Below are 57,075 nucleotides of genomic sequence, written 5' to 3' on the forward strand. Positions count from 1 at the left end.
TCCAGAGCCCCCGCTGAAAACATGCGAGGGACGGTTGAAACATGGGTCAATTCTCAATGGAAATATCTGGCTGCGCCGGGTCAGCTCTCAGTGGAAATCAACAAAGCTGTTCCATGTTTCGGTCCTTTCCGATCTGTGTTCAGATCGGGAAAGGCTACCGAAGTGGCAGGTCGTGACATACCAACGTTTCATGCCGGACCGTGTGGAGGGCGTTTTCAGCCGCCCCGGTGCTTGACCAAGGCGGCGCAAACCTTCTCTTGCGCTTCACGCATATGGCCGAGAAGATGAGCGCGGGTGACGTATCCCCATGTCACACCAGCAGGCCGATGGTTCATCAGCAGCGTGACCGTCTGCATGTCCACGCCCGCCTCAAGCGACCACGTCCGATAAGTATGACGCATCTGATGTGGAGCATGCAAAAATTCGCCCGTACGCCTCATCTCCTCGATGTGGCCGGACTTGCTTGTGGAGGGAAATACGAACGGACTTTCCAGCGGTGCGGTTTCCTGCCTGACCCTTTCAAGGACCTGAAGCAGATGGCGCGGCAACGGCAGCCGGAACGCCCTGTCAACTCCGCCCTTCGGCGATGGAACCGTCAGGACGCCATCCGCGTCGAGATGCTCCCACCGCATCGACCGTGCATCGTGTGATCGCAGGCCGGTCAGCAGCATGACCGTCCAGCATGCCGCCCTGATCCGATCTTCCATCTCATCGAGGCAGCGCCACGCTTCCGTCAGACCCGCCGCATCAAGCGCCCACTTGCGAGGCGTCTCCTTGTTCATCCTCACCGCTCGGCTAACAGGGTTCGGTGGCAGATCTTGGGTACGGGCAGCGTCATTGTAGACAGCTTTGAGGGCACGCATGGCGCCATTGGCGCCATAGGGTCCGTTCTTCTTCGTGATCTTCTCATGGAGGGCACGAACCGTCTCGCGATCAAGCTTGTCCAATGGAATATCCAGAATTGGCTTCAGGACATCGAGCACCTTCCGCTCGTACCACGCGGTAGTGCTGGCCTGGAGTTCGCGGCCTCGGGTTTCCTTATATCGTGTCCATGCCGTCCGCAGGCTTGGCACTGTCCGCTTGGGCGCCCGCGGATCTTCGCCGCGCCGAAGCGCAAGCTTCAATTCTGCCGCCTTTTCGCGCGCAGCCTTGAGGCTCACCTCGTCGGTGCGGCCGATGATGATGGAGATATATCGGTCGCTTCCGTCATTGATCCGTCCTACCAGCTTGTAGCTGCAGGACTTGCTGCCCACTGCAATGCGCAGCCCCGACACATCGGCATCATAGACTTGCGCGCCTGCCTCGTGCTCCTCGGCTATTCGGTTGACCGTTCCCTGTGTTAGCTTCGTACCCATGTTCCGTGATCCTCATCTTCGAGCCCGGACCCGACGTCAGGCCCGGTACGAGACCAGGTCCGACACGGCCCTACACGATGATGATGTCGCGAAAACAAGGGCATGTAAGCCATGAAACAGCTCCACATACCCCCGTATGTCATTGTTTTTTAGACTTAAAATCTCTCGGCCTTAGGCTATACGGGTTCGATCCCCGTCGTCCGCACCAAATTTGGCGAACAGGGCATGCATTACCTGAAAAGCCGATCTCAGTTTGCACTGAAGCCGTCTTGACTTCCATTTCCCTGAAATCAACACAAAAAATCCCGCCGAAGCGGGATTTTTTAAGCGTGTCATGCGACCAATAAGACCGATCAGCTAAAGCGGCCGGCGGCGTGGGCGAGCATGGTGTAAACCTTGCCGGTGTCCGAAGTCAGGTAGTTCTGGGTCATCACCTTGTCGCGATCGTTGCGGGCGATGTCGGCGAGCAACTTCTCGAAGTCACCGATATAGCGATCGACGGCCGAGCGGAATTCCGGTTCGCGGTCATACTTGCGCTTGATCTCGTCGAAGGTCTGCTGGCCCTTCAGCGTGTAGAGCCGGCGGGTGAAGACATCGCGCTCGCCGCGCTGGTAGCGGCGCCATAGATCGACCGAGGCATCGTGATCGATGGCGCGGGCGATATCGACGGAAAGCGAGTTCAGCGATTCCATCACATGCCGCGGATTGCGGCTTTCGCTGGCGCGGGTTGCCGGGGTTTCAGCCGGACGCTGCGCGGGCGCGGCAGCCGGCTGGCTTTCTTCACGCGAAGCGCCACGGAGCAGGTCACGCATCCAGCCGCTGCCGCCTTCCTCGCCGGCACGATTGGTGCTGGCGGGGACGGGCTGCGTCTGGGCGGTAGCCGGGCGCGCGACGGGGCGTTCAGCCGGGCGACTTTCGAGCGGCAGGCTGCCGCGCAGGGCCGGCTGCTGGTTCTCCTGCAGGACGGCGGCGATATCCGGCTGCGGCGTCAGGCGGGTGGCCGGAGCCGGCTGCTGAACGGCTGCCGCGCGGGCAGGGGTCGGATGGGCGATTTCCAGCTGGCTGGAAGACTTGCCGATGATGTCGGACAGTTCCTGCAATGCCTTGATCTGCTCGGCCACGGCGCGGCGCATAACGGACGCATTTTCCTTGGCTTCTTCCGGAAGATCGAAGGCGCCGCGTTTCAGTTCCTCGCGGGTCATGTCGAGTTCCTTGCGGATCTCGCCTGCCGAGCGGCGAATCTCCTCGGTTGCGCCGCTGAAGCGGGCAATCGCTTCTTCGACGGCCTGGCGAAGGCCTTCGCGCATCTTGTCCGCGGCGAGGTCGGATTTCTTACCGCTTTCAGTCAGCATGCGGTCGATATCGGAGACGGAGGCACCGACGCTGCCGCGCAGGCGGCCCGCGACGTCCTTGGATTGCTCCTCGGCACGGGCAAAGGCGTTCTCGATCGAAAGGCCAGCTTCCTCGCTGGCCTTGGCGACGGCGTTGCGCATCGCTTCCGCTGCACTTGCGGTGCGTTCCTCAGTCTCTGCCAGCGTCTTGTTGACGTCCGCGAAGGAGGAGCGGACGCCGGTGCGCAGGTTGCCTGCGATCTCGCGGGAGCGCTCCTCGGCCTGGCTAAAGACGCTTTCGACAGAGGCGCTGGCCTCTTCGCCAGCCTTGGTGATGGCGGCGCTCATCGCCTGGGCGGCGGAGGTGGCGCGTTCCTCGGTCTGGGTCAGGAGACGGCCGACGTCGTGGAACGAGGTCTGGATGCCGGCGCGCAGGTTTGCGGCCACCATGCCGGATCGCTCCTCGGCGCGCTGGAAGGCGCCGTCAACGAAGCCTTCGAGCGCGTGCATGGTCTTTTCGATCTCTTCCGAGCGGCTGACGAGGCCGACGGAGAGGGTGCGCAGCGCATCCTGGCGCTCTTCGAGCGTGCTGACAAGATTGGACTGGGCGGCGGCCAGAAGATCGGATGCCTGCCCCAGCACCTTGGAGTGATCCTCGAAGCGACCGACGATGCTGCCGATCTGCGACAAGGTTTCGCCGGAGATGCCGACGAGCTTGTCCACCCGGCCTTCGAGCAGGCGGGAAGACGAGGCGAGCATATCGGACGCGCGGCTCGCGGATTCGGTGAAGCGCGCGGTGGTCGATTCCAGCTTCTCGTCCATTTGGCCGAGATTGGCGCTTGCCTGCTCGATAACGCCGGAGATGGCGGTGTTGCTTGCGGCCAGCTGTTCGATCAGGCCGGCAGCGGTCGACTGCAGGCGGTTTTCCACCATGCGCATCGCATTGGCCGTTTCCTCGGCGCGGGTGGAGATGGCGTTCAGCGTTTCGCCGGTGCGGCTTGCCAAGTTGTCGACAAGGGCCGCATTTTCGGCGCGCAGGCGGGCAGCGCTGTCTTCTGCTGCGGCGGAGATACGCTCGGCGGCATCGCGGCCGACCTGCGCATACTGTTCGATGACTGGGCGGGCCTGCTCGTCGATGAGGCGCGACAGTTCGGAGGTTCGGCCGGAGAGCATCGAATTCAGCTCGCGGGTGCGTTCGTCCAGCGTCGAGCGGATCGCGTTGCCACGGGCTTCCAGGGCCTTTTCGACCTCGGCGATGCCTTGCTGCAGGTTCGCGTTCTGCTGGGCCAATGCCGATTGCGCATCGGAAATGCGGGAGACGGCGTTATCCGAGGCGGCGCCCACCGAGCGGGCGAGTTCGGCGCTGCGCATGGCGGCGGTGGCGGCGGACTGTTCGACGGCCGACTGGAAGTCTGCCTGACGGGCGGCGAGCGCCTGGGCGAAGTCTTCGCCCGCCTTGCTCAACATGGCCGAGGAGCGGGCGGCTTCCGCATCGATGCCTTGGGAGGCGTCGCTGACGGCGCTACGCAGGCCGGTGACCAGCACGGCGGCCTTCCCCTCGATGGTACGGCTGACATTGTCGAGGCCGATATTGAGGGCGCGGTCCATGGTGCCGAGGCGTTCCTCGATGCGGCCCGTGCCGCCTTCGATGCTCGCTTCGATCCGGCTTGCGGCGGCCTCGCTGGCGCGGTCGATCTGCTCTGCATGCTCGGAGAGCGTGTCGGCGATGCGGCGGCTTGCGCTTTCGCTGACGGAACCCAGTTCGGCGACACGGTCGGCAAGCGTATTGGAAATGCGCGCCGTCGTGGTTTCGGCCATCCGCTGCAGTTCACCGGTGCGGCTGTCGAGGGCATCGGCGATGCGGCGGCTTGCGTCTTCGCTGGCAGAGCCGAGTTCGGCGACACGGCCGGAAAGCGTGTCGGAAATCCGCGCCGTGGTGGTTTCGGCAATGCGCTGCAGTTCGCCGGTGCGGCTATCGAGCGTATCGGCAATTCGGCGGCCGGCATTGTCGACCATATCGTCGACGCCGCCGATGCTGTTGCGGATGCGGTCTTCCAGCGAGCCGAGGCTGGTTTCGATGCGGCTGCCGGTTTCATCCAGACGGCTGTTGATCGCCGAAAGCGAGGTATCCATGCGGGAGCTGAGCGCATCGGAGGCGCGGCCGATCTGCTCGGCGGTATCGACGAGCTGGCCGGCGAGATGGGCAGTGCTCGACTGCAGGCGCTGTTCCAGGGCCTCGGCGCCACGGTCGATGGTACCGGCGATAGCCGCCTGGCGCTCGTCCAGCGACATTTCCAGCATGCTGGTGCTGGTGGCGAGCGAGGTCGCGATCGACAGCGCTTGATCGCCGAGCAGATCGGAAAGCTGGGTCTTGCCCTGGTCGACGGCGGTGTTGATCGCCTCGATCCGCTGGTCGAGGGTGGTGCGGATCTGCTCGTGGGTGGCGTTGAGCGCGCCGGCGAGCTGCTCGGCGCGGCCGGAGAGGGTGCGCTCGATCTCGCCCGTACGCTCGACCATGCTGGCAGCGAGCGCGGAAGCGTGGTTCGACAGCGTATCGGCAATCTGGCCGGAGGCGTTGGTCATCGCACCGGCGATCTCGCCGACGCGACCGGCGAGGTTTTCGGCAATTGCGCCCACGCGGTTCGAAAGCTGGCTCTCGATGTCACCGACGCGGTCGGCCATGGTTTCGGCGATTGCGGTCGCGCGGTAGGACAGGCTGTCGGCGACGTCTTCGGCGCGGCTGCTCAGCGTATCGGCCATCTCGTTGGCACGCGACGACATGATGCCGGCGATCTCCTCGGAGCGCGCGGCAAGCGTGTTGTCGAGCCGATCGGCATGGCTGGACAGGGTTTCGCCGAGTGCCCGCTGACGGTCGGAAAGCACGTTGTCGAGGCGTTCGGTGGTGCCGCTGATCACATATTCGATGGCGCCGACCGAGCTGCCCAATGTCTCGCCGATGGCCTGATGGCGTTTGGTCAGCAGCGTGTCGAGGCGTTCGGTGGTGTCGCCAACGGTCGTCTCGATGGCCTTGGCCGCGGTCGAGAGTGTGTCGCCAAGAGCGCGGGTGCGGTCGGACAGCACGCTGTCGAGGCGTTCGGCCGTGCCGCCGACGGCGGTCTCGATGGCATCGATGGAGAGGGCGAGCGTGCTGCTGAGGCCGAGCGCGCGGTCGGAAAGCACGCTGTCGAGGCGCTCGGCGGTTCCGCTGACGGCACTTTCGATAGCATCGACCGAGAGCCCGAGCGTACTACTGAGGGCAAGGGTGTGGTCGGAAAGCACGCTGTCGAGGCGTTCGGCGGTTCCGCTGACGGCGGTTTCGATAGCATCGACCGAGAGCCCGAGCGTGCTGCTAAGAGCAAGGGTATGATCGGAAAGAACGCTTTCGAGACGCTCGGCGGTTCCGCTGACGGCAGTCTCGATGGCATCGACGGAGAGGGCAAGCGTGCTGCCAAGGCCCAGCGCTCGCTCGGAAAGCACGGTTTCGAGACGTTCGGCAGTTCCGCCGATCACCGATTCGATGGCGCCGACCGAGCTTCCCAGCGTTTCGCCGATGGCGCGGTGGCGCGCGGCGAGCATGGTGTCGAGGCGATCGGTCGTGCTGTTGACGGTGGCGTCGAACGAGCCGACGGAGGTTGCCAGCACATTCGAAAGCGCGCCGGTGCGCTCGGCCATGATCGCATCGATGCGTTCGGCCGTGCCGTCGAAGGCGCCATCGATCGCCTGGGTGCTTGCCGCCAGAACGCCGGACAGATCGAGCGTGCGCTCGGCCAGCGTGTTGTCGAGTTTGTGATGCGTTGCGGCGATAGCGCTGGTGATCTCGTCGCTGCGGTTGGCGAGCGTGGTTTCGATGCGGTCGTGAATGGCCTGTAGGCCGTCGATGAAACCGCCGGTGCGGGTGTCGAGCGTCTGGGCGATACGGTCCTGAGCTTCGCCGACACGCTGCTGGGTTTCGCCAAGGGCGGTTTCCAGCGCGCTGGCGCGGCTCGCAAAGCCGGTCTCGATGCGGTCCTGGGCGGCGGTCAGCGCGCTCATCAGCGTGCCGGACCGCTCAGAGAGAACCTCGTCGATCTTCTGGTGAGCATTGCCCAGCGCATCGCCAAGGGCCGCGGTGCGGTTGTTGATCGTCTCCTCGATGAAATCCTGCGTCGTGCCGAGCGTGGTCGCGAGCGTCAGCGACTGATCGGCAAGCGCGGATTCGAATTTTTCGATGTTCCTGTCGAGGATGCCGCCGATCGCGTCGGAGCCGCCGGTCACGGTCTCGTTGATGCGAGCAAGGCTTTCGGTCAACTTGCTGTCGAGCAGGCCGGCGCGCTTGTCGAAGGCAGAGGCGAATTCGTGGAAGCGGCCGTCGAATGCGGTCGCCAGCTGGCCGACCGTGGTCTGCAGCTTTTCCTCGAAAAAGCCGGAGCGCAGGTCGAGATCCATGATCGCATCGTCGGCGCTGGTCTTCAGGCTCTGGCGGAAGCTCGCGCCCTTTTCGTCGAGGGTGGCGTTCATCGAATGCAGGATGTCTTCGAGGCCGCCGGTGATCGCCTGCTGGCCGATATTCAGGCTTTCGTTCAGGTCGCGAGTGCGGGCGATCAGGGTTTCGTTGAGCTGACGGGCGCGCTCGTTGAGCGCGGCATTGAGCTTTTCGGTATTGGCGTCGAGCGTCGACGCGCGGGTTTCGAACTGGCCGAGCAGCTGCTGGCCGCGCTTGGCAAGCGTCTGGCTCAGGGTTTCGAGACGGGTGTCGAACTCGTTGCTGAGCTTGACGCCGGCCGTCGTCAGGCCGGAAAGCATGGCGTCGGTGCGGGTCGACAGCATCGCGTCGATCGTCTGCGCGGCGTTGGTGGAGCGTTCCATCAGGGTCGCGGCGCGGGTCTCGATCATCGAGGCGAAGGCTTCGCCCGAGGTCGCAAGGCGCGAGCCGATCTCGTCGCTGGCTTGGCTCAGTTCGTCCTTGAGCTGGGTATGGGCGCCGGAAATCGACGAGCGGATGCGCTCGGCATGGCCGACGATGGCTTCGCGCTCGAGGCCGAGTTCCTGGACGAGGGTGCGCACGCGCAACTCGTTGTCGCTGTAGCTGCGTTCCAGAGCGTTTACTTCGGAATGCACCAGCGCTTCCAGCTCGGTGGCGCGGGCGATGGTGCGCTCGATGCCTTCGTTCATGGCCGAAACTTCGCGCCGCACGGCCTGACCGACCGTCATGATGCGCTCGGAAGCGGCCGTTTCCGGCTCGGCGAGGCGAAGGGCGACTTCGGCCATGGAGCGGGCGGCGCTGCGCAGTTCATGTGCGCGCGACATCATCATAGCGAAGGAGAAGAACAGCATCACCGGCAGGATGGTGAAGATCGCAACGCCGATCGCGCCCGGCATGGCTGCGAGGTCGCTCAGAGAGCGGATCTGCCAGATCTCCGGGCCATAGAGAAGATTGGCGATGCCGATGCCGCCGACGACCCATAGCAGCGAAACGAGCGCTGCGACGCGCATGGCGGTGCGGCTGGAGCGGATGTCGAGCGAGCGCAGCACGGCGGCGGGCGTCTTGCGGGAATCGTCATTGGCCGGCGCGAGCGAGGGGCTGCGCGGCGCAGGCTCGGGCGCAAGGCTCTTCGGCGCCTCCTGGCTGCGGGCCGGCTTCGCCTGCGATGCGGCGGGGGCAGGGGCCGCGCGCTTCGCCGTCTCGGCGGTTTCCGGGGCGGCCTTGTCGCTGACGGCGGACTTCAGCTCGTCGAAGTCGATTTTCAGGGCGTCTTCCAGCGCCTGAAATGCCTTGTCGTCGATTGACTCGTTGGTCTTGTTCGTCGCCATGCGGATACGCCTCGTTACTAAACTGTCCTGCCGGGCGAGCCTTTCGCAGCGGCGCTGCATCGGGCTTCCGGTCCGGACGGTGGCGGCAAGGTACGCGAGATCGCACCACTCTTGCCTCACCCTATTTCCAATCACGCATCGTGGCGCTTTTCAGCCGCCACCGGGTTCTGTTCATGGCTTTGCGGCCAAAAACAGGACTTTCAACGTATCGTACTGACACATTCCCCGGTTTCTTACAATTAAGGCCCCTGGGCATTCGTTAAAATGCTAACAATTTCTTAAGGCGCTGTCTGCATGCAAAGGCCTGAAACCCTTGGATTCGCGCGCTTTAACGGCCGTTAACCATACGACGCGAAATCCGCCTTCATTCGGCCGGTTTTTAATTCGATAGCAGCGTCGCTTTCGGCAGAATGCCTTGCAATGCTGGAAAGCCTGTCCGTCCGGCGCGAATACGGGGATCGTTTCGCTCAAGCCCGTCGGTCGAGATAACAAAGCTAGGATATTGGCACATGGCGGCACTTAAGATTGCATTCGAAGCTCCCGACAATTCATTGAGCCCCCGCGCGACCGCGGCGCGGGCGATCGACCTCGTTCACCTCGAAGCCCAGACCATGGGCGACAAGGCGCTCGAAGCCGAAGTGCTGCAGTTGTTTGCCCGGCAGGCGCGCCAGTTGCTGAAGACGCTGATCGACGATGCCGACGCCGCCCGCGCGGAAACGGCGCATCGCCTGAAGGGCGCGGCCCTTGCCGTCGGCGCCTTTGCCGTTGCCGAAAATGCCGCCGCCATCGAGAAGGCTCCGGCAAACCCGGCCTATATCGGGGCGCTCAGCGCAGCGGTGCTGGATGCCGAGTTGTTTATCCTGAAGTTCAGCCGCTAAAGCGTGTCGCGATCTTTCAGATTCGCGCAGTAAGCTTTAGCTCTTTGCTTCTACGCATGTCTTTTCGCAAAACCGCTGCACACTTTTGCGAGACGTGCTTTAGGCTTTTTCCGAAAACCATCCCTGCGACCCGTTGCGGCGAGACGCCACGGGTCGCTTTTGCGTGTCCGGCCATCCGAGAGTTGACGGGCGAAAGCTTTTCGTGGAAGAACTTCGGCCCATTCGCCGCGTTTCTGCCGGAGCCTCCGGCAGATGTCGAGGACCAAGCCGCACAGGCAAAGCGGAAGTGCAGGGCGTAGCGCTTCCACCAACAACAATTCGATCGCGCCCGGTTCCTCAGTGATGTGCCGGCGCGGTTGCAAGAGACAACGGCAGCCGGAACCATCATGACCAAGCTTACCATCATTGCCTTCGACGGCACCCAACACGACTTCGACGTTCAGAACGGTTCGACCGTCATGGAAAATGCCGTGCGCAATTCCGTGCCGGGCATCGAGGCGGAATGTGGCGGCGCCTGCGCCTGCGCCACCTGTCATGTCTATGTCGACGACGCCTGGACGGCGATCGTCGGCCCGCCGGAAGCGATGGAAGAGGACATGCTGGATTTCGCCTACGAGGTGAAGCCGACGTCGCGGCTCTCCTGTCAGATCAAGATGAGCGATGCCCTCGACGGGCTCGTCGTTCATGTGCCCGAGCGTCAGGCCTAAAAAACGCCAGCCAAAAAAAGCCTCGCTTGCCGAAACGGGCGAGCGAGGCCAGGAGGGCGCATCGCATGCAGATGAGGGAGGGAGCATCTGCTGCACTGGGGATACGCCAGGAGAACACGCGACACATGCGCTGTGGCGGAAGGCAGGTCGAAAATCGCTCCTGCCGGAGCCGTTCAACGCGAAACCATATGTCTTGCCGAACGACCGTCATGGTCGTTTCCTTCGGCTGAAGCAATTCATCGGAAGGGACGTCTTGGGATGTCGTCTTCCTTCGATGATTGGACAATAGCCGATCTTGCCTCAGTCTTCTACCACTAGAATTTACCAATGAGATACTGTTGGCAGGCGCGTGTCACACAAGATATCCCATCAATATTGAAGGGTTTTCCTTGCTTCGTCGCGATGACATTCCTTGTGGAAGAAAGGTCCCCTTCTTTGAGGGGAGAATACTTTCCTAGGGGCTCAGGGCGCCTTTGGTTTTTGAAGCTGATCCAGCTTGTACTTCAACAGCCGCACCATGCGCTTGTCGAAATTGGTGGCCTCGACCTTGTCGAAGCGCGCTTGGTCGCGGTCGTGCTCCTGGATGCCGAGTTCGCTGGCGCGGGTGACGGCGGCCTGCATGCGGTCGCAATCGGCCTGCGGCTTCAGGGCAAGGAAGGTTTTTTCCAGCTGGCGGGCATGGTTGCGGGCGATTTCGGCGTGGCGCTCCTCATGGCGCTTGATGTCGCTCGAAAGCGTGTCCCAGACCAGCGCCAGTTCCGTGCCGGCCTTGTTGCGGTTCTTCCAGCGGGGCAGAATGAGCCTGGTGCTGAGCGTCACTTTGGCGCTTCCGACCGCGCAGAGGTCGCCGCGCCGGACATAGGTCACCGTACCGCCGAACTTGATGCGGGTGGCGCCGGGATGGCGGTTGCCGGTCGATTTCATCATTGGGCCGCCGGCCGAAAGCGCCTCGTCGAGGTCGGCCGCGGTGCGGCCGCCGATCGAATAATAGGTGACCGTCTTGTTCATCACCGTCTCGGCCCTGGCCGCGCCACCGGTAACGAAGGTCAGGGAAAGAAGGGCGATGATGGAAAGGCGGGCGATGGGCATGGAAAAGCGCAGTCTCGGCAGTTGAACTGACGGGGACCTTGGGGCATAGCCAGCGGGAGTGCAACAGCAAATCATCGCTCGCGCCGTGGCAGTACGACCGCCGGCCGAGCCGAAAGCTGCATGTTTGCAGGTGCTTGGCGCCCTTTTACCATGTCGGAAGATCGCGGGCGTTTTGGGCGCCTCCGGTCATCCAGGGAGGACAATAATGACGTCGTCGCAACGCCCGGCGGACCTCGGGAACGGGTTCGATCCCTTCGCGCCCTTCGAGTGGCGGCTTGCCCATGGTCGCAGCCTGACGCTCGGCCCGGCGGGCCTGCTGATGGCGATCGTCAATGCGACGCCGGATTCCTTCTCCGATGGCGGCCTCTATTTCGATCCGCAGGCGGCCATCGATCGGGCGCTGCGCTGTTTCGAGGCGGGGGCGGCCATTCTCGATATCGGCGGGGAATCGACCCGGCCGGATGCCGCGCCGGTGTCGGCCGCCGAGGAGCAGGATCGGGTGCTGCCGGTCATCGAAGCGCTGGCGAAGGCAGGCGATGCGGTGATTTCGATCGACACCTATCGCGCCGAGACCGCGCGGCTTGCGGTTGCGGCCGGCGCCCATATCGTCAACGACGTGCACGGGCTGCAGCGCGAACCGGATATCGCCGAGGTTGCGGCTTCGACGGGGGCGGGGCTCTGTATCATGCACACCGGTCGCGACCGGCAAAAGCTTGCCGATGTCATCGAGGATCAGTTTGCCTTCCTCGAACGCTCGCTGGAGATCGCGCGGACTGCTGGCGTTGCCGACAGCCATATCGTCCTCGACCCCGGTTTCGGCTTTGCCAAGGACACCGACGAGAATCTGGCCCTGATGGCGCGGTTCGGCGAACTTCTCGCATTTCGCCGCCCGTGGCTGATCGGCACGTCGCGCAAGCGTTTCCTCGCGGCTGTGACCGGCCGGGAGGCTGCGGAGCGTGATGTCGCGACGGCGGCGACGACCGCAATCCTCAGGATGGCCGGCGCTGCGGTTTTTCGCGTGCATGATGTCGCAATCAACAGGGATGCGCTTGCCGTGGCGGATGCTATGGTGGCTGCAAAAAGAAAGACAACGGGACAATAGCCATGACTGCGACCTATACGATCACGCTCAAGAACTGCGCCTTCTTTGCGCGTCATGGCGTCCATGACGAGGAGGAATTCCTCGGGCAGCGCTTCTTCGTCGATGCCGAACTCGATGTCGAGCAGGGGCAGGCGCTGGTGGACGATTCCATCGACGATACCGTGCATTACGGCATTGCCTTCACCGAGATCGAGAAGATCATCACCGGCCGCCGCCGCTATCTGATCGAGGCGCTGGCGCTGGAGGTGGCAACGACGCTCTGTTCCCGTTTCCCGCAGATTCGCCGCGCCAAGATTTCGATCCGCAAGCCGAATGCGCCCGTGCCGGGCGTTCTCGATTATGTCGAAGTGACCGTCGAACATTATGCCTGAGCTGCATTCCGCCACGCTTGGCCTCGGCGGCAATATCGGCGATGCGGCCGGATCGGTCGCGCGGGCACTCGTGCTTCTCGATCAGCGAGACGATTGCGATGTCGTCGCCGTCTCGCGGCTTTACCGGACGCCGCCCTGGGGCAAGACGGATCAGGCGTGGTTCTTCAACGCCTGCGCGATGGTGTCGACGCGGCTGTCGCCTGAAGCGCTGCTCGACGCCTGCCTTTCGATCGAGCGCGAGATGAAGCGGGAGCGGCTGGAGCGCTGGGGGCCGCGCACCATCGATATCGACGTGCTGACCTACGACGACCTGAAGCAGACGCATGATCGCCTCGAAATCCCGCATCCGCGCATGACCGCGCGCGGTTTCGTGCTGATGCCGCTCGCCGATTTTGCTCCGGCCCTTGTCGTTGAAGGGCGAACGGTTCGCGACTGGCTCTCCGAGGCTGATACGACCGGCATCGAGGTCGCCGAGGCAAGCCCGGACTGGTGGCAAACCCGCCCGGCGCCATAGAACAAAAAAGGCTCCGAACCGGTCGGAGCCCTTTTTGCACTGGAGAGCGAAAACTTACTTGATCGAGCCGACGGCGATATTGTCGACCTGCCGGTTGAGGCTGAGACCGATCACCGGAACCATCGTGTCCTCGACCTTCACCGAAATGGTGATGTTCATCGTCTGATCGTTCTGCAGGCGGGCGATCATCGCGCCGTTCAGCTTCTTGCGGTTGATGCCGACCACCACCTTGTCCTTTGCGACGTTGCCCGAGATGATGTCGAGGCCCTTGCCGTCGGCGCCGTCGAGGAACTTGCCGCTGTAGCTCTTGCCGTCGCGGGTGATGAGGGCGGACATCGGCTGCTTGAAGACGCCGACGCGGCAGAAGCCGTCGAGCTTGATGCCGGTGACGGAGCCATCCGGCATGTCGCCCGTCAGGTCGCAGGTGAATTTGGTGCCCTTGTACTTGCCGGCGACGATTTCGCCCGGCCCTTTCCACTGGCCGGCGACCTGCTCGAAGAAGGCTTTGTCGCGATCGCCGGAGAGGGCCGGCGAGGCGCTGAGACCGATGGCGGCGATCGTGGCGGCGGCAAGGCCGCAAAGGATCGAAGAGGGGCGCGAAAACATGAACAGTCCTTGAAGGTCAGCGTCCGGAATGTGAGAGAACATTTGCACTTGAATGGTTAATGGATGGTTTCCGTGCCGGCTTTGGGGCACTGGAAACGCTCACGAAATTTTTCATCCCGTCCGCGATAAACGGCGGTTTTCACAGCCCTTTCACGCGCTCGTGCGCCCGCTTGAGAAAGATGTGCGTTGAAACCTCCAAGGCCTTTGATAGGTCTGTCTCAACGGGAGGCAAACCATGGCAGCAATCGTCGGCAATGATTCTTCTGTAAAGGGCCGGGTGATTCTGCGGCATCGCCTCGTCACGCGGCTGACCCATTGGGGCTGGGCGATCGCCCTGTTCTTTCTGCTCCTGAGCGGGCTGCAGATATTCAATGCCCATCCGACGCTCTATATCGGCCAGCAATCCGGTTTCGAGTTCGCCAACGACATCCTGTCGATCAAGACCCTGCGCGCGGCGGATGGAGGTATCGAGGGCGTCACCACGATTTTCGGCACCGATATCGATACGACCGGCATTCTCGGCGTCAGCGGGCCGGAAGAGGCGCGCGCCTATCGCGCTTTTCCTGCCTGGGCGACGCTGCCCTCCTATCAGGACCTTGCGACGGGCCGTGTGATCCATTTCTTTTTCGCCTGGGTTTTCGCTCTGGTTTTTCTGTTCTGGCTCGTGGCCGGCATCGTCAACGGCCATATCCGCCGCGACATCCTGCCGACCGGCGCGGAACTGCGCGCCGTGCCTGCCAGCATAGCCGATCACCTGCGGCTGCGGTTCCATCATGACGGCCGTTACAACGTGCTGCAGAAACTCTCCTACGGCGGTGTGTTGCTGGTGGTCTTCCCGTTGGTCATCCTGACGGGGCTGACGATGTCGCCGGGCATGAATACCGCATGGCCGTTTCTTCTCGATCTGTTCGGCGGCCGCCAGACGGCGCGGACGATCCATTTTTTCTGCATGGCCGCGCTGGTGCTGTTCTTCGTCGTTCACATCGTCATGGTGCTGGCGGCCGGGCCGCTCAACGAGTTGCGCTCGATCATCACCGGCCGTTATCGCACCGAAGGTGCGGAAGGAGACCATTCATGAGCCGCTTTCGCCTTGATCGCCGCCGGTTCCTCACGACGGCCGGCATCGCCGCCTCGACCCTGCCGCTTGCGGGCTGCGATGCGCTCGACGGCTTTCTGTCCGGCGGCAGTTCCGTGCGGGCGGGACTGGCGGTAGCCAACGGGCTGACCTACCGCGTCCAGCGCATGCTGATCGGCGCCGATGCTCTGGCGCCGGAATTCTCCTCTTCCGAAATCAGGCAGGGACAGCGGCCGAACGGATCGACCGATCCGAACGAAGAAGCCTATGTTGCGCTGAAGACGAGCAATTTTGCGGATTATCGGCTGCAGGTTCACGGGCTTGTCGAACAGCCGAAAAGCTATAGCCTCGATGAGCTGCGCAATATGCCGGCGCGCACCCAGATCACTCGGCACGATTGCGTCGAGGGCTGGAGCTGCATTGCCAAATGGTCCGGCGTGCCGCTGTCGCGGCTGCTCGATGAGGTGAAGGTGAAGCCGGAGGCGCGCTTCGTCGTCTTCCATTGCTTCGACAGCATGAATGTCGGGCTGCCCGATACCGTCGGCTACTACGAATCGATCGATCTCATCGATGCCCGCCATCCGCAGACGATCCTTGCCTATGGCTGCAACGATGCGCCCCTGGCGGTGGCGAACGGCGCGCCGATCCGTGTGCGTGTCGAGCGTCAGCTCGGATACAAGATGGCAAAATATATCCGCTCCATCGAGCTTGCTTCGACGCTTTCCCCCTATGGCCGCGGCAAGGGCGGCTTCTGGGAGGATTTCGGCTACGACTGGTATGCCGGCATCTGACTGCCTCTCGATCCTTTCGTTTTCGTTTGTCAGGGAAAACCGGTTCCCACTTTTCCCTGACAAACTCTAGACGCGGTCGTCGCTTTCCGGGCGGGCAGCACCCGGTGTCAGGTCGGACAGGAAATCGCCGATCCCCGGCCGTTTCAGCGCGTGAAACGGCATGGGACGGCACAGGTCCATGGCGGCGATGCCGATCCGGGCCGTCATCAGCCCGTTGATCACGCCTTCGCCGAGACGGGCCGAGAGCTTCGAGGCAAGTCCATGGCCCAGAACCTGCTGCACGAGGCTGTCGCCGACGGCAATCGAGCCGGTGACAGCGAGATGAGCGATCACGTCGCGGAACAGTCTGACGAGGCCGAGCGAACCCGGTCGTCCCCCATAAAGATCGGCCATGGCGCGGATCAATCGCGCCGATTCGTAAAGCACATAGCCGAGATCGACCAGCGCCCGCGGACTGACCGCCGTGACGATCGAGACGCGCTTGGAGGCGTTGAGAATGAGGCTGCGCGCCTCCCGGTCGAGCGGAGACAGCAATTCGCGCTCTGTCAGGTCGAGCAGATGCGGGCCGTCGATGATCTCGTCGCGGGTCTCGGCAAGGCGTGACCGGCCGCGCGCCGTCTGCGGTTTCGGGGCCAGCAGATTAACGAGATGATCCATCATCTTGCGCGCCGGTTTCGGCGAGGGGGCAAGCCGCGCCTCGATTGCCTCGCGTTTCAGCGATTGCACGGCATTCAGCCGGAAAAGCCCCGCCATCTCGCGGGCGACGATGGCCAGCATCGCGACCACGGCGACGACTGCGGCGGCGACCGCCAGCCAGCCGAGCCAATCGGCGCGGGTGAAAAGATCGCGGATCAGAGCATCGACCCAAAGGCCGAGCGCCAGCGACACGAGGATGCCGAGCGCACCGGTCGCGAGCTTGCCGAATGTCAGGCGCCGCCGGCGCGGTTCGGCTTCAAGCACCGGATCATCGGCAAAGGATGTCGCGCGAAACGGATCGTCGGCATCCGAGAGCAGCACGAGATCGTGATTGAAGCTTTCCGGGCGGCGGGGGCTTGCCGGCGCGGCTGGTTTGCCGGCGGGGACGTCCACGGTGAAGGCGGCGGGCTTGCGGTGCGGTGTGTCGTCGTTGCTCATGCCAACCGGTCTCCAAACAGGAACTGCATGGCCCGGTCGAGCCGGATATGCGGCACCGAAAGCTTCAAGCCGCCGCCCGTCTGTTCAAGATGGGGCGGGCGGAACCGAACGAAATTGAGATGCGGCAAGGGAGCTTCGTCCGGTCGGGTTTCGATCGACTGGAACAGCGCTTGCGGATCGGCGGGCAGGTCGCCGGGGAAGATCGCCGTCGTCTTCTCGCCATCGAAGATTTCGCCGTTGATCTTTTCGCCTGCAATCGGCGTGCCGACGATGACCGGCAGCACATGGCCGCCACTGTTGACCGTCGCTTCACGCGTCGCCCTGACCGAGGCGAGCGCCATGACTTCGAGCCCGGCGCCGGAAAGGCCGATGCGCTCGACGGCGCGCTCGACGAGACGGGCGGTGATTTGCTCCAGCCGGTCATGGCTTTCATGGTGCAGGTGATCCGCCTTGGTCGCCGCGATCAGCACCTTGTCGATGCGCCGGGTGATGAACGACGACAGGAAGGAATTGCCGCCGGGACGGAAGCAGGCGAGCACGTCGCCCAGCGCCTCCTCCAGATCGAGCAGCGATTCCGCGCCACGGTTCAAGGCTTGCAACGTGTCGATCAGCACGATCTGACGGTCGAGGCGGGCGAAATGTTCGCGGAAGAACGGCTTGACGACATGGGTGCGGTATGCCTCGTAGCGGCGCTCCATCATCGCGAAGAGCGAGCCCTTCGGTGCGGCACCCTCCGGCAGCTCGGGAAGCGGCGAGAAGGTGAGGGCGGGCGAGCCTTCGAGATCGCCAGGCATCAGGAAACGGCCGGGCGGCAGGGTGGAAAGCGAGCGGTCATCGGCCTTGCAGGCCCGCAGATAGGCGGTGAAGGCCTCTGCCAGCCGGCGCGCATCTTCCTCGCGGGCGTCGGCGGCGACATTGAAGGAGGCGGCGAGCGCACGCCAGTCGGCCGAGAGTTCCGTGCGGATGCCGGTCGTGGCGCGGGCCATCGTCCTGCGGCTGAATTCGCGGAAATCCTGGGTCAGCAACGGCAAATCGAGCAGCCATTCGCCGGGATAATCGACGATATCGATCGAGAGCCGCCCGGTTCCGAACATGCGGTTCCAGCCGCTGGCGCTCTCGTAATCGAGGCTGATGCGCAGCTGCGAAATCGCCCGCGTCGAATCCGGCCACAACCGGTCGCGCACGAGCGCGGCGATATGGTCCTCATACTGGAAGCGGGGAACCGCATCGTCGGGTTGCGGCTCGAGCCTGATCTTCGAAACCCGGCCGGAGCGCACGGCCTCGAACACCGGCAGCCGCCCGCCATTCAGGAGATTATGCACCAGCGACGAGATGAACACCGTCTTGCCCGCCCGCGAAAGGCCGGTAACGCCGAGCCGCAGGGTGGGATTGACGAGCCCCGAGGCGCGGTCGGTCAGCGTATCGAGGGCGATGCGGGTATCGTCGGCAAGGCGGGTCAGGAAAGAGGGCAAGGGTTTCGGAATCCTGCGAAATAAGAGCATTTCCAGCAAAAGTGTGAAGCGGTTTTGCGTCCGGAAATGCGTAAAACAAGGTGAGAGAGCGTTTTCGCGATTCGAAGAAAAGCGGAAATGCTCTGACGTCGGCGGCACACGGTTCTTGCGGCGATATAGGGTGGGCAGGCGACCGAAAAAAGACGCCGGGGCCGCCTGCGATCAGTTCGTCATCGAAAGAAGTGCGACCAGCCGGCCTTCCTGCGGCTCACTGATCGTCGGCACGGCATCGAAATCTATCGCAGCGAGCGTGCCCGGCGGGTAACCGTGGGGCGCTGCGCGCTCCGCCGTCTCGGCGTTCAGGATAGAGAAGAAGAGTTCCTGGATGGCGGGATTGTGGCCGACGATCATCAGCGCGCTGGCATCCCCATTACCGGCAATGGCCGTGCGGTAGGTTTCGACATTGCCGGTATAGAGCGTATCCATGAAGCGCACGTCGAGGTTTTCGTCGGCGGCGCGCAGGACGGGCTCGACGGTCTGGCGGCAGCGCGTGGCCGTGGAGCAGAGCACGCGGTCAGGGACGAAACCACGGTCGGCTGCCATATCGGCGACGATTTCGGCATCGCCATAGCCGACATCGTCCAGGGTGCGCTCGAAATCCGTCTGGCCCGGCTGTGCCCAGGAGGAGCGGGCGTGGCGCAGGAGATAGAGACGGAAAGCGGCGGGCATCCAAAAGCTCCTGCGATGCGCCGGAGGCGGCCCGGCATGATCTGTTCGCCCGTTTGTCCAACGGCTTCGACAAAAGATCAAGACGCCGCGGCCGGCAAAACTATGCTTCGCAAATGTCTGTTTGCGCGATCGCCATTGCCTGAGAAAGCGGGCATCGACTTCGCACAAGTCTTCGTGACCTTGCAAGGGCGCGGCCTCGCGGCATTCGCCGCCGCTCGTATGGGGTTTGTAATTTTGCTGAAATATTAGTCAGTTAGCCTGCGATCTATGCAATAATAAAAAGCCGGGTATGCAGATTTCGGGAGGCTTGAAACGAAGCCTTCATAGGTCTATACACCCCCGCAATGAGATGTTCTTCAGGAGAATCGCGTTGAGTGAGAAGATCGATCTTAGTTCCTTTGTTCTTTCCGAAGACGAGGAATTCATGAATGCCAATCAGCGGGCATATTTTAGAGCAAAGTTGAATGCCTGGAAAAACGACATTCTTCGAGAAGCCAGGGAAACCCTTGGACATCTCGCGGAAGAGAGTGCAAACCACCCCGACCTCGCAGACAGGGCATCTTCCGAAACGGACCGTGCCATCGAGCTTCGCGCACGCGACCGCCAGCGCAAGCTGATCTCCAAAATCGACGCTGCACTGCAGCGGCTAGATGAGGGGACCTACGGCTACTGTGAGGAAACCGGGGAGCCTATCGGCCTCAAGCGTCTCGACGCCCGCCCGATCGCAACGTTGTCGATCGAGGCGCAGGAGCGCCACGAGCGTCGCGAAAAAGTCTACCGGGACGAATAACCCGGCAAGCATATAACTTTAAAGGCGCGGCATGGTCCGCGCCTTTTTTATGTTTGGGTGTTTATGCCCGAGAGGCGAAGGCGGTCTCCCGCTTTTCCCCTCGGGAGAAGGAAAGCCGCCGAGGCGAGGGTCAGGGTTTCCTGTCTGCCGACATTTCGCCGAGCATGCGGTTCATCTCTTCTTCCAGAGTCGGCTCGTTGCGCGGCTGGCCCGAGGCGAAACGAGGCTCCTGGCGGCCCGGTACCGGCGCTGTTCCACGCGTGTCGCCATCAAGACGAACCTCCGGCCCGGCGCCGAGGCGGCCGAGGTCGCCGGAGATTTCGGCATCGAGTATGCGTTCGAAATCGGCCGCGGCCTTGCTGTCCTGCACGGGAACGGGCTGTGCGGCCTGAGGCTGGATGACTGCCGGCTGCGGCGGGCGCTGATCCGTCGCCAGAACCCGGTTTCGGGCCGCGTCGAGAATATCTTCCGGCGTGCGCGTGTGCTGCACAGAGGCGGCGGGCGCTGCCGGCTGCGGCCGCTGCTGGGCCGGGACGGGCTGCACCGCACGCTCGACCGGAGGCGCTGGGCGAGCGGCGACGGCCTCGGTGCGCGGGCGCAGGTTTGCCGGCTGGGCGGCGCGCGTGACGGGAGCCGAATCGAAACTTTCGCCATAAAGCACATTGCCCATGCCGGAAACGCCGGATGGCGTCGCGGGTGTCTCCACCGGCCGGACAGCCGGCTGCGGCCGCTGTTCCTGCGGCTGTGGGGCAGGCCGTCGCTCAGGGCTTGGACGCGCGACAACGGTTTCCGTCACGGCTGCCGTCGGCTGGTCGGCCACCGGTGCGCCGCCGATGCGGCTTTCGATGACGATATCGGTCGGGCCGCCGATCATGATCAGGTGCTCGACATCGTCGCGCCTCACCAGAACCAGCCGGCGACGGGTGTCGACGGCGGCGGCATCGAGCACGGCAAGCCGCGGCTGCCGGTTCTTGCCGCCGCGGATAAAAGGCGAGGAGGGCCGGTTGCGCATGATCCACAGCACCGCGACGAGGCAGAGCAGGCCGAGCGCCACCGCACCGACGGCAATGATGAAACGGCTACCGTTGTCACCAACGATATCTTCGATCATGTCCACTCTCCTTACGCTTTTTCAACACGGTTCGCCTTATTTGAAGGCTTTTTTCAGGACGGCACAAGCATCGCGGGCGCATTCTCCAAGATTGAATGCGTGCCTGCCCGCAAACGTCCGCTTCTTTCGCCAGATTCCCTGTGAATGAGCAACACACGTTTCGCGCAGGCGCTTTGTGCTATTGCCGCCGACTGTTAAAGATGATTCCAGCAAAGCGGTGTACGTTGCGGTCTTGAAGCGGCGCGTCACGATGAAAGGCGCATGGTTCCCGTGGCAGCGAGGGGCCGATACCGCGCAAACGAGGATTTTTATGGCAAAGCACCGGCAGGCCGGCGACCAAAACATGCCGATAGTGGATCGGGGTGCCCAGCCGGGAACCGTGCTGCGTATCATCCTGCTCGCCATCGTGCTGACGGTTTCGGCCGCCGCCTTCGTCGTCTTCAAGAACCAGCTCGAAAACGAGATTGTGCTCGGCATTCTCGGCGTGCTGGCCATGGTCGGCATCTTCTTCCTTGTCTCCTCGATCATCGGCTTCATCGAAGTCATGCCGCAATCGCGGCCGGACGATCTTGCGCGCGCCTTTCTCGATGGTCATGAGGATGGCACCGTCGTCACCGACCGCAAGGGCCGTATCGTCTATGCCAACGCGGCCTACGGCGCGCTGACCGGCGCGACCAAGCCGACCGACGTGCAATCGCTGGAAACGATCCTGTCGCGCAACCGCGAAGCGACCGAAGCGATCTACCGGCTGACCAACGGCCTGCACGAGGGCAAGGCGGGCCACGAAGAATTCCGTCTGATGAAGCCGCTGAAGGTCGGCAGCACCTCCGGCTCCGGCGCCCACTGGTTTCGTCTCAAGGCGCGGGTACTGCCGACGCCGGATGCCGCCCAGCATCCGCTCTATATCTGGCAGATATCCGATATCACCTCCGAGCGTGACGACCAGGAGCGCTTCTTCAAGGAATTGCAGAACGCGATCGACTATCTAGACCACGCACCGGCAGGGTTCTTCTCGGCGGGCAAGAAGGGCGAGATTTTCTACATTAACGCAACGCTCGCCGACTGGCTGGGGCTCGATCTCACAAAATTCCAGCCGGGATCGATGACGATCGCCGATCTGGTGGCCGGCGAGGGGCTGGCGCTGGTGCAGTCCGTGCAGGCCGAGCCGGGGCTGAAAAAGACAAAAACCTTCGATCTCGACCTGCGCCGGGCTAACGGCCAGAGCTTTGCCGTGCGCATGGTGCACCGGGTATCCTCCACCCGCGACGGCGCGCCGGGCGAAAGCCGCACGATCGTCCTGGCCCGCGCGTCGGATGACGAGGGGGACCAGTCGGCCTCGATCGCGGCAATGCGCTTCACCCGTTTCTTCAACAACACGCCGATGGCGATCGCCTCCGTCGACGGCAACGGCCGCATCCTGCGCACCAATGCGCCCTTCCTCAAGCTGTTCTCCGGCGTCGTCTCCCAAGATGACATGGAGCGCGGCGCGCTTTTGGAAGCGATCGTGCACGACAGCGAGCGCAACCGGCTGCGTGAAGCGCTGGACGCAGCCAAGGACCGGCAGAGCGACATCGCCCCGATCGACGCCCTCCACCCCAACGACGAAACCCGCCATTTCCGTTTCTACGTGAATGCCGTCATCGATCAAAGCGACCAGGCGCCCGAGGAGGCCGCCATCGTCTACGCCGTCGAGATCACCGAGCAGAAGGCGCTCGAAACCCAGATGGCGCAGACCCAGAAGATGAACGCCGTCGGCACGCTGGCGGGTGGCATCGCTCACGATTTCAACAACGTGCTGACGGCCATTTTGCTCTCCTCCGACCATTTGCTGCTTTCGGCGCGTCCTTCGGATGCGAGCTTTGCCGATCTCATGGAGATCAAGCGCAATGCCAACCGCGCTGCGGTTCTGGTGCGCCAGCTTCTCGCCTTCTCGCGCAAGCAGACGATGCGGCCGACCGTCCTCAACATGACCGATGTCGTCGGCGACCTGCGCATGCTGGTCGATCGCATGACCGGCACCAACGTCAAGCTGGAAGTGGATTACGGCCGCGACCTCTGGCCGGTGAAAACCGATCTCGGCCAGTTCGAGCAAGTCGTGCTCAATCTCGCCGTCAATGCCCGTGATGCCATGCCCCATGGCGGCACGATCACGCTTCGAACCCGCAATCTTCCGGCCGAGGACGTAGCTGCGCTGAACCGCCGCGACCTGCCGGAAGCCGATTACGTCATGGTCGAGGTGCAGGACGCGGGGACCGGCATTCCGCCGGAAATCCTCGACAAGATCTTCGAGCCGTTCTTCACGACCAAGGAAGTCGGCAAGGGCACCGGCCTTGGCCTCTCCATGGTCTACGGTATCGTCCAGCAATCCGGCGGTTACATCTATCCCGAATCGGAAGTCGGCAAGGGTACGACCTTCCGCATTCTCCTGCCGCGTCACATCGAAGAACCGGTGGTGAACGGCGATCCGGCTCACGCACCGCAGATGCCGGCAGCGGTCGCTCCCGTTTATCAGGAGCCGACGGACCTGACGGGCGATTCCGCCGTCGTGCTTCTTGTGGAAGACGAGGAAGCCGTGCGCCGCGGCGGAAAACGCATGCTGGAAACCCGTGGCTACACCGTGTACGAGGCCGGTTCCGGCGTCGAGGCGCTGGATGTGATGGAGGAATTGAACGGCGCGGTCGATATCGTCGTGTCGGACGTCGTCATGCCCGAGATGGATGGCCCGAGCCTGCTGCGCGAACTGCGCAAGACCTATCCCGACCTCAAGTTCATCTTCGTCTCCGGTTATGCCGAAGACGCCTTTGCCAAGAATCTGCCGGCAGATGCGAAATTCGGCTTCCTGCCAAAACCCTTCTCGCTGAAGCAGCTTGCCGTCGCCGTGCGCGAGATGCTGGATTCCTGACAGCCCGAAGCCTGCTCAAACAAAAAGCCGCGTGGTGACACGCGGCTTTTTTGTTGGAATGATATGGCTCTTTATGCCAGCGCAACCGCGATTTCGGCGGCGAGGCGGGCATTGTTCTCGACCAGCGCGATGTTGGTTTCGAGGCTGCGGCCGTCCGTCAGGCGATAGATGCTGTCCAGCAGATAGGGCGTGACCGCCTTGCCGGTGATGTCGTCGCGGTCGGCATTGTCGATCGCGCGCTTGATGTAGATTTCCATCTCCTCGCGGGCGATCTCGCTTTCGGCCGGTACGGGATTGGCAATCAGCATGCCGCCGTCGATGCCGAGCAGGTCACGGGTCTTCTGGAAATTGGCGATTGCAGCGGGGCTGTTCAGCATCAGCGGGCTCTTCAGCCCCGAATCGCGCGACCAGAAGGCCGGGAAGATGTCGCTGTCATAGGTGACGACCGGAACGCCGCGGGTTTCCAGTACTTCCAGCGTCTTCGGAATATCGAGGATCGCCTTGGCGCCGGCGCAGACGACGATGACGCCGGTGCGGCCGAGTTCTTCAAGGTCGGCGGAGATGTCGAAGGTTTCTTCCGCCTTGCGATGCACGCCGCCGATGCCGCCGGTGGCAAACACGCGGATGCCGGCGCGGGCGGCGGCGATCATGGTCGCTGCGACCGTGGTGGCGCCGGTGCGGCGCTCGGCAATCGCAAAGGCGATGTCGGCGCGGGAAACCTTCATGGCACCGGTGGTCGTCGAAAGCGTTTCGAGCTTGTCGGCGTTGAGGCCGATATGTAGCACGCCGTCGATGACGGCGATGGTTGCGGGCACGGCGCCTTCCTGGCGGATGATCGCCTCGACGCTGCGCGCCATTTCGAGGTTACCCGGATAGGGCATGCCATGCGTGATGATGGTCGATTCGAGCGCCACGATCGGCGCGTTGCGAGCCTTGGCGGCTGCGACCTCGTCGGAATATTCCATCGGCAGAAGAGGAGAGACGGGCTTGGTCATCGTTTGTCCTTTGAGCAATCGGCTTCTTCAAATGCTGCTGCCGGGCCTTGAGTATGGCTCATGTAGGAGCCGCCGGCGCAGAAAAGCGGGTTCATGACAGGATTTGCGCCTCCGGCACAAGCGTTATTGCGGATTGAAGCGCTACAACGGTCATATTTTCCGATACCGCGAGCGGCGAGGCGACAGTCAATCCGGCGGCGGCAACGCCCGTGCGCAAGCTTTCGGCCAGCGATTTTCCCTGCAGGGTGGCAAACAGGAAACCGGAGGCAAGCGCGTCGCCCGCACCCGTGACATCGCCGAGAGCATCGAGTTTCGGCGGTACCACTGCCACCGTTCCGCTCTTGTCGTAGGCGATCACCGAGCGGCCGCCGCGGGTGATCACGCCGCCCATCAAGCCTTTTTCCCGAAGGAGGTCCGGCCATTGCGCCGCGTCTTCCACCCCTTTGCCGGTCAGCGCCCGCGCCTCGGCCTCATTCATGAACAGAAAATCGAGACTCGGGAAACCCGGCACAAGTCGCACGACTTTGGCCGGCGAAATGGCGATCGCGGCCACCGTCTTTCCTTCTTCCCGACCCTTCTCGGTCAGTGCCGTCAGCGTTTCGGAGGGCAAGTTGGCGTCCATCAGGATGAGATCGCTTTCGGCAATCGTCTCTCGCATGGCGCGCTGCCGCAGACGCCGCGGCGAAAACAGATTGTAGAGTTCCATATCCGCCAGCGCGATCACCAGATTGCCGTCGTTTTCGATGATTGCCGTGTAGCTCGGTGTGCGCCGGTCGAGGAAAATGAACGGGCGATCGTCGACGCCGGCCGCAACAGCCGCCGCTGCAACTGTTTCGCCGACCGCATCGCCGCCGCGCGGGCCGACCATGCGCACGTCAAGCCCAAGGCGGGCAAGGTTGCGTGCCGCATTGAAACCACCGCCGCCGGCCTCCTCGAACCATGCGCCGGGATTGCTGGCGCCGGGGATCGTTACGCCGAAAATCCGTCCCCGCCGGTCGATGTGGGCGCCGCCGAAAACGGTGATGATAGGGGGTGTCATGCTTCTTCCTGGTCTGTCGCCGTCAGGCGATTCGAATGCGGTTTCATGGCTTTTGTCCGTTCATTTCAGCGGGTTGCGCCTGTCAGCGGCTTACCCGGAACAAGAAAAGAACAAACATCGTTTTGTTCATTTTTTGCAATGGCTTGATTGCCTCTTGCGAAACGAGAACAAATAGGGTACATCTCTTTCATCGGTGGCTTGATTGCCTCTCCAGCTCCAATAACCTAAAGGTGGTTCCAATGGCACAAAACTCTTTGCGGCTCGTAGAGGACAAATCGGTGGATAAAAGCAAGGCACTGGAAGCGGCACTTTCCCAGATCGAACGGTCGTTCGGCAAGGGATCGATCATGAAGCTCGGTGGAAAAGACAGCGTAGTGGAGATCGAGACCATTCCGACGGGCTCTCTCGGCCTTGATATCGCGCTCGGCGTCGGCGGCCTGCCGAAGGGGCGTATCATCGAGATTTACGGCCCGGAAAGCTCGGGTAAGACGACGCTGGCGCTGCAGACGATCGCCGAAGCCCAGAAGAAGGGCGGCATCTGCGCCTTCGTCGATGCCGAACACGCGCTCGATCCTGTCTATGCCCGCAAGCTCGGCGTCGATCTCGAAAACCTCTTGATTTCCCAGCCCGACACCGGCGAACAGGCGCTCGAAATCACCGACACGCTGGTCCGCTCCGGTGCGATCGACGTTCTCGTGATCGACTCGGTCGCGGCATTGACGCCGCGGGCGGAAATCGAAGGCGAGATGGGCGACAGCCTGCCGGGTCTTCAGGCCCGCCTGATGAGCCAGGCACTGCGCAAGCTCACCGCTTCGATCTCCAAGTCGAACTGCATGGTGATCTTCATCAACCAGATCCGCATGAAGATCGGCGTCATGTTCGGTTCGCCGGAAACGACGACCGGCGGCAACGCGCTGAAATTCTACGCCTCGGTCCGTCTCGACATCCGCCGCATCGGCTCCGTCAAGGAGCGAGAGGAAGTCGTCGGCAACCAGACCCGCGTCAAGGTCGTCAAGAACAAGATGGCGCCGCCCTTCAAACAGGTCGAATTCGACATCATGTATGGCGAAGGCGTTTCCAAGACCGGCGAGCTGGTCGATCTCGGCGTCAAGGCCGGCATCGTCGAAAAGTCCGGCGCCTGGTTCTCCTACAATTCGCAGCGTCTGGGGCAGGGCCGTGAAAACGCCAAGTCGTTCCTGCGCGACAATCCGGATACGGCCCGCGAGATCGAACTGGCGCTGCGCCAGAACGCCGGCCTGATCGCCGACAAGTTCCTCGAAAACGGTGGCCCGGAAGCCGATAGCGACGGCGACGATGCAGCCCTCGGCTGAGGTTTGAGCTTTCGACTGCCTTTCGAATCGACCGGCTGCCTCTTATGGGGCAGCCGGTTTTCTTTTGCCGTCTGGACAGGCATTTGCGCGAACGATAAAAGCCTTTGTTCCAAAAGGGCGGCAGGGGATCGGCAGGTGGCCGATCCGCGATTTCAACTGTTTTCCGGTTTGCGGGTTGGCCAACGACCGCAGGCGGGTTGATGTGAAGGTAAAGGGCGCAAGATGAGCGGCGTGAACGAAATCCGGTCGACATTCCTCGACTACTTCAAGAAGAACGGTCACGAGGTGGTGTCTTCCAGCCCGCTGGTGCCGCGCAACGACCCGACCCTGATGTTCACCAATGCCGGCATGGTGCAGTTCAAGAACGTTTTCACCGGCCTCGAGCAGCGCCCTTATTCGACGGCAGCGACGGCACAGAAATGCGTCCGTGCCGGCGGCAAGCACAACGACCTCGACAATGTCGGCTATACCGCCCGCCATCACACCTTCTTCGAAATGCTCGGCAACTTCTCCTTCGGCGATTATTTCAAGGAGCGGGCGATCGAGCTTGCCTGGAACCTGATCACCAAGGAATTCGGCATCGACGCCAAGCGTCTGCTGGTCACCGTCTACCACACCGACGACGAGGCCTTCGATCTCTGGAAGAAGATCGCCGGTCTCACCGACGACCGTATCATTCGCATCCCGACCAGCGACAATTTCTGGGCGATGGGCGATACCGGCCCGTGCGGGCCCTGCTCGGAAATCTTCTACGACCACGGCGATCATATCTGGGGCGGCCCGCCCGGCTCGCCGGAAGAGGATGGCGACCGTTTCATCGAGATCTGGAACCTCGTCTTCATGCAGTACGAGCAGGTCACGAAGGAAGAGCGTATCTCGCTGCCGCGCCCGTCGATCGACACCGGCATGGGCCTCGAGCGCGTTGCCGCGCTGCTGCAGGGCAAGCATGACAACTACGATATCGATCTGTTCCGCGCGCTGATTTCGGCCTCGGAAGAGGCAACCGGCGTCAAGGCCGAAGGTGAGCGTCGCGCCAGCCACCGCGTCATCGCCGACCATCTGCGCTCGTCGGCCTTCCTGATCGCCGATGGCGTACTGCCGTCGAACGAAGGCCGCGGTTATGTCCTGCGCCGCATCATGCGCCGCGCCATGCGCCATGCCGAATTGCTGGGTGCCCGCGAGCCGCTGATGTGGAAGCTGCTTCCGGCACTCGTCGGCCAGATGGGCCGCGCCTATCCGGAACTGGTTCGCGCCGAAGCGCTGATCTCCGAAACGCTGAAGCTTGAGGAAACCCGTTTCCGCAAGACGCTGGAACGCGGCCTAGGCCTGCTCGCCGATGCGACCGCCAACCTCGACAAGGGCGATACGCTCGACGGCGAAACCGCCTTCAAGCTTTACGACACCTACGGCTTCCCGCTCGACCTGACGCAGGATGCGCTGCGTAACCGCGGCATCGGCGTCGACCTGACCAGCTTTACCGATGCGATGGAGCGCCAGAAGGCCGAAGCGCGCAAGAGCTGGTCCGGCTCTGGCGATGCAGCGACCGAAACCATCTGGTACGAACTCAAGGAAAAGCACGGCGCGACCGAATTCCTCGGTTACGACACCGAGACTGCCGAAGGCGTGGTACAGGCAATCGTGCGTGACGGTGCTGCCGTCGATAGCGCCTCAGCCGGCGAAAAGGTGCAACTCGTTCTGAACCAGACGCCGTTCTACGGCGAATCCGGCGGTCAGATGGGCGATACAGGCATCATCACCACCGACCATGCGCGCCTTCAGGTCACAGATACGCAGAAGCGCGGCGAGGGGGTGTTCGTCCACGGCGCCGTCGTCGAGGAAGGCACGATCCGCACCGGCGAGGCCGTTGCTCTTGCCGTCGATCACGCCCGCCGCTCGCGCCTGCGCGCCAACCATTCGGCAACCCACCTGCTGCATGAGGCGCTGCGCGAAGTGCTCGGCACCCATGTCGCCCAGAAGGGCTCGCTGGTGGCGCCCGAGCGCCTGCGCTTCGACGTTTCCCATCCGAAGCCGATGTCGGCCGAGGAACTGAAGGTCGTCGAGGAGATGGCCAACGAGATCATCGTCCAGAACACGCCGGTCACCACCCGTCTGATGAGCGTCGACGATGCAATCGCCGAGGGCGCGATGGCGCTGTTTGGCGAGAAGTATGGTGATGAAGTCCGCGTCGTTTCGATGGGCTGGGGTGTGCACGGCTCAAAGGCGAACCGGCCTTACTCCGTCGAACTCTGCGGCGGCACCCATGTCGGCGCGACCGGTGAAATCGGCCTCGTCCGCGTCGTCGGTGAAAGCGCCGTCGGCGCCGGCGTGCGCCGCATCGAGGCACTGACCGGCTCGGCAGCGCTTGAATATCTGAACGAGCAGGACGAGCGGGTGAAGTCGCTGGCCTCGACCCTGAAGGTGCAGCCAGGTGACGTGCTCGCCCGTGTCGAATCGCTGATGGACGAGCGCCGCAAGCTGGAACGCGAACTGGCGGATGCTCGCAAGAAGCTCGCCCTTGGCGGTGGCGGTGCGGCTGGCTCGGGTGATGCAGCGCGCGATATCGGCGGCGTCAAGTTCCTCGGTAAAGTCGTCACCGGCGTCGATCCGAAGGACCTGAAGAGCTTTGCTGACGACGGCAAACAGAGCCTCGGCTCTGGCATTGTCACCTTCGTCGGCGTTGCTGCCGATGGCAAGGCGAGCGCCGTCGTTGCCGTGACCGACGATCTGACCGGCAAGCACAGCGCCGTCGACCTCGTGCGCGTCGCCTCGGCTGCTCTCGGCGGCAAGGGCGGCGGTGGCCGGCCGGACATGGCCCAGGCCGGCGGCCCGGATGGCGACAAGGCGGAAGCCGCGATCGAAGCCGTTGCGGCCGCTATCGCGGGCTAATCGGCCACAGACATCGAAACCGGGTTCATCCGGCTGAAATATGCGAAACCCGCTGGTGCTGCCGGCGGGTTTTGTTTTGTCCGGGGCTTGCGGCGAGGCTGGTTTCGCGGTCGAAATCAAAAGTCCGCAGGATTTGTCAAACGCCGATGTGGTTGCCTGCTGTTGTTCGGCTTGAAGAGGATCGACATGACGGAACAGGCAATCTGGGCCCAATACGAACAGCGTCTGCGGCGGGTTTCCGCCCATATCTACGAGCATCTCGACGGAGACCTCGATCTCGACCGTCTGTCGGAGATCGCCTGTCTTTCGCCCCATCACTGGCACCGGATTTACCGGGCCGTACATGGCGAGACGCTTGCGGCGACTGTGCGGCGTTTGCGGCTCCATCGGGCGGCGGGCGATCTCGTCCGCACCGACCTTTCCGTCCTGTCGATCGCAAGGCGATCAGGCTTTCCCAATCTCCAGTCCTTCAACCGGATGTTCAAGGCCGCCTATGGCCTGCCGCCGGCCCGCTACCGGAGGGAGGGGAGCCACACAGCTTTCCAATCGACAACGGCAAAGGGCGACATGACGATGTATGACGTGACGATCAAGAACTTGGAACCCCGCAAGCTGGCCGGGGTGCCGCACCAGGGCTCCTATATGGCGATCGGCCGCGCCTTCGAGGCGCTGTTCGGAACGCTTTTCGCGCGCAATCTCGCGGGGCCGGGCATGGAGATGATCGGGGTTTATCTCGATGATCCCGACCTGATCGAGGAAGAGAAGTTGCGCTCCTTCGCCTGCGTTTCGCTTCCTGCAGATATTCCGCTGGAGGCGCCGCTGGAAGGGCGCGATGTCGCCGGCGGCACCTATGCGGTGCTGTGCCACAAGGGGCCTTATGCGGATATGCACGCCGCCTATCGGTGGCTTTACGGCACCTGGCTTCCGGCCTCGGGCCGCGCCGTGCGCGACACGGTGATGTTCGAGCATTATGTCAACAACCCGCGCGATACGCCGCCGACTGAGTTGATCACCGACATCCATCTGCCGCTGGAATAACGCACATTAAAAAACCCGGCTCAAAGGCCGGGTTTTCATTTCGATCGGTCAGGCTGCGATCAGGCAGCCATGGCCTTCTGCAGGTTTTCGTCGATCTTGTCGAGGAAGCCGGTGGTGGAGAGCCACGGCTGATCGGGGCCGATGAGCAGCGCCAGGTCCTTGGTCATGAAACCGGATTCGACGGTCTCGACGCAGACGCGCTCGAGCGTGTCGGAGAACTTGGCGAGTTCCGCGTTGCCGTCGAGCTTGGCGCGGTGGGCAAGGCCACGGGTCCAGGCGAAGATCGAGGCGATCGAGTTGGTCGAGGTCTGTTCGCCCTTCTGATGCTGGCGGTAGTGGCGGGTGACCGTGCCGTGGGCGGCTTCGGCTTCGACCGTCTTGCCATCCGGCGTCATCAGAACCGAGGTCATCAGGCCAAGCGAGCCGAAACCCTGCGCGACGATGTCGGACTGGACGTCGCCGTCATAGTTCTTGCAGGCCCAGACGTAGCCGCCGGACCACTTCAGCGCCGAGGCGACCATGTCGTCGATCAGGCGGTGTTCGTACCAGATTCCCAGTTCCTTGAACTTGTCGGCGAATTCGGCGTCGAAGACAGCTTGAAAGATGTCCTTGAAGCGGCCGTCATAGACCTTGAGGATGGTGTTCTTGGTCGACAGGTAGACCGGAACCTTGCGCTGGATGCCGTAGTTGAGCGAAGCGCGGGCGAATTCGGTGATCGAATCGTCGAGGTTGTACATGCCCATGGCTACACCGGCGGACGGCGCGTCGAAAACGTCGTATTCGATTTCCTTGCCGTCTTCGCCGACGAACTTCATCGTCAGCTTGCCCTTGCCGGGGAACTTGAAGTCGGTGGCGCGGTACTGGTCGCCGAAGGCGTGGCGGCCGACGATGATCGGCTTGGTCCAGCCGGGAACGAGGCGCGGCACGTTCTTGCAGATGATCGGCTCGCGGAAGATGACGCCGCCGAGGATGTTGCGGATGGTGCCGTTCGGCGATTTCCACATCTTCTTCAGGCTGAATTCTTCGACGCGGGCTTCATCCGGGGTGATGGTCGCGCACTTGACGCCGACGCCGTGCTTCTTGATAGCGTTGGCGGCATCGACGGTCACCTGGTCTTCGGTGGCGTCACGGTTTTCGACGCTGAGGTCGTAATATTCGAGGTCGATATCCAGGTAGGGATGGATCAGCTTTTCCTTGATGAACTGCCAGATGATGCGGGTCATCTCGTCGCCGTCGAGCTCGACGACCGGATTGGCGACCTTGATCTTTGCCATGATACGAAACCTCTTGAGGATGATGAATGAACCGGGTTCGGGCCCCTATAGCATCCGGTGCAAGGAAGGCAAAGGCGGGGTGCGCCTAAACCGGCAGTCGCGGCGCTAAACTTTGGACTAAGCAGCAAGGAGCTGTGCGCAAAGGCTCAATGGCCGGAGGCGAGCCTTGGAAATTCGCCCGCGCCGCGGCGCGCCCGCTGCCTGTTCTCGCGTGCCAGAATGGTTTCGGCATCGAGAGAGGCGATGGTGGTCTGCCGGTCCATCGGCACCAGCCCGTCAAGCTGCAAGGCCATGTAACGGCCGCAGCAGACCCGGAGGAAAGACGTGAAGTTTTCCGGCGTGTGGCCTTCCTCCAGCGATTCCACATAGAGTTTGCCGATCAGGCGGCTGACCGGCATGTGGTCACGATCGGCTATGTCCTCGAGGATCGACCAGAAGAAACTTTCAAGCCGGATGCTGGTCGAAACGCCGTCGATCCGCACCGAACGGGTGACACCTTGCCAGAGCGCCGGATCGGCGCCGATGAACAGCCTGCACATCAATTCCTCCCAGAATGTCCGGGGCCGGACTGTCGGCCCCGGAATGCTTGGCCCGGTCGAGCGGGCAAAGTGTCCGCCCTTCGGCGCGGTTTGGCAAGGGTCGGTCAGGCGGCGGAGCGCAGGGTCTCGCCGTGGCTGATGCGCGTGCCGAGCACGGTCAGGAACTGGCTGATCCAGGCGGGGTGGGCGGGCCAGGCGGGTCCCGTCACCAGATTGCCGTCGGTCACGGCCTGGTCGATGCCGATATCGGCATAGGTGCCGCCGCCGAGTTCGACGTCGTAACGGCAGGCGGGATAGGCCGAGCAGGTGCGACCCTTGAGAACGCCGGCCGCGGCCAGCAGCTGCGCGCCGTGGCAGATCGCGGCGACCGGCTTGCCGGCCTCGAAGAAGTGGCGAACGGCGTTGATGACATCTGCGTTCAGCCGCAGATATTCCGGGGCGCGGCCGCCGGGGATGACCAGCGCATCGTAATCTGCTGCACGGACATCGGCGAAGCTGGCATTCAGCGTAAAATTATGGCCGCGTTTTTCGGAATAGGTCTGGTCGCCTTCGAAATCGTGGATCGCGGTGGCGATGTGGTCGCCCGCAGCCTTGCCGGGGCAGACAGCGTGCACGGTGTGCCCGACGGCCAGAAGTGCCTGGAAAGGCACCATAGTTTCGTAATCTTCGGCGAAATCGCCGCAGATCATCAGGATTTTTTTGCCGCTCATCGTTTCCTCCATCGCGTTGCTTGCCACGAAAGAATGCCATGCCGCGACGATCAGCGGGTGTTAGCGGGATACTACATATTCTGACCGTCTCGCACTTTGCCATCGAAACGACTAAGACAGCTTCGACGGTGCGCGTGCAGCACCCTTCGGAGATTTCAATGAAACGCCGCTATCTTCTGCCCCTTTTCGTCTCGATCGCCTTTGCAGCCCATGCGGCCGATCCTCTCCCGCCCGTGAAGGAAATAATGGACGAAGCCGTCAATGGCTGGTCCGAAAATCCAAGCGAGGGCAAGGACTACTTCGATACCGAGCGGCTGGACCGCATCTACAGCGCCGACTTCGCGGAGACCTATCGGGCGGCCGCGAAGTTTCCGGCCTATGACGAGGGTGATTCTCCCCTCGATTACGATGTCATCGTCAGCGGGCAGGACAGTTGCACGCTGAACGACCTCAAGATCGAACCGCAGGGCGAGAAGGATGGTGTCGCCGATGTCCGCGTCACCTTCGACAACACCCATTGCTTCGGCGAACGCGATGCCGACTGGAAGCCGAGCGAACTGCACTTTCTGGTGAAGGAAGAAAAAGGCCATGCCGTTATCGACGATATCGTCCGCGCCGGTGAGATGGGATCGCTGAAGGAAGAGCTGCGGGCCGTCGCCAAGCAGGGCGCCGAATAGCGATAGCTTTCAAAAACGCCGGATTTGTGCGAGGGAAGCGCGAAAATCATCATTGAAGGCAAGATGGCATGGCAGGCACACATAGCGGACGCGAATTGATCGCTGAGGGACCGGCAATCATTCTCGTTCATCCCCAGCTCGGCGAAAACATCGGCATGGTGGCCCGTGCCATGGCGAATTTCGGCCTGTCGGAGCTGCGTCTCGTCAATCCGCGGGACGGCTGGCCGAGCGAGAAGGCGAAATCGGCGGCAAGCCGTGCCGATCACGTCATCGACAATGCCAAGGTTTACGAGACGACCGAGGAGGCGATTGCCGACCTCAATTTCGTCTATGCGACGACCGCGCGGGATCGTTATGGCTACAAGCCGGTTCGCTCGCCGGTGGTCGCGACCGAGACGCTGCGGACCCGTTTCAAGGCGGGCGAGGCGACCGGCATCCTCTTCGGCCGTGAGCGCACCGGCCTCACCAATGAGGAAATCGCGCTTGCCGATGAGATCGTCACCTTTCCGGTCAACCCGGCCTTTGCCTCGCTGAACCTCGCGCAGGCCGTTCTGCTCATGTCCTATGAATGGATGAAGACCGGGATGGAATCGCTTGAGGAGACCGCCTTCCACGCCCTGCCGCAACAGCCGGCCACCAAGGAAGACCTGCAGGGCCTTTTCGACCATGTCGAAGATGCGCTGGAGGCGCGGGGCTACTTCCGACCCATCGCCAAAAAGCCGAAATTGGTCGACAACCTGCGCGCTGTCCTGACACGGCCGGCATTTACCGCTTCGGAAATCCGGCTGGTGCGCGGGGTCATTTCCTGCCTCGACCGGTTCACCCGCGAAGCGCCACGCGGCGCGGGCGCACCGGTCACCTCCCGCCAGCGCTCGCAAGAGCCCAAGATCGAAGAACCCGGTGACGACAGCTGAACTGAAACCCATCCTCGTCTTCGACAGCGGCATCGGCGGGCTGACGGTGCTGCGCGAAGCGCGCGTGCTGATGCCCGAGCGGCATTTCATCTATGTCGCCGATGATGCCGGCTTCCCTTACGGCAACTGGGAAGAGCCGGCGCTGAAGGAGCGGATCATCGCGCTTTTCGACCGGTTGCTTGAGGAGCATGACCCGGAAATCTGCGTCATCGCCTGCAATACGGCCTTCACGCTCGCCGGTGCTGATCTGCGCGCGGCCTTTCCCGAGATGCGTTTCGTCGGCACGGTCCCGGCGATCAAGCCGGCGGCGGAGCGGACGCGCTCGGGCCTTGTTTCTGTGCTGGCGACGCCAGGCACGGTGAGGCGCGCCTATACGCGCGATCTCATCCAGTCCTTCGCCACCCAATGTCACGTGACGCTCGTCGGCTCGCAAAATCTTGCGCGCATGGCAGAAAGCTATATTCGCGGCGATACGGTCGCCGATGCCGATATTCTCGCGGAAATCGGCCCCTGCTTCATCGATGAGGGGGGCGCCAAGACCGATATCGTTGTGCTGGCCTGCACCCATTATCCGTTCATGGCCAATGTCTTCCGCAGGCTCGCCCCCTGGCCGGTCGACTGGCTCGACCCGGCGGAAGCGATTGCGCGGCAGGCCCGCCGGCTGGTGCCGTCGCCGGAAGGGTTCGAGCCGCTGATCGGCGAGGACCCGGCGATTTTCACCTCCGGCAAGCCGGATTTTTCGACGCGCCGGCTGATGCAGGGTTTCGGCCTGACGGTACGGTAAACAAAGCCCTTCTAAGCTGTGGGTTTCGCGCCTTGCGGCGCGCAAAGGCGAAAGAAGGGTGGTAAGGCTCAGTTTTGCAAGGCGTGGCGGCGCCTTTGAACGGCAGACGAGGGACACATGAAAGTCGGCATCGACATGGGAACGACCTCCAATGGAGACAACGTTCCCCTCGATATCGAAGAGCTTTTGGCAACGCGCTTGCTGGTGCAGGGTAATTCCGGCTCCGGCAAGTCGCATCTGTTGCGTCGTCTGCTCGAACAATCCGCCCCCTGGGTGCAGCAGTGCATCATCGATCCGGAGGGCGATTTCGTCACGCTTGCCGACAAGTTCGGCCATGTGGTGATCGATGGCGAGCGCACGGAAGCCGAACTGATCGGCATCGCCAACCGCATCCGCCAGCATCGCGTCTCCTGCGTGCTGTCGCTGGAAGGTCTCGATATCGAGCTGCAGATGCGCAATGCCGGTATTTTCCTCAATGCCATGTTCGATGCCGACCGCGAATTCTGGTATCCGGTCCTTGTCGTCGTCGACGAAGCGCAGATGTTTGCGCCCTCCGTTGCCGGCGACGTCTCGGAAGAGGCGCGCAAGGTTTCGCTCGGCGCCATGACCAACCTGATGTGCCGCGGCCGCAAGCGCGGACTGGCGGGCGTCATCGCCACGCAGCGTCTGGCAAAGCTCGCCAAGAACGTCGCGGCCGAAGCCTCCAACTTCCTGATGGGCCGCACCTTTCTCGATATCGACATGGCGCGCGCCGCCGACCTGCTCGGCATGGATCGCCGCACCGCCGAGATGTTCCGCGACCTGAAACGCGGTTCCTTCGTGGCGCTCGGTCCGGCTCTATCGCGCCGGCCGCTGCCGGTGACGATCGGCACGGTGGAAACCTCGGCACGCTCGACCAGTCCGAAGCTGACGCCGCTGCCGGAGGCGATCGTCGATGTCGAAGACCTGATCTTCACGCCCGACCCGGAAGAACTGGTGCGTCTAATCACGCGCCGGACCGCCCCGCAGCCGCGCCCTTCGACGGATATCCTCGCCGAACTGTCACGCCCGCGGCCCGAGCCGGTCGCCGCCAGCGAACCGCGCACCCCAGCGCCCGAAATGTCGACCGAAGAGCGCGACGGGATCATGAACGGCCTGCTCGCCGAAATCCTCGAAAACCCGGATGCCGCCTTCCGGGCAGATGCCGAACTCTTCCAGGATTTCCTCGTGCGCTGCCGCATTCGCCGTGTTCCCGGCGCACCGCTGTCGCTGAGTGCCTTCCGCCGCAAGATGGCGATCGCCCGTTCCGGCGTCGATGCGGAAACGGCCGCGACCGACGCCTGGGCCTCCGCCATCGATCTCGCCCGCAACGTCACCGAGGACCTGCAGGGTGTCTTCCTTCTCGTGGCGCAATCTGCGCTGCGCGGTCTGCCGTGCCCATCCGACCCGATGATCGCGCGTGCCTATGGCACCCACTCCGCCCGCCGTGCCCGCCGTCTGCTCGGTTATTTCGAGGAGCAGGGCCTGATCGTCGTGCACAGCGATTTTTCCGGCAAGCGCATCGTCGCCTTTCCGGACCTGCAGGCGGAGACGGCGCCCGGCGATCCGAATGCCGTGGAACCGGATATACCTTCGGCGGCGGAGTAAGCCGGAAAACTCCCTCCCGGTCGTTGACAAATTCGCAAAACCTACATAAAGACCGCCCCAACGCCGGGCCGAAATGCCCGGTGTTTTATTTGACATGTCCCGTGGCTTCTCCATTAGCGTAATGCGAGAAACCTGTCAGAGCCCGAAAACGGGGTTCAGAGGAGGGCGTGTTTCCTTCATCCGGTTTGGAAACAGGCCGGTGCAACACTTTGAAAGGAAATGCGATGAGCAAGCGCGAATCGTCCAAGTACAAAATTGACCGCCGTATGGGCGAAAACATCTGGGGCCGTCCGAAGTCCCCGGTGAACCGCCGCGAATACGGCCCCGGCCAGCACGGCCAGCGCCGCAAGTCCAAGCTTTCGGACTTCGGTGTTCAGCTGCGCGCCAAGCAGAAGCTGAAGGGCTACTACGGCGATATCCGCGAGAAGCAGTTCCGCGCCACCTACGACGAAGCCAACCGCCGCAAGGGCGACACCGGAGAGAACTTGATCGGCCTGCTCGAATCGCGTCTCGACGCGATCGTCTACCGCGCCAAGTTCGTTCCGACGGTCTTTGCTGCCCGTCAGTTCGTCAACCATGGCCACGTCAAGGTCAACGGCGTGCGCGTCAACATCGGTTCGTACCGCTGCAAGGCCGGCGACGTCATCGAAGTTCGCGAAAAGTCCAAGCAGCTCGTCACCGTTCTCGAAGCGGTTTCGCTGGCTGAACGCGACGTTCCGGACTACATCGAAGTCGACCACAACAAGATGGTTGCCACCTTCGCGCGCGTTCCGGCTCTCTCGGATGTACCGTACCCGGTCATCATGGAACCGAACCTGGTCGTCGAATTCTATTCGCGATAATCAGGGCCGCAAGTCTTGTGAAATCCGGAAAAGCCGCTCAGAAATGGGCGGCTTTTTCTTTGTCCATTTTTTGAATGCGTCCGCGGAGTTTTCATGTCCGAACAGAAATCGCTCGACATCAAGGCCATCCTCGACGACATCTATCAGGAACTGACGCCGCGGCTGGGCGAGGGCAAGGTGGCGGATTACATTCCGCAGCTCGCCCGCGTCGATCCCAAGCGGTTCGGCATGGCGGTCGTGACGGTCGATGGCGCCGTCCACATGGTCGGCGATGCCGATGTGCCGTTCTCGATCCAGAGCATTTCCAAGGTTTTCACGCTGACACTTGCGCTCGGCAAGCATGGCGAAAACATCTGGAAACGGGTGGGACGGGAGCCTTCCGGCTCCGCTTTCAATTCCATCGTCCAGCTGGAACACGAGCACGGCACGCCGCGCAATCCCTTTATCAATGCGGGTGCGATCGCGATCACCGATCTCGTGCTGGCCGGTCATACCCCGAAAGAAGCGATCGGCGAAATCGTCCGCTTCATGCGCTATCTGGCTGATGAGGAAGATATTCTCATCGACAGCGAGGTCGCCCGGTCCGAAGAGGCGACCGGATACCGCAATTTCGCGCTCGCCAATTTCATGCGCTCTTTCGGCAAGCTCGATCATCCCGTCGAACGAGTGCTCGGCGTCTATTTTCACCAATGCGCGCTGGCGATGAGTTGCCGCCAGTTGGCAAAAGCCGGTCTGTTCCTTGCGGCATCCGGCAGCAATCCGCTGACCGGCCATTCCGTCGTCTCGCGCCAGCGGGCGCGGCGTATCAACGCGCTGATGCTGACCTGCGGCCACTATGACGGTTCCGGCGAATTTGCCTATAAGGTCGGTCTGCCCGGAAAGAGCGGCGTCGGCGGCGGTATTCTGGTGGCAGCGCCCGGCAAGGCCGCGGTCGCCGTCTGGTCTCCCGGCCTCAATCACAACGGCAATTCGCTGCTCGGGTCGCTGGCGCTGGAAATGCTGGCGGCGCGGACGGGGTGGTCGGTGTTCGGCGCCTGATCGGGCCTGTTTCCGGCTGGCTTTGAGCCTTTTTCCTTGATCTTGCCGCCATCACAGGGCAAGGGCAGGGACAGTTATTTTGCCCGCGCAAGGGCTCCTCTCGGAAGACGATCATGGACCTTTCCGATCAAGCGCTCACCGCTGATGCCGACCTTTTGACCGAGACGACGGACGACGGCGTTTCGCACCCGCTGTTTTCGAAAATGCCGTCCTCGGTTTCCTTCAACAAGCTGCGCAAGCGGCTGTTGCGGCAAGTGCGCCAGGCGATCGACGACTTCGGCATGCTGAACGGCCAGAAGCGCTGGCTGGTCGGCGTTTCCGGCGGCAAGGACAGCTATAGCCTGCTGGCGCTGCTGCTCGACTTGAAGTGGCGCGGCCTGCTGCCGGTCGAGCTGATCGCCTGCAATCTCGATCAGGGGCAGCCGAATTTCCCCAAGCACATCCTTCCCGAATACCTGGCGTCGATCGGCGTGCCGCATCGCATCGAGTATCGCGATACCTATTCGATCGTGAAGGAAAAGGTGCCGGCAGGCGCCACCTATTGCGCGCTCTGTTCGCGGCTGCGCCGCGGCAATCTCTACCGCATCGCCCGCGAGGAAGGCTGCGATGCACTGGTGCTCGGCCATCACCGCGAGGATATCCTCGAAACCTTCTTCATGAATTTCTTCCATGGCGGGCGTCTCGCCGCGATGCCGGCGAAGCTGTTGAACGATGAGGGCGACCTGATGGTGCTGAGGCCGCTTGCCTATGCGGCGGAAGACGATCTGGCGAAGTTTGCCGCCGCGATGGAATTCCCGATCATTCCCTGCGATCTCTGCGGCTCGCAGGACGGGCTGGAGCGTAACGCGATGAAGGCGATGCTTGCCGATATCGAGCGGCGCATGCCGGGCCGTAAGGACACGATGCTGCGGGCGCTCGGCCACACGAACCCGTCGCATCTGCTCGACCCGAAGCTGTTCGATTTCAAATCCCTCGTTGCGGAGACCGCTGAATGACCCAAGCCATCGATATCGCCTTGCTCGCAAACCTTCTGCAGGAAGCTGCCGCACGGGAAATCCTGCCACGCTTCCGCAATCTCGGGACGGGCGATGTCAGGATGAAGACCGAGGCCATCGATCTTGTCACCGAGGCGGACGAGGCGGCGGAGCGATTGATCAAGGCGCGGGTGGCGGAGTTTGCGCCCGACGCCGTGTTCATCGGCGAGGAATCGACGGCGGCCGATCCGTCGCTGCTCGACAAACTGGCGGATGCGGAACTTGCAGTCGTCGTCGATCCGATCGATGGCACGTTCAACTATGCGGCCGGCATGCCGCTTTTCGGTGTCATGGCGAGTGTCGTCGCCCGAGGCGAAACCGTCGCCGGCATCATCTATGACCCGATGGGCAATGACTGGGTGATCGCCGAGCGTGGCGCCGGCTCCTGGCTCTGCAAGGCCGATGGTTCGCAGGAGCGGTTGTCGGTAACGCCCGGCACATCGCTGGAAGCGCTGGTCGGCTGCGCCTCGACGGGGTTCTACAGCACGGAAGACCGTCGCACGATCATGGGCAATATGGCCAAGGTGCGCATCGCCACCAGCTATCGCTGCGCGGCCCATGAATACCGCGCCTTTGCCGGCGGGCACTTCCACTTCCTGATGTACAAGAAGCTGATGCCCTGGGATCATCTTGCCGGGGCGCTGATCAGCGAGGAGGCCGGCGCTTATGTCGCCCGCTTCGATGGTTCGCCCTATGTGGCAGGCGATACCGATGGCGGCCTGCTGGTCGCGAGCGATGCCGAGACCTGGAAGCTCTTGCGCCGCGAAGTTTTCACGATCTGACGGTTCCCCAAAGAAAAACGCCCGCGGTGACGCGGGCGTTTTTCGTTACATATGACCGCCGCCCGCTTCGAGCGCGGCGTGGTCGTCGCCCGGATGGGTGAAGAGCTTGCCCTTCTCCGCCCAGAGCACGGCAAGCACTGTAACGAAGCCGAAGGCGGCAAAGCCCCCGAAGATCGGCTGCAGCGTGCCGTCGAACATCTGCCCGACCGCGCCGCCGATCAGCGCGCCGCCGGTCGTCGAGACGAAGCCGGTGATGGCCGTTGCCGTGCCGGCGAGATGCCCCATCGGCTCCAGGCTGATTGCGGTGAAGTTGGTGCCGATGACCGCAAAAAACATCAGGAGAACCGAAAACAGCAGGTAGGACACCACGAAAGCGGGCGTACCGGCCAGCGCCAGCCCGAGGCCGAGGATCGAAAGCAGCGTGAACAGGATCATCGAGACATGCGAGATGCGGCGCATGCCGAAGCTGCGGACGAAATAGCCATTGGCGAAATTGGCAACCGCGATGCCGCCGGCCGTGCCGGCAAAGGCGATCGGCAGCCAGTCACCGAGGCCGTAGACCTCGCCGAAGATCTGCTGGACGGTGACGATATAGGCGCAGATGACAGCGGTGAACAGCGTCTGCCCGATCATGTAGCCGCAGGTGATGCGGTTGGTCAGCACCGTGGCGAAGCCGGACACCACGGAGCGTACGGAGAGCGGCATCCGATCTTCCACCGGCTGCGATTCCTTCATGCGCGCCATGGCCCAGAGGCAGAGCCCTCCGACGACGCAGCCGAGCAGGATGAAGATCCAGTGCCAGTTCGCGTAGAACACGACCGCCTGTCCGATCGACGGGGCGACGATCGGCACGATCATGAAGACGATCATGATATAGGACATGACGCGCGCCATCTCGCGGCCGCCGAAGCAATCACGCACGATGGCCATGGTGGTGATGCGCACGGCCGCCGCGCCGATACCCTGAACGAAGCGCAGCACGAGCAGCATCTCGAAGCTGTCGGTCAGCGCGGCGCCAAACAGCGTCACCGAGAAGAAGCCGAGGCCCGCCACCAGCAGGCTGCGGCGGCCGAAGGCATCCGAAAGGCTGCCGAAGACGATCTGCGAACAGCCGAAGCCGAGGAAGAACACGGCGATAACGAGCTGGGTGTCGTTGGCGTTCGTGACGTTCAGCGACTGGCCGATGCTCGGCAGCGCCGGCAGCATGATGTCGATCGCCATGGCGACCGTCGCGGTCATCAGGGCGATGGTGATGACGAATTCGAAGAAGCCGAGATGGATGCGGGCTGCACCCATCGGTGCTTCTGATGTGGATGTCGTTGTTGATGTCATGGTCGAACCTGTATCGTCTTGGGAGGGACGGAATGAGTTAGTGCGCCGGCGCATGTGGCTGGAAAAGCTTTCCCCGCTCCGCAATCAGCACGAAGATGAGGCCGATGATGGCGACGGTGAAGAAGCCGGCCGCCAGCGGCCGCACGGTGCCGTCGAAAGCCTGGCCGATCAGCGCACCGATCACGCTGCCTACGATGGTCTGGGTGAAGCCGAGAACGGAGGAGGCTGTGCCGGCGACACGGCCGAGCGGCTCCATCGCCATGGCATTGAAATTCGCGCCGATCAGGCCGAACTGGAACATGGCGCAGCAATAGACGATCACGAACAGCCAGAACGGCAGTGTCATCACCGAAGCGAGCACGATCCAGGCGAGGCTTGCCAGCGTGAAGCCGATCAGAGCCGCATGGGAAAGCGGGCGCATGCCGTAGCGCTTCACGAGACGCGAATTGGTGAAGGAAGCCACCGCCATCAGGCCGGCAAAGGCGGCGAAGGCAAGCGGAAACCAGACGCCGAGATCATAGACGCCGACGAGGATCTGCTGGGCGGAATTGATGAAGCCGAACAGACCGCCGAAGATGAAGGACATCGCCAGCGTATAGAAAAGCGCGATGCGATTGGTCAGCACGATGCGGAACCCGTCGACGATCGAGGTCGGCGTGAACGGGCGGCGGTGATCTTCAGGCAGGGTTTCCGGCAGTTTGGTGACCACCAGCGTCGCGACGAAAGCCGCAAAGACGCAGATGGCGACGAAGATCATGTGCCATTCGGCAAAGAGCATGATCAGCTGGCCGATGCTGGGGGCGATCACCGGGACGATCATGAACACCATCATGATCAGCGACATGACCTCCGCCATCATGTGGCCGCCATAGACGTCGCGCACGATGGAAACCGAGATGACGCGCGTTGCCGCAGCGCCGATGCCCTGGACGAAGCGCAGGACGAGCAGACCGGTGAAGGTTGGCACGAACACGATCGACAGCGCACACAGCGCGTAGAGCCCGAGGCCGGCAAGCAGCGGCCCCTTGCGACCGAAGCGATCCGACAGCGGGCCGAAGAACAGCTGCGCCACGCCCATGCCGAGCAGATAGGCCGTGATCACGAACTGGCGCTCGTTTTCGTCGCTCACGCCGAGGCTTGCGCCGATCTGCTGCAGGCCCGGCAGCATGATGTCGATCGAAATCGCATTGATCGCCATCAGCATGGCCATCAGGGCGATGAACTGCGCTTTCGGCAGAGTCGGCAAAGCTGCCGTTTCAGGCATGGTGGTTGTCATTGCAGTGTCCTGACGCGGCCGTGTGGCCGAAGAAATACTAGGGGTGTCCCGCTGCCGTCATTGAGGGCAGGGCGGTGACGCCAAAGCTTGAAATGCGCAAATTCAAAAGCGCTTTCAAAGATGGAGGTAATATAGCGCCGGGCTTAAACGTCCGACGGCGTGACGTGGAATATCCGGCTCAAGGAAAACGCGGACAAGGGCGCGATAACGCCCAATCATCACCAAATGATGACAGGAAAAGCCACCGACCGGCGCTCAAGGCGCCGAAAACAACGAAAATGCTGACATTTCGAAGGAGAGAAGGCGAGAATCGCCTTTCCCGATCCCGGCAGGCCGCTCTTTAAGCGGCGCCCTTCACGGCGATGCCGTTTTCCTCGAAATGGGACTGCAGTTCGCCGGCCTGGAACATTTCACGCACGATGTCGCACCCGCCGAGGAACTCGCCCTTGACGTAGAGCTGCGGAATCGTCGGCCAGTTGGAATAGTCCTTGATACCCTGGCGAAGATCTGCATCGGCAAGCACGTTGAGGCCCTTATAATCCACGCCGATATAGTCGAGGATCTGGACCACCTGGCCCGAGAAACCACACTGCGGGAACTGCGGGGTGCCCTTCATGAAAAGAACGACGTCGTTCGTCTTCACTTCGTTGTCGATGAAATCGTGAATTCCGCTCATGTCCAAAATCCTTGGCTATACCCGATTCAAGGTCGGGCAGGGTCGATTGCTTCTAGATAACACGCGTGGCAGCGCATTTCACCCTTGGGCGCAACAAAAATTGATGGCGACGGCCGATTTTTAACGCCAGCGTAATCGATCGGTCACGGTCGATTTTTGCGGTTTGGAATTCAGGCCTTTGCCTTGCTGCGGGCAGCCGCCGTGCGGCGACGGCTGACCTGCTTTTTCGCCGGTTTTGCCTTCGGCTTAGCCTGCGTGAACTGGCCAGACGCATTGCGTGTCTGCCGCTTGGTGCGCTTCGACGTGGTTTTGACGCCCGTCTTCTTCAGCACTTCCTTCAGCACGCTTTCGACGACGCCGGTCACCAGCTCGTTGATCAGGTTGGCCATTGCCGCTTACTCCGGCGCGGAGGTCTGAAGCGCCAGTGCATGCAGCACGCCGCCCATGTTGCCGCTGAGCGCGTCATAGACCATCTTGTGCTGCTGCACGCGGGTCTTGCCGCGAAAGGCCTCGGCCACCACCTCGGCGGCGTAGTGATCACCGTCGCCTGCCAGATCCCGGATGGTGACTTTCGCACCCGGAATTCCGGCCTTGATCATGTCCTCGATATCGCCAGGGGCCATGGGCATAATGCTTACTCCTTGCACTTCACTCGGCAGCGATCTGCCCAGTGCCATCCATGAAGTCAGGGAACCATGATTCATGGGCCGAGCGCAATTCCAGAATTGCTACCGGACGCGCGGAGCCGAGAACGACCTCAGTGCCGCCGGTTCGGCCAATGACCGGAGCATTGACGCCGGCTTCCCTGGCACGCTCCGCGACCTGCTCGGCATACTCGCCCTTGACGGTGACCACGTAGCGGCCCTGATCCTCGCCATAGAAGACCGGGATCGGATCGCGGCCGGAGACCGCATCGATCTTCGCGCCGATGCCGGACGCCATCGCCATTTCGGCAACGGCAAGCGCAAGGCCGCCCGAGGAGCAATCGTGAACGGCACTGACGAGGCCATCGACGATCAGGCTGCGGACGAAATCGCCGGTCTTGCGCTCATGTGCGAGATCGACATGCGGTGCCGGGCCATCGGTGCGGCCATGGATGTCGCGCATGTAAACGGACTGGGCGATATGGGTGCCGAGACCTTCCGGTGCGCCGATAAGCAGGATGTCGTCGCCTTCGGCGGCAAAACGGATGCGGGCCATGGTCGCCCAATCCTTCATCAGGCCGACGCCGCCGATCGTGGGGGTCGGCAGGATGCCCTGGCCGTTGGTTTCGTTATAGAGCGAGACGTTGCCGGAGACGATCGGGAAATCGAGCGCGCGGCAGGCTTCGCCGATGCCTTTGATGGCGTGGACGAATTGGCTCATGATTTCCGGGCGTTCCGGATTGCCGAAGTTCAGGTTGTCGGTGGCGGCGAGCGGCAGGGCGCCGGTCGCGGTGATGTTGCGCCAGCATTCGGCAACGGCCTGCTTTCCGCCTTCGTAAGGATCGGCCTCGACGTAACGCGGGGTGACGTCGGAGGAGAAGGCGAGCGCCTTGGTCGGGTGGCCATCGACGCGCACGACGCCGGCATCGCCACCCGGAAGCTGCAGCGAATTGCCCTGGATCAGCGTGTCGTACTGCTCGTAGACCCAGCGGCGTGAGGAATTGTTGGCAGAGCCGACCAGCGACAAAAGCGCATCGGCGATATCGGCCTGCGGGATATCATCGGCAGCGAGCGGCGAGGGGGTGACGGCCGGGGTCCACGGGCGGTCGTATTCCGGCGCCTCGTCGCCCAGTTCCTTGATCGGCAGGTTTGCGACTTCCTCGCCCTGGTGGATCACGCGGAAGCGCAGGTCGTCGGTGGTCTTGCCGACGATGGCGAAGTCCAGACCCCACTTGATGAAGATCGCCTTGGCGACCTCTTCCTTGGAGGGTTCCAGAACCATGAGCATGCGCTCCTGGCTTTCCGACAGCATCATTTCATAGGCCGTCATGCGCTCCTCGCGCACCGGCACCTGATCGAGCTGCAGCTCGATGCCGAGGTCGCCCTTGGCGCCCATCTCGACGGCAGAGCAGGTGAGGCCGGCGGCGCCCATGTCCTGAATGGCGATGACCGCGCCGGTCTTCATCAGCTCAAGGCAGGCTTCCAGCAGGCACTTTTCGGTGAAGGGGTCGCCGACCTGAACGGTGGGACGTTTCTCCTCGATCGACTCGTCAAATTCGGCCGAGGCCATGGTCGCGCCGCCGACGCCGTCGCGGCCGGTCTTGGCGCCGAGATAGACGACCGGCAGGCCGACGCCCTTGGCTTCCGACAGGAAGATGGCGTTCGACTTGGCAAGGCCGGCTGCGAAGGCGTTGACGAGGATGTTACCGTTGTAGCGGGCATCGAACTCGACCTCGCCGCCGACGGTCGGCACGCCGAAGGAATTGCCGTAGCCGCCAACGCCGGCAACGACGCCCGAGACGAGGTGGCGGGTCTTCGGATGATCCGGGGAACCGAAGCGCAGTGCGTTCATCGCCGCGATCGGGCGAGCGCCCATGGTGAAGACGTCGCGCAGGATGCCGCCGACGCCGGTCGCCGCGCCCTGATAGGGCTCGATATAGGACGGGTGGTTGTGGCTCTCCATCTTGAAGACGACGCAGTCGCCGTCATCGATATCGACGACACCGGCATTTTCGCCCGGTCCTTGAATGACGCGCGGCCCCTTGGTCGGCAGCGTGCGCAGCCATTTCTTCGAGGACTTGTAGGAGCAGTGCTCGTTCCACATGGCCGAGAAGATGCCAAGCTCGGTGAAGCTCGGCTCGCGGCCGATCAGGTCCAGAATGCGCTGGTATTCGTCGGCTTTGAGGCCGTGCGAGGCGATGAGTTCCGGGGTGATGGGACGGGTGTTGGAAATGGTCATCGTGTTCCACTGGGTCCGTTGGGCGAGCCGGGAGCCCCGGTCGCGAGACCGGAAGCGCCGGCCGCGGAGAGGCGCGCTTTTGCGGTCTCTTTAACCTATGATGCTTTCCGGCGCGACAGGAAAATGCCCCGGCAAACAGCTCAATGCCGGGGTTTTTATGCTTGATCAGGCAAAGCTGTCGTAACCGGCGCGGCCGCTGTCGAGCAGCCGGCGCAGGACGAGGAAGCCGCGGCGGACTTCCTCGCGTGACGGAGAGGAAAAGCCGATGCGGACGCGGTGATAGGCGACATCGGTGCGACCGGCCTTGAACTCGTCTTCGTCGTCGACCATCACGCCCTCCTCGAAGGCTGCGTGCTTGAAGGTGCCGGAAAGCCACGGCTCGGTGAGCTTCAGCCAGAGGAAGGGCACATTCGGGTCGGAGTTGAACTCGAAACCGTCGAAGATTTCGCGTGCAATCGCCTCGCGCGCCCGGATTTCCTCGATGGTGCGGGCGCGCAGTTTCGCGGCTTCGCCGGAAAGCGCCATGCGCGCGCCAAGCTCTGCCAGCAGGAACGGCACGCCGCCGCTCACCATTTTATGGGCGATGCGGATGCGCTGGCTGAAATGCGGCGGGCAGGCGACCCAGCCGCCGCGAATGCCGGCGGCGACGGATTTCGACAGGCCGCCGACGAGAAAGGTGCGATCGGGCGCGAGTTCGGCCAGCAGCGGCGTCATATTGCCGGTCATGCCCCCATAGAGATCGTCTTCCAGCAGCCAGACGCCGTGGCGCCGCGCGATATCGGCAATCGCTTGCCGGCGCTCCAGCGAAAGGGTGACGACGGTGGGGTTTTGTGCCGTCGGCATTAGGAAGGCGAGTTTCGGGTGCTGCTGGGCGCAAACGCGCTCGAAATCTTCCGGGTCGAGTCCGTATTCATCGGAGCGCAGGAGAACCGTGCGGCGGCCGATCAGGCCGGCGCTGCGGCTGACCTGCGAATAGGTCAGGCTTTCGAAAGCGATCTTGTCGCCGGGAGCGGTCACGGCGGCGATGACCGCGACGGCGCCGGCATGGGCGCCGAGCGTCGGCACGATGCGCTCGGGCAGGGGGCGGAAACTGCCCTTTGCCAGCCACTGGCTGCCGGCTTCAAACCAATGCTCAGGGAAATCGCGGGCATAGCTGGCAATTTCCGCATGATGCTCGCGGCTGATGTCGACGACGATTTTTTCCAGCGCGGCACCTTGGCCGATATCCGGCGCGGCGGTGCTGTCGAAACGCAGCTTGCCAGGGGGAGCCTTGATCGGCCGTGTGCCGGCGAGCGCCGTGGTCAGCGGGTCCGATTGTTCCGCCGGCCGGCTTTCGGTGTGTTCAAGGACATAAGTACCACGACCGACCTCGCCGCTGACCAGTCCGCGCTCGCGGGCGATCTGGTAGGCGCGGCCGATGGTGCCGAGCGTCACGCCGATATCGAAAGCAAGGTTTCGCTGCGGCGGCAGCTTCGTGCCGACGGGCAGGGCGCCGCTCGATATCGCGTGCTCGATCTGTTCGGCGATGCGGGCATACATCGGCCCATCGCCTTTGTGAGGGTCTGGTATCCAATTTGTCATGGTTACAATTCTGTATGTTGAAACAATGATTGAGTCAATCAATAGTCCGCTTCAGAAATTGTACCGTGACAATTGAAGATTGGGTAAATCAATGAGTGCAATGGATGCAACTTGTCTTTCTCTGCCGGAGGAAAGTCGGCTGAGGAGAGAAAAGCGTAGTCTTTTCCGCCTGTTATGGAATTGGATTGTGCTGTGCGGGCAGAAGCGGCGCGGCCGTCTGGCCTTGAGCGAAATGTCGCCGGAGCAACTGATGGATATCGGCATCGCCCCGGAAGATGCCCGCAAAGAAGCGGTTCGCCCATTTTGGAATTGAATTCATAGATGGCTTCCGAGCGCGGCGCAGTCCCCTGTTACGGCTTGGAGGCGGTGCGGAAGGAGCAATCCGATAATGCCGCGCGATTTGCGTGGCATCCGTTCTCGCGAGGAAGGCTGAAAGGGCCGGGTTGACCTAGAGGATTTCCAGAACCGTCTCCTTGGGCCGACACAGGCGCACGCCCTTGTCGCTGATCACGACCGGCCGTTCGATCAGTTGCGGATGCGCAAGCATGGCATCGAGCAGAGCGCGGTCGCTCAAGGTTTCATCGGAAAGGCCGAGTTCCGCATAGGTGGGTTCCTTGGTGCGGAGCAGCGCCCGCGGTGGCATATCCATCGCAACCAGCATGGCCAGCAACACCTCGCGCTCCGGCGGCGTCTTCATGTAGTCGATGACGATCGGCTCGGTGCCGGTTTCGCGGATCATTTCGAGAACGGCGCGGGAGGTTCCGCACCGGTTGTTGTGGTAGATGGTAACGCTCATGATCATGCCTTTTAAATGCGACGGGTACGCGGAAGAAGGGCACGGGGCCGGCAGGGAGATGTCCGGCCAATGCGATCTGGATCGGTTTCATGACGCAGATGCGGTTCTTCCGTGCGAATCGGCTGATGTTGCGCATGCGATTTAACATCACGGCGACGAAAGAAACGCGCTAAAATTGTTCAGGATGCAAATTGCAGGTTGAGACGACGTGCGGCTGGAGACGATCGATCACGCTTGCCGTTTTTCTCGAATGCGACCGGTCAGGCGGCGCTTTTGCAGGTGCTGTTGCCGTTTGCCCAGCGCTTGATATCGGAGGTCATACGTGCGCCGATCTCTTCATCGAAGAGCGGGCCGAAGGCCTGAAGCTTGGCCGGATGGCCTTCCGCCTGGACGACGGCGAGCGGGCGGGCCTCAGGTGAATTGCGCTTGACGATCAGGATACGCGGGCGGCCGGAGAAGGAATTGAGTTCCGGCGCAAGGCGATAGGCCTTGAAGGCCGGATCATTGGATTTGAACCAGCAGCTGTTGGCGGCGAGCGCAATGCGTTCCATCGTCGGCAGGGCAGCGGTATTGCGTACCGGGGCCGGAGGCTCCGACTGGCAGCCGGTGATGGCCACAAGTGCAAAAAGGGACGCGGCAGCGACCGGCAGACGGAGGAACGACGAAGCGCGCATGGAAAGCCCCTTTTGCTTTTCGTCAGGTCGCACGAGGCGCGAATCGCCACCGCGCAACCTGACGGGGTGCTTCTATCAAGCCAAGGGTTAAGCGGCTATTACATCCAGTGCCGAGGCGAACAGGCCGCGGCCATCGGAGCCGCCATGGGCCGCTTCGATCAGGTTTTCCGGATGCGGCATCATGCCGAGCACGTTGCCGGCCTTGTTCATGACGCCGGCGATGTCGTTCATCGAGCCGTTCGGATTAGTGCCTTCGGCATAGCGGAAGAGCACCTGGCCGTTGTCCTCGATAGCCTTCAGCGTATCGGCGTCGGCAAAATAGTTGCCGTCGTGATGGGCGACCGGGCAGCGGATGATCTGTCCGGCCTGGTACGCGCGGGTGAAATCCGTGTCGGCATTGATGACTTCGAGCTTGATTTCGCGGCAGACGAACTTGAGCGAGGCATTGCGCATCAGTGCGCCGGGCAGGAGGCCTGCCTCCAGCAGAATCTGGAAGCCGTTGCAGACGCCGAGAACCTTGACGCCCGCTTCGGCCTTGGCCTTGATGGCCTGCATGACCGGCATGCGGGCGGCAATCGCGCCGCAGCGCAGATAGTCGCCATAGGAGAAACCGCCGGGGATGACGATGAGGTCGACATCCGGGATTTCGGTTTCCGTCTGCCAGATGGTCACCGGCGCCTTGCCGGAAATCTTCGTCAGCGCCGCGATCATGTCGCGGTCGCGGTTGAGGCCGGGAAGCTGGACGACTGCAGATTTCATGGGTGCGGTTCAAACCTTGCTTGGGCCTCGGCGAGTTCGCACAGTTCGAGGCGGTTTTCGATACGGTCGAGGCGCGTTTCGTGACGGCCGAGCACGGAGTAGATGTTGCTGACGTCCTGCTGAATCGCGATCATCGTGCCGCGTATGCTCTGTATTTCGTTTCTGAGCTCGGCGATCGAGTGATCGACCTTGTCAAAGCGATGATTGAGCTTCTTGAGAAGCTCGTACATCGGTTCGTTCGTCACATCTGCCATGGCCATCTCACTCAACCATCAGGAGAGGGAGATAGAATAATTCTCGATTACCGTGTTTGCCAGAAGTTTTTCGCACATGGCCTTGAGGTCGGCTTCGGCCTTCGCCCTGTCGGCGGTTTCGATCTGGAGATCGAAGACCTTGCCCTGGCGGACATGGCCGATGCCGTCGAAACCGAGAGCGCCGAGAGCGCCCTCGATTGCCTTGCCCTGCGGGTCCAGAACGCCGTTTTTCAGCGTCACAGTTACGCGTGCATTGATCACTGTCGTCGTTTCCTGATTACTTGACCAGCACCGGGCCGGAGCCGCGTGGCGGTTCGTTCTCGTTCATGATGCCCAGGCGGCGGGCGACTTCCTGATAGGCTTCGACCAGGCCGCCCATGTCGCGGCGGAAACGGTCCTTGTCCAGCTTTTCCTTGGTCTCGATGTCCCAGAGGCGGCAGCTGTCCGGCGAAATCTCGTCGGCGAGGATGATGCGCATCATGTCGCCTTCGAAAAGGCGGCCGCATTCGATCTTGAAATCGACGAGCTGGATGCCGACGCCGAGGAACAGGCCGGAGAGGAAATCGTTGATGCGGATGGCAAGCGCCATGATGTCATCGAGTTCCTGCGGGTTGGCCCAGCCGAAGGCGGTGATGTGCTCTTCGGAGACCATCGGGTCGTCCAGCGCATCGGCCTTGTAGTAGAATTCGATGATCGAGCGCGGCAGCACCACGCCTTCCTCGATGCCGAGGCGCTTGGCAAGCGAGCCGGCCGCGACGTTGCGCACCACGATCTCGAGCGGAATGATTTCCACTTCCTTGATCAGTTGCTCGCGCATGTTGAGGCGGCGAATGAAATGGGTCGGAATACCGATCCGGTTCAGATGGGTGAAGATATATTCGGAGATACGGTTGTTCAGCACGCCCTTGCCATCGATGACGTCATGCTTCTTCTTGTTGAAGGCCGTAGCATCATCTTTGAAAAACTGGATCAGCGTGCCTGGCTCCGGGCCTTCATAAAGGATCTTGGCCTTGCCTTCGTAAATACGGCGGCGACGATTCATCAATTGTATCTCTATAGTTCCCGGCGCTCTTGGGCCGCGCCGATATGCATTTTCTAAGCGGGTCCATAGCGGAAAAGAAACGAATTAACAATCGGCGTCTTTTTCCGTCCCCCGGAATCGCATTTCAGCGTACCATGAAACACTGCAAACCGGAAAAACTTCGTATTTCGCTTTTGCCGGACTATTGGTTATGAATGACAGACCGTTACGGTGCTGGTGTTTCTAGGGAGAACGAACATGACTGGCATGCAGGATCGCGAAAGGGCATTCGAGGCGAAGTTTGCTTTTGACGAAGAGCTGCGGTTCAAGGCCGTGGCGCGCCGCAACAAGCTGGTCGGCCTCTGGGCAGCCCGGCTGCTCGGCAAGGAAGATACCGAAGCCTATGCCCGCGATCTGGTGGCCATCGATTTCGAACACCCCGGTCACGGCGATGTCGAGCGCAAGCTACGGATTGATTTCGATGCCGCCGGCATCGGCCAGACCGATGAGCAGATCCGGCTGAAGATCGTCGAGCTGATGTCCGAGGCGGTTTCCCAGATCGAAAACGGCTGATTGCCAGGACACTTCCTTTGTGAACGGCCGCCCCAGCTGATGGCGCGGTCGTTTTCGTTTCCGCGGGCGGTCAGCGGCTGCCGCTGGCAGACCGCGAGGTTCGGCCGCTGATCGTCTGCGGCCAGTTACAGGCCAGCGCGAAGGCCTCGAAAGCCTGCCGGTCCATCGGCTTGGCAAAGGCATAGCCTTGCAGCGTATTGCAGCCGAGATCCTGCAGGATGACGGCGTGGTTGAGCGTTTCCACGCCTTCGGCAACCACCTCGACATTCAGCGAATGGCCGATATCGATGATCGACCCGACGAGCTTGCGTTGCTCCGGCGTGTCGACGATGGGCTTTATCAGGGCGCGGTCGATCTTGAGACGGGCGGGGCTGAGCTTCAAGAGGCCGATGATCGAGGCGTGGCCGGTGCCGAAGTCGTCGATCTCGATATCGATGCCGAGCGCCTTCAGCGCCCCGATGGTCTCGGAGACGCCGTCTTCCAGCTCATCGAGGAAGATCGATTCCAGAAGCTCGAAGGAAATCCGGCCAGCGGGGATGCCCTGTTCCTTCAGTGTCTCCACCAGATCCGGTTCGCGCAGCCGGCGCGAAGAGACGTTGAGCGAGAGGCGCGGCACGCGCAGCCCGGCCGCATCCCAGGCGGCCAAATCGCTCAGCGCCTGGCAGGCGATCGTCCGGTCGATGGTCGAGAGCGCATCGATATCTTCTGCGACCTTGAGGAAATGATCCGGCGTCAGCAGGCCGAGGCGGGGATGACGCCAGCGCACCAGGGTTTCGACCCCCGCGAGATCGAGCGTCGCGGCGTCGAATTGGGGCTGATAGAAGGGGACGAATTCGCCGTCCTCGATGCCGCTGACGATATCGTCCGCCGTGCGCTTGGCGTGATGGATCTGGGTCTGGAGATGGGTCGTGAAGAATTCCGAGCGGTTTCGGCCGAGGTTCTTCGCCCGGTAGAGCGCGATATCGGCGTTCATCAGCGAAAGCCGGGCATCATCGGCGTTGCCATCCACCCTGGCGATGCCGGCGCTGGCGCCGAAGCGGCAGAGATGGCCCTGATAGGGCACCGGGCGACGCAGCAGGTCGATGATGCGGTTGGCCATCGGCCCGATGTCGTCGGGTGCATCGCGGCGGCCGCAGAGGATGACGAATTCATCGCCGCCGATGCGGGCGACGAAATCGCCGGGCTCGACGGTTTCGGACAAAACCTGCGCCGTGTGGGTCAGCATGGCATCGCCCGCCTGATGGCCGAGCGTGTCGTTGATCTGCTTGAAGCGGTCGAGATCGATATGGACGATGGCGCAATAGTCTGCGCGTCCGGCCATCCAGTCGTCGAGCCGCTGGTCGAGATAACGGCGGTTGGGAAGCCGCGTCAGGTGATCGTGAAGGGCATTGTATTCGATGCGCGCCTTCGCTGCCTCAAGCTCCTCGTTGCGCGCTTCGGCAAGCTTGCGGGCATGTTCGAGTTCATCGCGCAGATTGATGTCGTCGGTCACATCCCAGTTGGCGCCAACCAGCTTGCGCTCGCCCTCGCTGTCCACGAAAGAGACGCAGCGGGAGCGGATATGGCGAACCTCGCCATCGGGACGGATGATGCGGAACGCGTTCATGAAGGGCTCGCCCGATGCCAACCCCTCTTCGATGGTGCGCATCGTGCGCGCCTGGTCTTCCGGATGCAGGCACTCCTCGAACATCGGTCGCATCGGGTCGGTCGTTTCGGGATCGAAGCCGTAGAGACGGATCAGCTCTGCATCGCGCGTGGCCGTGCCGCGATCGAGATTGGCCTCGAAGACGCCGATCCTGGAGATGTCCAGCGCCAGCCGCAGGCGGCGGGAAATTTCTTCCAGTCGGGCGGCGTCCCTCTTGCGATCGCTGATGTCGGTGTCGGTGCCGATAACGCGGGTCGGTCGCCCGTCAGGTCCCCATTCGACCGAGGCGCCACGGCTTTCGATCCAGACGTAATGTCCGTCCGCATGGCGTTCGCGATATTCGAAAACGTTGAATTCGACCTCGCCCAGATCCTGTCTACGAATACATTCCAGCACCCAGGCGCGGTCGTCCGGGTGAACGCTCTCGATCCAGGTCTCGAGTTCGCCGTTGACGGTGGCATCGGCCGGCAGGCCGCGTAGCGCCTTCCAGGTAGCGGAATAGAAGAGGTCGTTGGCCTGGAAATCATGATCCCAGACGCCCTGATGGGCGCTGTCGAGGGCATATTTCCAGCGCCGCTCATTGGCCTGCAGAACAGCGAGCCGGCGCATGAGCGTGTCGATCGGCAGAGCCTGCAACTGGTATCTGCGTTCCGGGCCGTTCGTTTCGGTGGAAAGCGAAGCCTGCAGCCACTTCGACGGTCCATCGGTGGAACGCGGACGCAGTTCGCAATGGGAAATCGGTGCACCTGTTTCGTCGAGCGCGGCAATCGCCTGGCGGAGCGCGGTCACGCTATCGGCGGCGAGATGGTCGGCAAGGCAGAGCCCGGCGACTGCTCCCGGCACGAGTTCCGTCATCCTGGTATTCGTGTAGAGGATGGTGCCGTTGCCATCGAGCAGGCAATAGCCAGCCGGCGCACCGTCGAGACGCGCCTCGCCCGGAGGTTGGCTGTTTGCAAGGCCATCCGGCTTGCGCGTGCCTGTGTTGCTGGATGTCGTCACGTCCCGGCCGTCTGTCGAGTGGTTCAGGCTCATTGTCTACGGGACGTGTGAAGGTGAGATTAATAGGACAAATTGCCGCCGGTCGCCTTGAATGCCGGCGGCTGACCAGACTTTCAGCCTTGGAGTTTACTCAGGAACTGGGCGAAGACCATGGTTCCCTCCGGCCAGGGGCCGTGTCCGGATTCACTGTTGATGTGGCCGGATTCACCCGCATCGACCAGCAGCGAGCCCCAGGCATTGGCGATATCGCCGGCATGGTCGTAGGAGCCGAACGGATCGTTGCGGCTGGCGATCACCAGCGAGGGAAAGGGCAGGGGATCGCGCGGATAGGGACCGAAGGTCATGAGATGCTTCGGGCGGATTTTCGGGTTGGTCACCTCGGGCGGCGCAACGAGGAAGGCGCCGGCGATCTTGTTGCCGTCGACATGCGGCAGCGCATGAACCGCGGTTGCAACGCCCAGCGAATGGGCGACGATGACTACCGGCTTGGTAGATGCGTTCACTTCCTCGACCATCCGGGCGATCCAGTCCTCGCGCACGGGCTTTGCCCACTCCGCCTGCTCGACGCGGCGGGCAGAGGCAAGCTTGTTCTGCCAGCGGGTCTGCCAGTGGTCGGGGCCGGAATTGGTGTAGCCGGGAACGATGAGGATATTTGCTTCGGATGCTTTCATAGTAACGGCGATGTGAGGTCGCTCATCCTTGAAGTCAAGTGATGGAAAAGCAAATCGGGTATATAGTCCGCGTTCGGACGCTCGATTCCGGCATTTTTGCCGGTGTCGAAACAATGCGGAATGTCACGGATACCGGTTGCGCCGCTTTCGTCTTATCGATGCTCGCTCGGACCAACGCGGCGCAGATTATCCCCGGATCAGGAGGAGATCTCGTCATGACAGCATTTCATGTAATGGCGGGTGCCGAAGGCACCGTCGCCCATCCCGGCATTCGAAAGATCGGTGTTTCCGATGTCTTCGACGCGCTTTCCCGCGGCTGGGCCGATTTTCGCGAGAAGCCATCCCACTACGTCTTTCTCGGGCTGATCTATCCGATCGCGGGTGTCGTGCTGGCCGCCTGGAGTTCCGGCGCAAACATGCTGCCACTGCTCTATCCGCTGGCATCCGGCTTTGCGCTGATCGGGCCGGTCGCGGCGATCGGTCTCTACGAGATCAGCCGGCGGCGCGAGACGGGCATGGATACGTCCTGGCGACATGCGTTCGACGTCCGGCATTCACCGGCGATGCCGTCGATCCTGGCGATCGCGGCCATGCTGTTCGTGCTGTTCGTTGCCTGGCTGGTGATTGCGCAGGCGCTCTATGGACAGATGATCGCGCAGGAGCCGCCGGCCAGCCTCTCGGCTTTTCTGGATAGCATCCT

At 62.5% G+C, this 57,075-nt stretch carries 52 protein-coding genes (1 of these 52 only partly in view); 24 read left to right on the top strand and 28 right to left on the bottom strand.

All coding sequences use genetic code 11. The features are described 5' to 3' along the window. The coding region (locus tag ASC86_RS26415) for a hypothetical protein (RefSeq protein ID WP_210170362.1) at positions 1–235 on the top strand (235 nt) is incomplete at its 5' end. Here ASC86_RS26415 and ASC86_RS21210 read toward each other — a convergent pair. Together ASC86_RS21210 and ASC86_RS21215 are read right to left on the bottom strand one after the other, a co-directional pair. After that, positions 216–1,355 (bottom strand): tyrosine-type recombinase/integrase, encoded by a 1,140-nt coding sequence (locus ASC86_RS21210; RefSeq protein WP_056325994.1) that lies wholly within the window; start codon positions 1,353–1,355, stop codon positions 216–218. The two genes, ASC86_RS26415 and ASC86_RS21210, sit on opposite strands and share 20 nt — an antisense overlap. Positions 1,356–1,708: 353 nt before the next feature. Then, a complete protein-coding gene (locus ASC86_RS21215; RefSeq protein WP_056325998.1) occupies positions 1,709–8,476 on the bottom strand; it encodes a kinesin in 6,768 nt (2,255 codons plus the stop codon). A gap of 509 nt (positions 8,477–8,985) precedes the next feature. Between ASC86_RS21215 and ASC86_RS21220 the strand changes: the two genes are divergently transcribed. Continuing rightward, a complete protein-coding gene (locus tag ASC86_RS21220) occupies positions 8,986–9,354 on the top strand; it encodes an Hpt domain-containing protein (protein WP_056326000.1) in 369 nt (122 codons plus the stop codon). Between the two features lie 386 nt (positions 9,355–9,740). Continuing rightward, a complete protein-coding gene (locus tag ASC86_RS21225; RefSeq protein ID WP_056326003.1) occupies positions 9,741–10,061 on the top strand; it encodes a 2Fe-2S iron-sulfur cluster-binding protein in 321 nt (106 codons plus the stop codon). A gap of 462 nt (positions 10,062–10,523) precedes the next feature. Here the strand turns inward: ASC86_RS21225 and ASC86_RS21230 are convergent, their stop codons facing one another. Beyond that, the gene (locus ASC86_RS21230) at positions 10,524–11,150 is read right to left on the bottom strand and encodes a DUF922 domain-containing protein (RefSeq protein ID WP_056326006.1); all 627 of its coding nucleotides are present in this window, start codon (positions 11,148–11,150) and stop codon (positions 10,524–10,526) included. A 205-nt stretch (positions 11,151–11,355) separates the two neighbouring features. On the opposite strand from ASC86_RS21230, the gene folP reads away from it, so the two are divergent. From folP to folK, 3 genes are read left to right on the top strand one after another with little or no spacing between them, the layout of a single operon-like run. After that, positions 11,356–12,252 carry a dihydropteroate synthase gene (gene folP / locus ASC86_RS21235; RefSeq protein ID WP_056326009.1) on the top strand — a complete coding sequence of 299 codons (897 nt, stop codon included), beginning with the start codon at positions 11,356–11,358 and terminating at the stop codon, positions 12,250–12,252. A gap of 2 nt (positions 12,253–12,254) precedes the next feature. Further along, on the top strand, positions 12,255–12,623 hold the full coding sequence (folB, locus tag ASC86_RS21240) for a dihydroneopterin aldolase (RefSeq protein WP_056326013.1): 369 nt from the start codon (positions 12,255–12,257) through the stop codon (positions 12,621–12,623). After that, on the top strand, positions 12,616–13,137 hold the full coding sequence (folK, locus tag ASC86_RS21245) for a 2-amino-4-hydroxy-6-hydroxymethyldihydropteridine diphosphokinase (RefSeq protein ID WP_056326016.1): 522 nt from the start codon (positions 12,616–12,618) through the stop codon (positions 13,135–13,137). The genes folB and folK overlap by 8 nt, the downstream gene beginning before the upstream one ends. A 54-nt stretch (positions 13,138–13,191) precedes the next feature. Here folK and ASC86_RS21250 read toward each other — a convergent pair whose 3' ends face one another. After that, positions 13,192–13,743 (bottom strand): hypothetical protein, encoded by a 552-nt coding sequence (locus ASC86_RS21250; RefSeq protein ID WP_056326542.1) that lies wholly within the window; start codon positions 13,741–13,743, stop codon positions 13,192–13,194. Positions 13,744–13,978: 235 nt separating this feature from the next. Between ASC86_RS21250 and ASC86_RS21255 the strand changes: the two genes are divergently transcribed. Together ASC86_RS21255 and ASC86_RS21260 are read left to right on the top strand one after the other, a co-directional pair. Continuing rightward, a complete protein-coding gene (locus ASC86_RS21255; protein ID WP_056326019.1) occupies positions 13,979–14,821 on the top strand; it encodes a cytochrome b/b6 domain-containing protein in 843 nt (280 codons plus the stop codon). Beyond that, positions 14,818–15,609, top strand: coding sequence for a molybdopterin-binding protein (locus ASC86_RS21260; protein ID WP_056326022.1), 792 nt, complete (start codon positions 14,818–14,820; stop codon positions 15,607–15,609). The genes ASC86_RS21255 and ASC86_RS21260 overlap by 4 nt, the downstream gene beginning before the upstream one ends. 66 nt (positions 15,610–15,675) lie before the next feature. Here ASC86_RS21260 and ASC86_RS21265 read toward each other — a convergent pair whose 3' ends face one another. From ASC86_RS21265 to ASC86_RS21275, 3 genes are all read right to left on the bottom strand, one after another. Next, entirely contained in the window at positions 15,676–16,743 is a 1,068-nt protein-coding gene (locus ASC86_RS21265; RefSeq protein ID WP_056326024.1) for a TIGR01620 family protein, read from the bottom strand. After that, the gene (locus ASC86_RS21270) at positions 16,740–18,215 is read right to left on the bottom strand and encodes a YcjX family protein (RefSeq protein WP_056326027.1); all 1,476 of its coding nucleotides are present in this window, start codon (positions 18,213–18,215) and stop codon (positions 16,740–16,742) included. Before ASC86_RS21270 ends, ASC86_RS21265 begins: the two co-directional genes overlap by 4 nt. A 201-nt stretch (positions 18,216–18,416) precedes the next feature. Next, positions 18,417–18,923 carry a histidine phosphatase family protein gene (locus ASC86_RS21275; RefSeq protein WP_082510368.1) on the bottom strand — a complete coding sequence of 169 codons (507 nt, stop codon included), beginning with the start codon at positions 18,921–18,923 and terminating at the stop codon, positions 18,417–18,419. A gap of 370 nt (positions 18,924–19,293) precedes the next feature. Between ASC86_RS21275 and dksA the strand changes: the two genes are divergently transcribed. Next, positions 19,294–19,713: an RNA polymerase-binding protein DksA gene (gene dksA / locus ASC86_RS21280; protein WP_056326545.1), complete on the top strand. Its 420-nt coding sequence runs from the start codon at positions 19,294–19,296 to the stop codon at positions 19,711–19,713. 130 nt (positions 19,714–19,843) lie between these two features. Here the strand turns inward: dksA and ASC86_RS21285 are convergent, their stop codons facing one another. Then, on the bottom strand, positions 19,844–20,824 hold the full coding sequence (locus ASC86_RS21285) for a flagellar biosynthetic protein FliO (protein ID WP_056326029.1): 981 nt from the start codon (positions 20,822–20,824) through the stop codon (positions 19,844–19,846). A 310-nt stretch (positions 20,825–21,134) separates the two neighbouring features. Between ASC86_RS21285 and ASC86_RS21290 the strand changes: the two genes are divergently transcribed. Further along, on the top strand, positions 21,135–23,726 hold the full coding sequence (locus ASC86_RS21290; RefSeq protein WP_056326033.1) for a PAS domain-containing sensor histidine kinase: 2,592 nt from the start codon (positions 21,135–21,137) through the stop codon (positions 23,724–23,726). A gap of 71 nt (positions 23,727–23,797) precedes the next feature. On the opposite strand, the gene ASC86_RS21295 is transcribed toward ASC86_RS21290, so the two are convergent. Both ASC86_RS21295 and ASC86_RS21300 read right to left on the bottom strand, forming a co-directional pair. Continuing rightward, the gene (locus ASC86_RS21295) at positions 23,798–24,721 is read right to left on the bottom strand and encodes a pseudouridine-5'-phosphate glycosidase (RefSeq protein ID WP_056326036.1); all 924 of its coding nucleotides are present in this window, start codon (positions 24,719–24,721) and stop codon (positions 23,798–23,800) included. Between the two features lie 91 nt (positions 24,722–24,812). After that, positions 24,813–25,760, bottom strand: a complete 948-nt coding sequence (locus ASC86_RS21300; RefSeq protein WP_056326038.1) for a carbohydrate kinase family protein — start codon at positions 25,758–25,760, stop codon at positions 24,813–24,815. 239 nt (positions 25,761–25,999) lie between these two features. Between ASC86_RS21300 and recA the strand changes: the two genes are divergently transcribed. From recA to ASC86_RS21315, 3 genes are all read left to right on the top strand, one after another. Continuing rightward, entirely contained in the window at positions 26,000–27,091 is a 1,092-nt protein-coding gene (recA, locus tag ASC86_RS21305; protein ID WP_056326041.1) for a recombinase RecA, read from the top strand. A gap of 222 nt (positions 27,092–27,313) precedes the next feature. Then, on the top strand, positions 27,314–29,977 hold the full coding sequence (gene alaS / locus ASC86_RS21310) for an alanine--tRNA ligase (protein ID WP_056326044.1): 2,664 nt from the start codon (positions 27,314–27,316) through the stop codon (positions 29,975–29,977). A gap of 186 nt (positions 29,978–30,163) precedes the next feature. Beyond that, a complete protein-coding gene (locus tag ASC86_RS21315; protein WP_056326046.1) occupies positions 30,164–31,015 on the top strand; it encodes a GyrI-like domain-containing protein in 852 nt (283 codons plus the stop codon). 59 nt (positions 31,016–31,074) lie between these two features. Here the strand turns inward: ASC86_RS21315 and ASC86_RS21320 are convergent, their stop codons facing one another. From ASC86_RS21320 to ASC86_RS21330, 3 genes are all read right to left on the bottom strand, one after another. Beyond that, complete coding sequence (locus tag ASC86_RS21320; protein WP_056326049.1) at positions 31,075–32,289, bottom strand: NADP-dependent isocitrate dehydrogenase; 1,215 nt, start codon at positions 32,287–32,289, stop codon at positions 31,075–31,077. Between the two features lie 146 nt (positions 32,290–32,435). Then, positions 32,436–32,828, bottom strand: a complete 393-nt coding sequence (locus ASC86_RS21325; RefSeq protein ID WP_056326052.1) for a ribbon-helix-helix domain-containing protein — start codon at positions 32,826–32,828, stop codon at positions 32,436–32,438. A 104-nt stretch (positions 32,829–32,932) separates the two neighbouring features. Further along, positions 32,933–33,538, bottom strand: a complete 606-nt coding sequence (locus ASC86_RS21330) for a DJ-1/PfpI family protein (protein WP_056326547.1) — start codon at positions 33,536–33,538, stop codon at positions 32,933–32,935. Positions 33,539–33,696: 158 nt separating this feature from the next. On the opposite strand from ASC86_RS21330, the gene ASC86_RS21335 reads away from it, so the two are divergent. The 8 genes from ASC86_RS21335 to ASC86_RS21370 all read left to right on the top strand — a co-directional run bounded on the left by ASC86_RS21335 (position 33,697) and on the right by ASC86_RS21370 (position 41,235). Further along, complete coding sequence (locus tag ASC86_RS21335) at positions 33,697–34,215, top strand: hypothetical protein (RefSeq protein WP_056326054.1); 519 nt, start codon at positions 33,697–33,699, stop codon at positions 34,213–34,215. Between the two features lie 68 nt (positions 34,216–34,283). After that, positions 34,284–35,129 (top strand): RNA methyltransferase, encoded by an 846-nt coding sequence (locus ASC86_RS21340; RefSeq protein ID WP_056326057.1) that lies wholly within the window; start codon positions 34,284–34,286, stop codon positions 35,127–35,129. Continuing rightward, the gene (gene murI, locus ASC86_RS21345; protein WP_056326059.1) at positions 35,116–35,913 is read left to right on the top strand and encodes a glutamate racemase; all 798 of its coding nucleotides are present in this window, start codon (positions 35,116–35,118) and stop codon (positions 35,911–35,913) included. Before ASC86_RS21340 ends, murI begins: the two co-directional genes overlap by 14 nt. A 117-nt stretch (positions 35,914–36,030) precedes the next feature. Continuing rightward, on the top strand, positions 36,031–37,539 hold the full coding sequence (locus ASC86_RS21350; RefSeq protein ID WP_056326062.1) for an ATP-binding protein: 1,509 nt from the start codon (positions 36,031–36,033) through the stop codon (positions 37,537–37,539). Between the two features lie 224 nt (positions 37,540–37,763). Continuing rightward, a complete protein-coding gene (gene rpsD / locus ASC86_RS21355) occupies positions 37,764–38,381 on the top strand; it encodes a 30S ribosomal protein S4 (protein WP_056326064.1) in 618 nt (205 codons plus the stop codon). 93 nt (positions 38,382–38,474) lie between these two features. Continuing rightward, a complete protein-coding gene (locus tag ASC86_RS21360) occupies positions 38,475–39,419 on the top strand; it encodes a glutaminase (RefSeq protein WP_056326067.1) in 945 nt (314 codons plus the stop codon). Between the two features lie 113 nt (positions 39,420–39,532). Further along, positions 39,533–40,414, top strand: coding sequence for a tRNA 2-thiocytidine(32) synthetase TtcA (ttcA, locus tag ASC86_RS21365; protein ID WP_056326070.1), 882 nt, complete (start codon positions 39,533–39,535; stop codon positions 40,412–40,414). Next, positions 40,411–41,235: an inositol monophosphatase family protein gene (locus ASC86_RS21370; RefSeq protein WP_056326072.1), complete on the top strand. Its 825-nt coding sequence runs from the start codon at positions 40,411–40,413 to the stop codon at positions 41,233–41,235. The genes ttcA and ASC86_RS21370 overlap by 4 nt, the downstream gene beginning before the upstream one ends. Positions 41,236–41,280: 45 nt before the next feature. Here the strand turns inward: ASC86_RS21370 and ASC86_RS21375 are convergent, their stop codons facing one another. The 7 genes from ASC86_RS21375 to ASC86_RS21405 all read right to left on the bottom strand — a co-directional run bounded on the left by ASC86_RS21375 (position 41,281) and on the right by ASC86_RS21405 (position 48,983). Next, complete coding sequence (locus ASC86_RS21375; protein ID WP_056326075.1) at positions 41,281–42,567, bottom strand: multidrug effflux MFS transporter; 1,287 nt, start codon at positions 42,565–42,567, stop codon at positions 41,281–41,283. 37 nt (positions 42,568–42,604) lie between these two features. After that, positions 42,605–43,843 (bottom strand): multidrug effflux MFS transporter, encoded by a 1,239-nt coding sequence (locus ASC86_RS21380; RefSeq protein WP_082510370.1) that lies wholly within the window; start codon positions 43,841–43,843, stop codon positions 42,605–42,607. Between the two features lie 340 nt (positions 43,844–44,183). Further along, positions 44,184–44,519: a Grx4 family monothiol glutaredoxin gene (grxD, locus tag ASC86_RS21385; RefSeq protein ID WP_056326079.1), complete on the bottom strand. Its 336-nt coding sequence runs from the start codon at positions 44,517–44,519 to the stop codon at positions 44,184–44,186. Positions 44,520–44,689: 170 nt separating this feature from the next. Further along, positions 44,690–44,908 carry a hypothetical protein gene (locus ASC86_RS21390; RefSeq protein WP_056326081.1) on the bottom strand — a complete coding sequence of 73 codons (219 nt, stop codon included), beginning with the start codon at positions 44,906–44,908 and terminating at the stop codon, positions 44,690–44,692. A 6-nt stretch (positions 44,909–44,914) separates the two neighbouring features. Continuing rightward, entirely contained in the window at positions 44,915–45,148 is a 234-nt protein-coding gene (locus ASC86_RS21395) for a BolA family transcriptional regulator (protein WP_056326083.1), read from the bottom strand. 19 nt (positions 45,149–45,167) lie between these two features. Beyond that, positions 45,168–47,402 (bottom strand): phosphoribosylformylglycinamidine synthase subunit PurL, encoded by a 2,235-nt coding sequence (gene purL / locus ASC86_RS21400; protein WP_056326086.1) that lies wholly within the window; start codon positions 47,400–47,402, stop codon positions 45,168–45,170. A gap of 165 nt (positions 47,403–47,567) precedes the next feature. Then, a complete protein-coding gene (locus tag ASC86_RS21405; RefSeq protein WP_056326089.1) occupies positions 47,568–48,983 on the bottom strand; it encodes a PLP-dependent aminotransferase family protein in 1,416 nt (471 codons plus the stop codon). A 91-nt stretch (positions 48,984–49,074) separates the two neighbouring features. On the opposite strand from ASC86_RS21405, the gene ASC86_RS21410 reads away from it, so the two are divergent. After that, positions 49,075–49,296: a DUF1127 domain-containing protein gene (locus tag ASC86_RS21410; protein ID WP_244477670.1), complete on the top strand. Its 222-nt coding sequence runs from the start codon at positions 49,075–49,077 to the stop codon at positions 49,294–49,296. Between the two features lie 135 nt (positions 49,297–49,431). Here the strand turns inward: ASC86_RS21410 and arsC are convergent, their stop codons facing one another. The 6 genes from arsC to purC form a co-directional block, all read right to left on the bottom strand. Further along, on the bottom strand, positions 49,432–49,779 hold the full coding sequence (gene arsC / locus ASC86_RS21415; protein WP_056326552.1) for an arsenate reductase (glutaredoxin): 348 nt from the start codon (positions 49,777–49,779) through the stop codon (positions 49,432–49,434). A gap of 260 nt (positions 49,780–50,039) precedes the next feature. Beyond that, positions 50,040–50,453, bottom strand: a complete 414-nt coding sequence (locus ASC86_RS21420) for a hypothetical protein (RefSeq protein WP_056326095.1) — start codon at positions 50,451–50,453, stop codon at positions 50,040–50,042. 87 nt (positions 50,454–50,540) lie between these two features. Beyond that, complete coding sequence (gene purQ / locus ASC86_RS21425; protein WP_056326097.1) at positions 50,541–51,212, bottom strand: phosphoribosylformylglycinamidine synthase subunit PurQ; 672 nt, start codon at positions 51,210–51,212, stop codon at positions 50,541–50,543. After that, positions 51,209–51,466: a hypothetical protein gene (locus ASC86_RS21430; protein WP_056326100.1), complete on the bottom strand. Its 258-nt coding sequence runs from the start codon at positions 51,464–51,466 to the stop codon at positions 51,209–51,211. Before ASC86_RS21430 ends, purQ begins: the two co-directional genes overlap by 4 nt. Before the next feature lie 18 nt (positions 51,467–51,484). After that, positions 51,485–51,727, bottom strand: a complete 243-nt coding sequence (purS, locus tag ASC86_RS21435) for a phosphoribosylformylglycinamidine synthase subunit PurS (RefSeq protein WP_056326102.1) — start codon at positions 51,725–51,727, stop codon at positions 51,485–51,487. Positions 51,728–51,743: 16 nt separating this feature from the next. After that, a complete protein-coding gene (gene purC, locus ASC86_RS21440; protein ID WP_056326105.1) occupies positions 51,744–52,508 on the bottom strand; it encodes a phosphoribosylaminoimidazolesuccinocarboxamide synthase in 765 nt (254 codons plus the stop codon). 237 nt (positions 52,509–52,745) lie between these two features. On the opposite strand from purC, the gene ASC86_RS21445 reads away from it, so the two are divergent. Next, positions 52,746–53,060 (top strand): DUF1476 domain-containing protein, encoded by a 315-nt coding sequence (locus ASC86_RS21445; RefSeq protein ID WP_056326106.1) that lies wholly within the window; start codon positions 52,746–52,748, stop codon positions 53,058–53,060. 70 nt (positions 53,061–53,130) lie between these two features. Here the strand turns inward: ASC86_RS21445 and ASC86_RS21450 are convergent, their stop codons facing one another. Beyond that, entirely contained in the window at positions 53,131–55,704 is a 2,574-nt protein-coding gene (locus tag ASC86_RS21450) for a bifunctional diguanylate cyclase/phosphodiesterase (RefSeq protein ID WP_056393215.1), read from the bottom strand. 113 nt (positions 55,705–55,817) lie between these two features. After that, entirely contained in the window at positions 55,818–56,375 is a 558-nt protein-coding gene (locus ASC86_RS21455) for an alpha/beta hydrolase (RefSeq protein ID WP_056326112.1), read from the bottom strand. 215 nt (positions 56,376–56,590) lie between these two features. Between ASC86_RS21455 and ASC86_RS21460 the strand changes: the two genes are divergently transcribed. Next, positions 56,591–57,075, top strand: the 5' portion of a protein-coding gene (locus ASC86_RS21460; protein WP_056326554.1) for a DUF2189 domain-containing protein. It continues 322 nt past the right edge of the window; the window shows 485 of its 807 coding nt (coding positions 1–485); its start codon is at positions 56,591–56,593; the stop codon falls past the right edge of the window.

Source organism: Rhizobium sp. Root1212, assembly GCF_001424985.1.
Classification (GTDB): Bacteria; Pseudomonadota; Alphaproteobacteria; order Rhizobiales; family Rhizobiaceae; genus Pararhizobium.

Excerpts from the sequence above, each read along its gene's own strand:
- purC (WP_056326105.1), bottom strand. The coding sequence starts at position 52,508 with ATGAATCGTCGCCGCCGTATTTACGAAGGCAAGGCCAAGATCCTTTAT.
- ASC86_RS21290 (WP_056326033.1), top strand. The coding sequence starts at position 21,135 with ATGGCAAAGCACCGGCAGGCCGGCGACCAAAACATGCCGATAGTGGAT.
- ASC86_RS21405 (WP_056326089.1), bottom strand. The coding sequence starts at position 48,983 with ATGACAAATTGGATACCAGACCCTCACAAAGGCGATGGGCCGATGTAT.
- purQ (WP_056326097.1), bottom strand. The coding sequence starts at position 51,212 with ATGAAATCTGCAGTCGTCCAGCTTCCCGGCCTCAACCGCGACCGCGAC.
- ASC86_RS21325 (WP_056326052.1), bottom strand. The coding sequence starts at position 32,828 with ATGTGCAGGCTGTTCATCGGCGCCGATCCGGCGCTCTGGCAAGGTGTC.
- ASC86_RS21380 (WP_082510370.1), bottom strand. The coding sequence starts at position 43,843 with ATGACAACCACCATGCCTGAAACGGCAGCTTTGCCGACTCTGCCGAAA.
- ASC86_RS21315 (WP_056326046.1), top strand. The coding sequence starts at position 30,164 with ATGACGGAACAGGCAATCTGGGCCCAATACGAACAGCGTCTGCGGCGG.
- rpsD (WP_056326064.1), top strand. The coding sequence starts at position 37,764 with ATGAGCAAGCGCGAATCGTCCAAGTACAAAATTGACCGCCGTATGGGC.
- folB (WP_056326013.1), top strand. The coding sequence starts at position 12,255 with ATGACTGCGACCTATACGATCACGCTCAAGAACTGCGCCTTCTTTGCG.
- ASC86_RS21275 (WP_082510368.1), bottom strand. The coding sequence starts at position 18,923 with ATGCCCGCCGCTTTCCGTCTCTATCTCCTGCGCCACGCCCGCTCCTCC.
- ASC86_RS21330 (WP_056326547.1), bottom strand. The coding sequence starts at position 33,538 with ATGAGCGGCAAAAAAATCCTGATGATCTGCGGCGATTTCGCCGAAGAT.
- ASC86_RS21215 (WP_056325998.1), bottom strand. The coding sequence starts at position 8,476 with ATGGCGACGAACAAGACCAACGAGTCAATCGACGACAAGGCATTTCAG.
- alaS (WP_056326044.1), top strand. The coding sequence starts at position 27,314 with ATGAGCGGCGTGAACGAAATCCGGTCGACATTCCTCGACTACTTCAAG.
- ASC86_RS21370 (WP_056326072.1), top strand. The coding sequence starts at position 40,411 with ATGACCCAAGCCATCGATATCGCCTTGCTCGCAAACCTTCTGCAGGAA.
- ASC86_RS21340 (WP_056326057.1), top strand. The coding sequence starts at position 34,284 with ATGGCAGGCACACATAGCGGACGCGAATTGATCGCTGAGGGACCGGCA.
- ASC86_RS21410 (WP_244477670.1), top strand. The coding sequence starts at position 49,075 with ATGAGTGCAATGGATGCAACTTGTCTTTCTCTGCCGGAGGAAAGTCGG.
- ASC86_RS21395 (WP_056326083.1), bottom strand. The coding sequence starts at position 45,148 with ATGCCCATGGCCCCTGGCGATATCGAGGACATGATCAAGGCCGGAATT.
- grxD (WP_056326079.1), bottom strand. The coding sequence starts at position 44,519 with ATGAGCGGAATTCACGATTTCATCGACAACGAAGTGAAGACGAACGAC.
- ASC86_RS21220 (WP_056326000.1), top strand. The coding sequence starts at position 8,986 with ATGGCGGCACTTAAGATTGCATTCGAAGCTCCCGACAATTCATTGAGC.
- purL (WP_056326086.1), bottom strand. The coding sequence starts at position 47,402 with ATGACCATTTCCAACACCCGTCCCATCACCCCGGAACTCATCGCCTCG.
- ASC86_RS21420 (WP_056326095.1), bottom strand. The coding sequence starts at position 50,453 with ATGCGCGCTTCGTCGTTCCTCCGTCTGCCGGTCGCTGCCGCGTCCCTT.
- ASC86_RS21335 (WP_056326054.1), top strand. The coding sequence starts at position 33,697 with ATGAAACGCCGCTATCTTCTGCCCCTTTTCGTCTCGATCGCCTTTGCA.
- ASC86_RS21375 (WP_056326075.1), bottom strand. The coding sequence starts at position 42,567 with ATGACATCAACAACGACATCCACATCAGAAGCACCGATGGGTGCAGCC.
- ASC86_RS21250 (WP_056326542.1), bottom strand. The coding sequence starts at position 13,743 with ATGTTTTCGCGCCCCTCTTCGATCCTTTGCGGCCTTGCCGCCGCCACG.
- ASC86_RS21320 (WP_056326049.1), bottom strand. The coding sequence starts at position 32,289 with ATGGCAAAGATCAAGGTCGCCAATCCGGTCGTCGAGCTCGACGGCGAC.
- ASC86_RS21360 (WP_056326067.1), top strand. The coding sequence starts at position 38,475 with ATGTCCGAACAGAAATCGCTCGACATCAAGGCCATCCTCGACGACATC.
- ASC86_RS21210 (WP_056325994.1), bottom strand. The coding sequence starts at position 1,355 with ATGGGTACGAAGCTAACACAGGGAACGGTCAACCGAATAGCCGAGGAG.
- ASC86_RS21390 (WP_056326081.1), bottom strand. The coding sequence starts at position 44,908 with ATGGCCAACCTGATCAACGAGCTGGTGACCGGCGTCGTCGAAAGCGTG.
- ASC86_RS21350 (WP_056326062.1), top strand. The coding sequence starts at position 36,031 with ATGAAAGTCGGCATCGACATGGGAACGACCTCCAATGGAGACAACGTT.
- ASC86_RS21260 (WP_056326022.1), top strand. The coding sequence starts at position 14,818 with ATGAGCCGCTTTCGCCTTGATCGCCGCCGGTTCCTCACGACGGCCGGC.
- ASC86_RS21295 (WP_056326036.1), bottom strand. The coding sequence starts at position 24,721 with ATGACCAAGCCCGTCTCTCCTCTTCTGCCGATGGAATATTCCGACGAG.
- folK (WP_056326016.1), top strand. The coding sequence starts at position 12,616 with ATGCCTGAGCTGCATTCCGCCACGCTTGGCCTCGGCGGCAATATCGGC.
- ASC86_RS21265 (WP_056326024.1), bottom strand. The coding sequence starts at position 16,743 with ATGAGCAACGACGACACACCGCACCGCAAGCCCGCCGCCTTCACCGTG.
- ASC86_RS21430 (WP_056326100.1), bottom strand. The coding sequence starts at position 51,466 with ATGGCAGATGTGACGAACGAACCGATGTACGAGCTTCTCAAGAAGCTC.
- folP (WP_056326009.1), top strand. The coding sequence starts at position 11,356 with ATGACGTCGTCGCAACGCCCGGCGGACCTCGGGAACGGGTTCGATCCC.
- ASC86_RS21455 (WP_056326112.1), bottom strand. The coding sequence starts at position 56,375 with ATGAAAGCATCCGAAGCAAATATCCTCATCGTTCCCGGCTACACCAAT.
- ASC86_RS21300 (WP_056326038.1), bottom strand. The coding sequence starts at position 25,760 with ATGACACCCCCTATCATCACCGTTTTCGGCGGCGCCCACATCGACCGG.
- ASC86_RS21255 (WP_056326019.1), top strand. The coding sequence starts at position 13,979 with ATGGCAGCAATCGTCGGCAATGATTCTTCTGTAAAGGGCCGGGTGATT.
- arsC (WP_056326552.1), bottom strand. The coding sequence starts at position 49,779 with ATGAGCGTTACCATCTACCACAACAACCGGTGCGGAACCTCCCGCGCC.
- ASC86_RS21230 (WP_056326006.1), bottom strand. The coding sequence starts at position 11,150 with ATGCCCATCGCCCGCCTTTCCATCATCGCCCTTCTTTCCCTGACCTTC.
- ASC86_RS21285 (WP_056326029.1), bottom strand. The coding sequence starts at position 20,824 with ATGATCGAAGATATCGTTGGTGACAACGGTAGCCGTTTCATCATTGCC.
- recA (WP_056326041.1), top strand. The coding sequence starts at position 26,000 with ATGGCACAAAACTCTTTGCGGCTCGTAGAGGACAAATCGGTGGATAAA.
- ASC86_RS21225 (WP_056326003.1), top strand. The coding sequence starts at position 9,741 with ATGACCAAGCTTACCATCATTGCCTTCGACGGCACCCAACACGACTTC.
- ASC86_RS21445 (WP_056326106.1), top strand. The coding sequence starts at position 52,746 with ATGACTGGCATGCAGGATCGCGAAAGGGCATTCGAGGCGAAGTTTGCT.
- ttcA (WP_056326070.1), top strand. The coding sequence starts at position 39,533 with ATGGACCTTTCCGATCAAGCGCTCACCGCTGATGCCGACCTTTTGACC.